Raw genomic sequence first — 55,532 nt, forward strand, 5'->3', positions numbered from 1 at the left:
CATCGGCTAAGAGCGCTACGGCATCAGCGATATATGTGCGCTTGGTACCATCCATCACAAACTCGAACCTGAATGGTTGGGCTCGGTAATCGACAATGTTTGTGTCGACCTCGCAGTGCATGAAGAACGCGCGTTCATTCATGCTTTCATAGGGATGGGCGCGACCAGATTTCCTGCTGGCGTAAACCCCTGTCGTGATGATGCGTCTGCCTGTGATTATGCTTCGGATGGAGCAGCCATTTGTGGGCAGAACCAATGTGGCCTGTGCAGTTAGGTGCTCCCAAGAGTGACGTTCAGCAGGACACGCTGGTGCCAAAAGGGCTTCATTCAGGTCCGTTGATAGCTGGAAGTTGGGCGCGCGGAAGTCGTCATGAACTTGGTTCATGTGAAAATCCTTTTATTTGATATATTTGAATAGAGGACGAGCTTGTTAGACATGCGTTTCATAAAAACGCATTTGACATCCGGCTCGTGGAGGGGGAGTATCCGTCTATCGTCACCCAATGACTAGGGACAGGTTCCCGCTTCACGAGTCTCAGATGTATGTCTGGGGCTCTTGTTGTATGTGCGGCAAGCCGCAGTTTTCATTCAAGTTTTAGGGCGGTTTCATTTTTCAGAACTCCTTCTTCGCATTTCTGATGCAAGCTATGCGCGGTCTTGTGCTCAGAACGAGACTCGCCAAGCGCGAAGGCATTGTTTCAAATTAGATTAAATGAGTCACAGTAATTATTTTAAACAGTAAAGTGTAGTTAAATATTGGTTATAACCAATACTTCAGTGATAAGTTATTGCGCATTCAATGCGTTAGTGTTGTTAGGGGTATTGGTGCGCGTTAGGATGCGTTGTGACAAAATCCTAATGGCTCATTTGCGCCAGAAGCGGCCATTGGCTCAGCGTCATGAAGTAGACCTTAGACCCTCGCGGGGCCTACGCATGCTTTCGCCGATTGTTGAGCGCACCCTTCCCGGCGGCAGTCTATTTCTATGACTGGGGCAGGAACCCCTTCGGCGGCGGCTGTCATGGCTGGTCGGCGCACTACAACATCTGCCAAGTGATGGGCACGATCCGCGTCCTCGGTCGCCAACATCATGTTAGACGGTCCGCCGGCATTCATCGTCGGCTCATGCTATCCGTTTACCAGGGCTGGGTCGAAGGTGCCTTCTGCGTCGCCGAGTCCGTCCGCAGGAGCTCCTCCGGTCTTCCAGCCTTTTCCGCGTGTCTGGCTTTCACCTAATCTGCAAGACGAGCGACACCGCAGCGGCGTGACGCTACTGGCTAAGCAGCCAACGCCGGGTTCGAGTATCCTCTCATTAGCTTTGGCTTCGGACAAAGTCCCGAATCGAGATCAGGGGCTGGAATAGCGTGACCGGCTTCCATAAGGAGGAGCGTCGACCAGCCGGCGTGGAGGCTAAAATGACTCTCAGATTTTCAGATGCGGGACCGGAGTTTCCGCGTCCCCTCATCGACGCCATGATCGATGGTAATGTGGTGTTCCTGTGCGGCGCGGGGATCAGCGCGCCGCAACTACCAAGCTTCCAGAAGCTCGTTGAGGACACCTACCGGGCCTTGGACATGGATCGCGATCGGTCTGAAGATCTCTCCTTCAACGAGGGCCGTTATGAGGAAGTCCTCGGTGCCCTCGGCCGGCGTCTAGCCGACTCACCAGCTATGGAGCGGGAGGTCGTGCGCCTGCTGCAAATTCCCGACAATCCCTTTCTCGGAAATCACGAGACGATCCTCCGATTGTCTCGTGATCTCAACAACCGGCCGATGGTCGTCACTACCAACTTTGACAATCTCTTCGAACTGGCCTTACACAGCGCCGATCCAAGCCAAACGGTTCGACATGAGAGCGTCGCTGGCCAGGCCCTTCCGGCTCCAGGCAGTGTGGATTTCGGCGGCGTCATCCATCTGCACGGACGTCTCGAAGACACGACTTTGGAGCTTGAGAAGACCCCTCTTGTCCTTACATCGGCCGACTATGGCGACGCCTATATGCGTTCGGGATGGGCATCTCGCTTTCTCTTCGACCTCGTCCGCTGCAAAACTGTGGTCCTTCTGGGATACCGTGCTGGGGACGCGCCGGTTCGGTACTTCCTCAACGTATTGGCTGCTGACCGAACGCGCTTTGCAGATCTAAAGCAGGTATACGCTTTCGATGCGGTCGTTAGCGACGTCGCCGAATCCGACGCCCGCTGGACCGCACTGGCTGTGGAGCCCTTGGCCTACAAAGCCACGACCGATATAGCGACTGGCGCTCCAGATCACAGCGCGCTTTGGAACGATCTGGCCCAGCTCGCCAATGTCATCGAGCGTCCGAAACGTAGCCGACGAACCATGGCTGAAGAGATCCTCACCAAGGCCTATTCTGACAGCAGCGAGACGGAACAGAAGGCCCTTATTTGGCTGTTTCGAGACCGGCCCGATCTTCGCGACATTCTCATCGCCGCCCTGACCGATCCTCTTTGGTTCAAGTTTATGCGCGAACATGACCTGATCCCCGACATCGACTTAAGCTGGATAATCCCCGCCTGGATCGCCCGCGATTTCGAAAGCTATGAACGATTGGAGGTCGCGCTTCGTTGGCAGGCGGTCCTGTCGCCCAAGTTCAACGAGAATATTTCGGATCGGCTACGCGAAGTGAAGTCGGTCTCACCATTGTGGCTTAGGGCTTGGCGTCTATTTGCCGATGTTGACGTCCGCCCCGATGGATTCGACCTGACCGAACACCACTTGATACGGACCTTAAGGAGCGATGTCGTTTTGGACGCTGATCTCCGGGGAGCCGTCTCCCACCTCGCGCCTCGGCTTGAGCTTCAGTCTAGCAGAAAACTGATAGCGTCAGTCCCGCGGGATGAACCAGCAGTCAGAGTGGCTGATATCGTCTGGCCCGACATGGTGTTGCGCGACAGTGGCGAACTTCTCGAGTTGATTGAAGTCTTGACTAACCGGACTGATGACGCGGAACGGCTGATGGATTTGGCGACGGAAGCGCTCAAATCTACAATCGCGACTTCGGTGGACGCGGGGATGATTGTCGAGACGTGGGATTCCAATGATCAGGACGTTCCTTCGGTTGAGGATCATCCCCAAAACGATCATCACGGCGGCGTGATCGGGTTGGTCCGCCTCCTAATCAATTTGCTTCCGAATGTCGCCCGCCAGTCGCGCGAACACGCTCGCGATCTGGCGCGAGATTGGGCTAGGCTTCCGGGTTCGGTCGGCGTGAGGATGTGGCTCCACGCGTTACGTAATCCCGATGCATTCTCCAGCGCCGAGGCCGCGACCGGCGCGCTCGACCTCTCCATCGGCGATTTCTGGGCCTCCCGACGCGAGCTGCCGCTATTGCTGCGCGATCGCATGGGTGATGCCGCACCAGAGCTCGTGTTCCAGCTTGAACGGCGAATCATCACAGAGGGCGACGAGTACTTCGGCCAGTATGATCTAGAGGAGGGCCAAGTCGATTGGCGCGACCACGCGAGAGACTCCTCCGTCTGGCTCAGGCTGAAAATGATGGGTGCCGCTGGTGCCCTTAGCCCAGATGGTAAGGCCGAACTCGATGCCATCGTTGGTCGGCGAGAAACCTTAAACCGCGAAGCCGAAGATACAGACTTCTTCGGATCCTACTCGTTTGGGGTGCGCGCAGTCGTGGGCGATCCTGGCCCCATCGAAGCTGCGGCAGACGAGGAACGCCTTGAGGTCGCACAACAGTTCATTCAGAGTCGGGACTTCCAGCTTAGAGACGGATGGAGCGCCTATTGCCGCTCCGACCCACAAGGCGCGCTCTCGACATTGAGCGGTGCCGGTTGGGAAATGGCTAATGCTGAGCTCTGGAACACCTTCTTAAGCGCCCTTTCATTTGCAGTAGCGCAAGAAGTTCCCGCGCAACAGACACTCCGCACCAAGACCTTTGGCCACCTCTGGGCGGCCGATGACGACTTTTTGGCCCTGCTAGCGGATCGACTTGTCGACTTGCTTTCAGCTGGCTCGCGAGATGGTATCGCCGATCAATGGTGGGATCGCCTTTGGTCCTTCATCGTCAAAGCCCCCGCCGATGCGGAGCTCGAGAAGGATTTGCTGTCGACAGCCGTCAATAGATCTGCGGGTCGACTGACCCAAATGCTCCTTGCCGACATCCAATCGCGCCGGAAGGCGAACCAGGCGACCGACGACTTGGTGGCGAGACTGACACAGGCCGCCACTGACAATGGATGGGCCGGCCTGCTGGCATCGGCGGTTATGGTGCGTGACATTTCATTCGTTCTAGCGGTCGCGCCGGACGTGGCTGACCCAATTCTCGTCGACCGCACGAATGGAGACTCAGGCCACGCCAAGGCGCTGCGCCGCGTTCTCATCACTTATCCACGCGTAACAAAGAGCTTCTCAAAGACATTCGCCGGCCAAATCCTTCAAGGTTCAGTGGACTGGACAAGCGACAGTCGCTCTGACCACGTGGCGGCGAAGCTCCTTCTTCCAGCGCTTCGTATCATCCGAGGCCAAGATAGCGAGGATGACTGGGGGACGACTGTTGCTGATGCGGCGGCGACCCTGCGCAATGGACACCCGGCGATCCGTCTCGGTGCCGCGATGTTGTTACGGCAGTGGTCGAAGACTGAAGAGGAGGATTCTGCCGCACTTTGGCGCGACGGCCTCGGGCCGCTGATGTCTCGGATTTGGCCAAAGGCGTCACAGTTCGTGAGCGAGGCCGTCGCGAGTCATCTGGTCGCGATCGCCATCCATGCTAATGAGGCGTTCCCGGAAGCCTTCCGCGCTTTGAAACCCTATCTCGCGGCAGCCGGACATCGTGCGGGAGGCGTCTACGCCCTGAAACAGTCGAAGATCCCAGAGACTTTCCCGGGGGAAACTCTGGAACTGCTCTGGCTCACCTGCGGTCCGAGAAGCAATGGTCAAGCCTATGAAATGGGCTCATTGCTCGATCGTATAGTCAAGGTGAAGCCTCAACTGGAGACTGATCGACGCCTGCAATGGCTGGAGCTTCGCGCAGTGCTTGTCCGCTGACACTAGCCTGCGGACAACCTCATGCGCCAGGGGCGCCGTCCGTCGGCTTAAGGGCATCCACTCGCACGACCGGATCAGTCCTATGGTCTACATCGATGTCGGCGAAGAGATTCTCGCGAACCTTCCTGAACCTTCCTTCAGTCAGCGCATGTTCAAAATGAGCCGCCACCACCAGATGATGTGCGTGAAAGGCGACGTTGCCGCATTGGCATTGCTGGGGATGTTCGACGGGTTTCCAGAGGTTATCCTCGACACGGTAGTACACACCGCGGGTGATGCCGAACTCGCTCGGCACCAGCCCCCTTTGCTTGAGGGTCAGGCCTGACAGCAAGATCGTATTATCGGGCTGGCGCTCGAGATAAATCCCTTTTCCGTAATTGGGACTACCCATCGCGGTAGGGAATGCGACTAATCCATCGATCTCGACGGCGACGGAAAGATGTTCTCGCAACAGGGACGACAGGTGTGGCAATCGCGGGTCGTCGGGTCTGCCGCCATGGAAGAGGGCTTCTTCCGTCAGATAGAATACCGTGTCTTGGAATATGGTTTCCGCCACCGCGTTGGCGATCCAAGTGCGAGCGTAGTAGGCCGTCCCTGAGCCTGTCCGACGCACAGATCCAATGTGGTATTCCGGCAGGGGCAATCCGCGGGTAAAGACGCCTAGGTCGCCGATAATCGCATGTGACTGCCTTACCCAAGGCATGGCGAGAAGAGCAGCCAGGACAGGGTCGGACGCAGGCGGTGGGAAAAGGCTATCGGCGTCCATGCTTGGCGTTTGCGCCGCATATTCTCGGAAGGCGGCAGCTGGCCCTTTGATACGCGCAACTACAATTTCGGGTGGAAGCGCGGTTTGAAGGGGCCCGATCATGAACGCATTTTGAGCCAGGTAGCGCGGCCGGCCGGATGCTGTCATGATCTCCAACAGGTCTACGGCCTGGATCTGCTGGGCTCTGAGTTCCTTCCGCGACAGCGCGTAGAGAACGGCTTCTCCGTCGCCCGCGACATATCTGGCCTGTTCGCGCCGGATCATCAGCGGTAACTCGAACGCATCTTCGATCAGTTCACCGCATGGCTCGCTACTATAGCGGTGGCCGGCGAACCAGGCGGCGACGGCCGCATTCGATGACGCGTCCAGGAAGAATGATCGCCAGCCGTAGTGCTGAAGGATCGCCTGATCCACCGCCAAGTCGCTTGCGCCGTCGTAGCCCTTCACGAACGTGGTCAAGATCGCTTTGGCGGCGTGGCTCCATTTCAACATTAGCGGCGGGATGCAGCCCTGCCGCTCGAAGCTAGTCTTCAGGTTGGGCCGCCCTTCGCCATCAAGATATTCGCTTGACTGGCCACGATAGAGCGCGCCAGGTCCAATTTCGGTGATGGCGCTGGCGATCTCGTCGACTGACCGGCACTCAAACGTTCTCATGCCCTTACCTCTGTCGGACGGCTGTCAGTCGTTTACCGTTAGGTTCAGAGAGTCTGACATCACATGAAACGGTCACCTTGTCTTGGGTAATGTCGCTGCCGCCATCGTAAGAACTCGGTGCAGCCAAAAGACGACTCACCTAGGTTCGGCGGTCGTCTGAATCTTTCAGACTCGCTTTCCAGTCAAAAACGCCGGTGACCCCATCGGGGTCGAAGATGATCATGCGGACTACGAATGAACCGACTTGGCTACGTCACCTCCATTTGGTCGTCGGCTTGTAGTGCCAACTCGCGACGCCAGGGGAGTGCCCTTGCTTCGGCGTCTTAGTGCGTTTCTAAAAGCGGACATTCCAAACCGCCGCTGGGAGTCAGAAGCTGAGATGAAGCTCTGAACAATCCGGACGGAGCTTCCCTTAACTTCACGGCGTTTAATGGTTGCGATTTATTCGCAACTTGAGCAGGTCTTAAGTGGTATTGAGCAGGTTCTAACTGGTAACGACAAAAAATGGCGACCCTGGAGGGACTCCAACCCCCGACCTCGGCTTTAGGAAAGCCTTGCTCTATGCAGCTGAGCTACAGGGCCACAAAGGGGTGAGTAGTGGAGGAGGGGCAAGGAGGGAAGCCCCCAGTTTGAACAAGGTCGAGGTTTCTTGTGTGCGGTGCGTTTGGGATCGGCGTGTCAGGGTTAACCTTTGTGGTTAAGCTGCGTTAATCTACTAGATGTGGTATAGAACAAAGGTCGAATCGGGCGGTGTCGCCGATTCGGTCATGATTCGTTCGTGCCGCGTTTCGTGAGGCGGTAATGTTTCATTCACGATCTTCTCGAAATCGGTGTTTTGTGTCCGGATCAGGTGCCGTGGCGGCGCTTAGTCGGCTGTGGGGACGCTTTGGGGTTGTGGTTCGGCGGGCGGCATGTGCTAGGGCAGGGCCGTCATGAGTGATCGTTCCACTGGCCTTGCGCCCTCGCGCATTACGGCCATCCTCGGCCCGACCAATACCGGCAAGACCCATTTGACGGTCGAGCGGATGCTGGGTCATGCGTCGGGCATGATCGGTCTGCCGCTGCGCCTTTTGGCGCGCGAGATTTACGAGCGCATTGTCAAGCTTCGGGGCGCATCGTCGGTGGCGCTGATTACCGGCGAGGAAAAGATCGTCCCGCCGCGCCCCAGCTATTTTGTCTGTACGGTCGAAGCCATGCCGCTGGAGCGGCAGGTGGATTTTCTGGCGGTAGATGAAATCCAGCTGGTGGCCGATCCCGAGCGCGGGCACGTGTTCACCCAGCGTTTGCTGCATGCGCGCGGGCGCTTCGAGACCATGTTCCTTGGTGCCGGAACCATGGCACCGTTGATGCGGCGCTTGGTGCCCGATGCCGAGATCGTCAGCCGCGAGCGTCTGTCGGTCCTGACCTATGAGGGCTCCAAGAAGATTACCCGCCTGCCGCGCCGTTCGGCGGTGGTCGCGTTCTCGACCGAGCGGGTTTACGCCATTGCCGAACTGTTGCGCCGCCAGAGGGGCGGGGCGGCGGTGGTGATGGGCAGCCTTAGCCCCCGTACCCGCAATGCGCAGGTCGAGCTGTTCCAGTCGGGCGAGGTGGATTTCCTTGTCGCGACGGATGCCATCGGCATGGGTCTGAACATGGATGTGGACCATGTGGCCTTTGCGGGACTGAGGAAGTTTGACGGGCGACGTACGCGTCATCTTTACGCCCACGAGATTGCCCAGATCGCCGGTCGTGCCGGTCGCCATATGCGCAATGGCACATTTGGTGTGACCGCCGAGGCCGAGGAACTGGACGAAGATCTGGTCGAACAGATTTCCGAGCATCGCTTTGATCCGGTGGAGGCGGCCGAGTGGCGCAATGCGCGGCTGGATTTCGATACACTGCCGGACCTGTTGCGCTCGCTGGAAGCGACGCCGGATCGGGCGGGCCTGCGGCTGACGCTGCCGTCGCTGGATGAAACCCTGCTGCGACGCCTGTCTCAGGACGAGGATATCAAGAAGGTGGCCCGTTCGCGCGGGGCCTTGATGCGTCTGTGGGAAGCTTGCCAGTTACCGGACTTCCAGAAGACGACGCTGGACGAACATTCGCGCCTGTCCAAAGAGATTTTCTCTGCCCTCACCACGGGGCATGGCCGCCTTCAAGACGACTGGATTACGCCGCGTTTTAATGATCTGGATCGCGATGATGGCCAGATCGATCAGGTTTCGGCGCGTTTGTCGGGCGTGCGGACATTGGCCTATATCGCCAACCGCCCCGATTGGCTGCACAATGCCAAGGCATGGGCCGAGCGCACCAAGATATTGGAAGAGCGGCTCAGCGATGTGCTGCACGAGAGATTGACGGCCCGTTTTGTGGACCGGAGAACAGCAGCCCTGATGCGGGTGCTGAATGATAGTGCCGAAGTGGTCGCCGGTGTGGCTGACGACGGTGAAGTGACTGTAGAGGGGGAGACGGTCGGACGACTGGATGGCGTGAAATTCACGCCGGATGCCGGTGGTTCGGCTCTTGCGGACCGTGCACTGCGTCAGGCAGCGCTACGGGCCGTGGCCCCCGAGATTGGACGGAGACTAAAGGTTTTGGCCAAAGAGCAAGACGCAGGATTTGCGCTGGATGCGGACGGAACGGTTCGCTGGCAGGGCGAGGTTGCGGCCCGCATTACCAATGAGGATATCTTTCACCCGCATGTGGCGTTGGTGGGCGATCTTGGCGATGCTGCGTCCCGCGATGCGGCGCAAAAACGTGTCGAGACATGGCTGCTTGAAGAAGCCGGTCGTGCGCTGCGTGATCTGAAACGCCTGAAACGCGCGGTGGATGACGGTGTGCTGTCGGGTCTGGTGCGTGGCATTGCGTGGCGCATTGTCGAGGCAGGCGGTGTGGTGCCGCGCGCCGAAGTTCAGGCTGATCTGGCCGTATTGTCGCCGGAAGACCGCAAGTCGCTGGGCAAGTTTGCCATCCGTATCGGCACCCATGCCGTGTGGCTGCCCTCGATGCTGAAACCGCGCGCCATGGCTTTTTCGCAGGCCTTTGTCGGTCGTGGCGCAGGGCGTGCGCTGAAGGGCGACGGACTGCTGGAACTGCGCGGCGACAAGCCGACAGCCAAGGCGCTGGCAGCATTCGGTCGCCAGATTGTCGGTCGCTTTACCGTGCCGGTGGACCTGCTGGAAACCTATGCCGATCTGAGCCGCAAGGCGGGTCGTGGCGAGATGCCCAAGGTGGCACTCGAGACGCTGGGCTGGAACGAGGGTCAGGCGCGGGCTGTGCGTTCGGCCCTGCGTCCGCCGCGTCGCGAGGAAGGGGCGGCTATGAGCGCGCCTGTGGCCGTCGACGAGGATTCGCCGTTTGCTGCTCTGATGGCGCTGAAGGTCGAGATTGCGCCGCCGCCTGCCAAACCGGCCAAGCCGCGTCGCCAGAAAAAACCCAAGACCGAAGCGGTCCAGCTTGTTGAAGGCGCGGACGGCGAGGTTGCTGAAGGTGAAGCTGCGCCCAAGAAGAAGCGCCGCCGTCGCCGTGGCAAGGGTGGAGCCGAGGCCACTGTCGAGGCTGTATCTGACGCAGTATCCGAGGCCGGTGAAGGCGCAGAAGCGACCCCGGAAGTCGCTGCGGATGGTGAGGGGCTGAAGAAGAAGCGTCGCCGCCGTCGCAAGCCCAAGGGCGAACGCGTAGCGGTTGCTGAAGGCGCACAGGCCGAAGGCGAGGACGCAAACGGTGCTGAAACCGATGCGGATGCTCATGCGGACGTTGAGGGTGAGATTGCGACCGAAGGCGAGGCTGCGCCGAAGAAGAAGCGTCGTCGCCGTCGTGGACGCAAGCCCGCAGCGGATACAGCAGCCGTCGACGGGCAAACGTCAGATGCTGGCGAGGCCACCGAGGCAGGCGTGACCGAAGCGGTCGCGGAAGCCGTCGAGGGTGAAGCTCTGCAAGGCGAGGCCAAGGCCAAGCGCCGCCGTCGTGCGCGCAAGCGCAAACCTGCGGGTGGTGATGAAAGTGGTGCAAAGACGACTGCGGATGCCGGGGTTTCTTCGGCACCTGAAGTGGCACCCAGTGCGCCTGAGGCACCCGTAGCGGTGGGCGATGGCGAGGCCTGATCTAGAGGATCAGGCCGATGCGACATCCGGTCGTGTCGATATCTGGCTGTGGCACGCCCGCTTCTTCAAGACGCGGGCGCTGGCGGCTGAAATGGTGTCGAAAAAGAAGATACGCCTGACCCATCAGGGGCGGCAGGTGCGGCTGGATAAACCCAGCCGTTCTGTCCATGTCGGCGACGAGGTGATGTTCACCCTCAAGGGCCGTATCACCCGTGTACGCATAGTGCAGATGGGAGAGCGGCGCGGACCGGCTAGCGAGGCCCGCGCCCTCTATGATGATCTTTCACCACCCGACCAGAAATCATCTGATCTAGGCGGCGATCCACCTATTTGGTGAACTCGCCTTCGATGTGCAGTTCAACCTCGTCGCCAATCATCGGCAGACCATAGTTGATGCCGAAGTCAGAGCGTTTGATCTTGGCCTCGCCGTCAAAACCGGCGCGGTATTGGCCCATCATCGTGCCCGCCTTGTTGAACTCGACCTCCATCTTGATCTGGCGGGTCACGCCACGGATGGTCAGGTCGCCATAGACATCGGCTTCATTGGCATCGTCGGTGTCTACGACAATGCGGGTCGAGCGGAAGGTTGCGGTCGGGTGATTTTCCGCATCGAAGAAGTCCGCATTCAGCAGGTGGCGTTTCAGCGCAGCATCATTGGGGGCGATGTCGGCAATCGGGATGGTTGCGGTCAGGGTGGAGTTGGCCGGATTGGCCGGATCCAGCTTCAGCTCGGCCTGAACATTGACGAACTGGCCGACATATTTGGAAAAGCCCGCATGGTCGATTTCCCATGTGATGCGGCCATGGCTGGAATCCAGCTTGTAGTCACCCGCATGAACCTCGGCGGGGTTAAGGGTAAAGGCGTTCTTGGCCACAACCGTGCCGCCGACCCCGAGGGCTGTGATAGCGGCAAGGCACAGGATGCTCTTATAGGATTTATGCACGGTGAGACCTCTGGATGGGGTGGTGTGAAGGCCGTAAATCAACGAACCCGATTATATAGCGGGTGATCGTATCACCTAATGCGGGAACAGAAAATTCGATGCCTTCGACCAATGACAAGGCGTCATTGGTTGACACTGGCCTGACCAGGGGGCATTTGCCCGCGATCCAGTTGCCTGTTGGCCAAGTTTTTTTCGGATCCGTTTGCCGCAATGACCTACATCGTCACCGACGCCTGCGTGAAATGTAAGTTCATGGACTGTGTCGAAGTCTGTCCGGTGGACTGCTTCTACGAGGGCGAGAACTTCCTCGTTATCGCGCCTGACGAATGCATCGATTGCGGTGTGTGCGAGCCGGAATGTCCGGTGGACGCCATTGTGCCCGATACCGAGGATGAGCCGGACGGCAAGTGGCTTCAGGTCAATGCCGAATACGCCAAGGTCTGGCCCAACATCACGGTCAAGGGCACGCCGCCGGCGGATCGCGAGGACTTCGAGCGCGAGACTGGCAAATACGAAAAGTATTTCAGCCCGAAACCCGGCAAAGGCTCCTGATAAAATAGCCTTTATCTGGACACAATTGGTCGTCTAGGCCGCATCTTGCTGCGGATATTTTGAGATTGATCAATTTTGTGGTAGGTTCCTCCCATTCAAAACGGATGGTTACGCAGTCGTGCGTGCTATTCGAGTTTACGACAGACCCCCGCTTGATTGACGGGGGCGGCCAGAGGTTCGGTGATCCGGTATAGCGTCTAATAGCTGTCTAATCGTTCTCCCGACGGGCGCTCATAGTCCGCCGGCGGGGACGATTTTGTTATTGGATAGTCCGTTTCATCGACGTTCTGAGCTGGGAAAGGAATGTCATGACGAGCAAGTCCGGTCTGGAATTCAAGGTTGGCGATGCAGTGGTCTATCCGGCCCACGGCGTTGGCAAGGTCGCTGCGATCGAAACCCAGGAAGTCGCGGGTATGTCGCTGGAGGTCTATGTCGTGACCTTCGATCATGAAAAAATGACCCTGCGCGTTCCGACCAAGAAAGCCACAACGGCTGGCCTGCGTACGCTCGCTGCCGATGACACTGTCACCAAGGCTCTGGCGACCCTCAAGGGCCGCGCTCGCATCAAGCGCACCATGTGGTCGCGTCGCGCCCAGGAATACGAAGCCAAGATCAATTCGGGCGACCTGATCTCGATCGCCGAGGTCGTGCGCGACCTGTTCCGTGCCGACACCCAGCCGGAGCAATCCTATTCGGAGCGCCAGCTGTACGAATCGGCTCTGGATCGTATGGCCCGTGAAGTCGCAGCTGCCAACGGTATCGACAAGGATGCGGCGATTGCCCTGCTGTCCAAGTCGCTGGCTGCCAAGAAGCCGGTTGTAACGGCTGCTGCCGCTGCTGCCGAGGAAGCCGAAGCCGCATAAGCGGTTTCAATCTCGAAAGATAAAAGGCCCGGACATCGCTGTCCGGGCCTTTTTCTTTGCCGCGAGGCGTTCGATTCTAGGAAAGAACGACGATGGCGACGCGACGGTTCTGGGCGCGGCCTTCACGGGTATTGTTCGGCGCAACCGGATGGGCTTCACCATAGGAGATGGTGGACATGCGGTTCAGCGCGATGCCTTGCGTGCTCAGGAAGCGACGTACGGCTTCGGCGCGGGCCATGCCCATGCGTTCATTGGTGGCTTCCGAACCCGAAGAATCGGTGTGGCCCTGGATTTCCAGATAAACGCTGCGGTTCTCGGCTTTCAGGCGCTGGGCCAGTTCGGCCAGGCGCTGCTCGGCTTCCGGCGAGAGGTTGTTGGCATTGACCGGGAATTTCACCGAGTCATCCGACAGGACCACTTCATACAGGAACTTGCCTTCAGCCAGCTTGTGGGCGGCATTGGCGCGGTCGAGAGCCTGGTTTGCAGTGCTTTCCACGCCGGTGAGGCGGTTATCGACAGCGCCGACGCGCTCGTCGACCACAGCCACATTCTCGCGAACGAACTTGTGGCTGGCGCAGCCGCTGGCAACGACGCCGATAGCCATGACGGCGCCGATGGCAAGGGCTTTGCGGGACGTGAAGGTCATATAAGTTACTCTCTGTTCGCGACGGTAATTGTAACCGCCAGTTAGGCAAGGTGAAATAATCTTGACACTCTAGGCCGACGTATGACCTGAATTGGGCAAGATATTGTCAGCTTGTGCATAATATAATGTACAAACTTGCAATAAGTTTCCAATAAAGCCTTGAAGTTGTCTGGGTATAATGTCTGAACTGTAACTACCGAATTATATCGGATGTTGAAATTTGTTGGTTATGGCACGTACTGTGAACAGAAAAGCATCTCGAACTATATATATCGCGGTGCTTCTAAGCTTAACTGTACATGCCGGTGTCGGTGGGGTGATCTGGGCCATTAAGTATGACCAGCCACCTGAAGACCCACCCCAGAATGTCGTAATGGTGGATATTGTTCCGCCGCCCCCTCCACCTTTGCCCGAAAAATCGCCAGAGCCTGCTCCGTCCGGTCCGCCAGCAGAGGTGCCGACGCCCTCCCAGAGCGCCAAGACCGAGGAGGCGGCCAAGGCCCCGCAGGTGACCCCCAAGCCCCAGACAGCCCCGCCACCGCCTGTGCACCGGACCCCGCCACCGGTCCTGCCAACCGAGGTGGTGCATGTGCCATCCGGACCTGCGGTGCCGGACATGCGCTTGCTAGGGGAGGGCGAGCTTGCAGGGGCTATGGTCGCAGGCAGCGGTGCAGGCGGCGGATCCGGTGACGGCGGATCGGGCGGCGGCGGTGATGGAGGCTCGGGAACCGGTGGCCGTTGCGACATGGCGGGGCGTCTTCAGGCGCTGGTACGTCGTGACAGCCGTATCCAGACGGCTGTGCGTCAGGCGCAGGCCTCGCTGGGGGCAAGGCGACGCGCGATGCAGATTTGGGACGGGGACTGGGTGCAAAGCCAGGGGCAGGAAGGTCGCGGACTGGCCGGTGTCCGTCAGGCTATTGCCGTCGAGGTGGCCTTTGCACCGCGAGAGTGCCGCCAGCAGAGGGTGAGCGGTCTGGTCGTGCTGTCGCTGGGCGATGATGCGGGGGCGCCTCGCCTCGCTCTGGGAACGTCCAGTTGGCAGTGGGGCGAGTTGGCTCTGCGCTAAAAGTATTCGCCAGTACTGGTGCCAATATTTCCGATTTATTGCTTTTGGGGCAAATGTTTATTCGCTCCACACAGAAACGTAGAGTTTTCTGCTGGTAATGCGTTCCCGTAACTGTGATCTACTGAGTTTGAAATTGCTTTGCCGATCAGAAGCTTTCCACATTTTTGCCACAAATGAATCTGCTGAAATTTAGATAAGCTCTTTAAATTACAGCGTTATTCACGAAAAAGTGGATCGCATACGACCGGTTGAGCGTTAGCGTAGAGACAGAGGATGCACCGTTCGCGGTGGATGGAGAGGGTCTGCTATGGTTCAGTCGTGGGGGCTGGAGTCGGCACGGAATGTGCTGCGCTCGTGGGCGAGACAGCGCGTGGACGAGGCCACGCGCAAGGAAGGTCTGGCTGTACAGTTTGACGGGCTGGAAGCATGGCTTCTGGCGCAGGATCCTCACACTCTGGAGGAGGCCGAGCGGATATTGTCTATCCTCGATGCCTTCCAGAACGGACGCGCCGAAGGACTGGACCCGTTGACCCGCGCAGGCGGAGAGCACCGTCGTGACGGCGTTCCGGAATCACGGGTGAGCCACAGTTTTGCGCCAAGGGCCTACGGGCCGATGGGCGGACGGGCTTGATACGTTAAAAAGCGAGAGACCCGTTTAGATCAGAAGCGGGCTTCTTTGGCCTTGTGGCGGTATTGGGCCGCTGCCATCCAGCCCTTGACCGGCCGCAGCATCCACATGCAGGCGGCGACGATCAGCGGGAAGGTCAGCACCAGATGCACCCAGAAGGGCGGCTCGATGGTGAACTGGAAGACCATAAAGGCCGCCATACCCAATGTGCCGACAATCGACATGACAAAAAAAGCCGGGCCGTCTGCCGTATCGGCAAAGCTGTAATCCAGACCGCAGGCGGTGCATTTTTCGGCGATGGTCAGATAGCCCTTCAGCAGCGGCCCTTTCCCGCAACGCGGGCAACGGCAGCGAATCCCCGTCAGAACGGGATTGAGGGGCGGATAAGAGTTCTCTGACACAAGAAGCTTCCTTGGACCGGCACCCGAATGGCACCTTATAAAGACCAAGGGTCTATGTCGGATTTTCCTTAAAGGGTTTCAAGCGGTCGTTTTGTCCAACCAAGCTTAACCGGCGTTAACGACGAGGAAAGCGGTTTGGGGCGACAATGGCGTAATATGTCCGGGGCAAATGTCACCAAGCGTGTGTTGAAATCCTCTGTAGCGGTCGCCGCTGCGGGGGTTTTGGTGTTTGTGCCGCTGGATGCGTCGCTGGAAACGTCGTCGGCTTTTGCCCAGTCGGGCACCCGCACGGGCGAAACAACTGCGCGACGCAGCAGTGATCCGATCGATATTCGCATCGGCGCCAATCCGGCCTTTACGCGTATCGAGTTCGCCGGTGTCATTGGCCGTCGTGCGCGGGTGCGTCAGGATGGCCGACAGATCATAGTGCGTCTGGCCTCGACCGCTGCGCCTGACATCAGCCGCCTTCGCGTTGATCCGCCCAAGGGGGTGACCAAGGTGGAAACCCGTGCGGTTACGGGTGGCACCGAACTGGTCCTGACCTTGAGCGAAGGCGCAGAGGCCGGAACCGGAGCGGCCGATGGTGCCGTATGGCTGAATATTCGCCCCCAAGGCGCGCTGGCGACGAGTGCGGACGGCGCACAGGCCGCCGCCAATGTGCGTGTGCCGGTGGCGGTCAGCCGCGAGAATGGCCGCACAACTTTGAATTTTGCGTGGTCGTCACCTGTAGCGGCGGCGGTGTTCCGGCGCGGCAATGCGGTCTGGGCGGTGTTCGACACGAAGGGCCGCATGGAGATCAAGACCGGCGAAGGGGACGGCGTGCGCTGGGCCTCGGGACCGGACTATACGGTGGTGCGCATTGATGCCGCTGCCGGACAACAGGTTTCGGCCCGTACCGAAGGTTCCAGTTGGATCGTATCGCTGGGCTCCGGCACGGCGGGCGAAACGGTCGAGATTGTTCGCGACGACGAGATTAAGGCCAGTCTGGCAGCGCAGATGGCAGGGGCCAGACGCACGATCTGGCTGACCGACCCGATGAGCGGCGACCGCATGGCGGTGGTGCCTGCGCTGGGGCCGGTCAAAGGCGTCCAAATCGGTCGCCGGTCAGTCGATGCCCATATCCTGCCAACGGCGCAGGGCGTAGCGGTCGAAGCCTTTGCCGATGATGTCACGGTTGAAACCACGCCAGACCGTGTGGTCATCAGCCGTCGCGGCGGCTTAAAGCTGTCCTCGCCGGATGTGGCCTTGTCGGCGGCGGCGATGCCGATGATCGATGCGCCCAAGGCGGCCAGATATCCTTCGCTGATCCAGACCCAGTGGGGCCAGACCGGTACGATGGGCTTTGCCGCCCGCCATCGCGAGCTACAGACTGCCGCCACCGAAGAAATGGCGCGCGCCACCGAGGATCCGAAAACTGGCACCCATGCCCGCATGGCCTATGCGCGTTTTCTGGTCGGCTCGGGCCTGCATTACGAGGCCATCGGCCTGCTTAATGCCCTGATCGAACAGACGCCGGGTATGCTAGGCGTGGCCGAGGTGCGCGGCTTGCGCGGTGCGGCGCGGGCCTCGATAGGCCGTCTGGCCGAGGCGGAAACCGACTTTACGTCCGGCGCTTTGGCGGGCGATCCGGCAGCGCGCATCTGGCAGGGCTATATTGCCAGCCAGCAGAGCGACTGGGCCACAGCGCGGCGCATGTTCTCGGCTGGTGCCAGCGCGGTTGATACCTTCCCCGCTGAATGGCGCGCCCGTTTTGCTACCGCCCATGCGCTGGCCGCGCTGGAAACCGCTGACAAACAAGGTCCCAAAGAGCTGCTGGACTATGTGTTCGCACTTCCTGCGGTTCCTGCGCCCGACCGTCTGGCGGCACGACTGGTCCAAGCCAAGCTGCTGGAGCAGGAAGGCCAGAAGGATCGCGCACTGGCCATCTATAAGGCCGCTTCGCACGCAGGGATGCAGGACATTGCCACCACGGCCAAGCTGGGCGCGGTGCGCCTGTCGCTGGGCAAGGGGACGATGACCGCCGATCAGGCCGCGCGTGAGTTAGAGCAGCTGAAATGGCGCTGGCGCGGTGACGGTGTGGAACTGGCCGTCATCCAGTCTTTGGGCGAGCTTTACCTGTCGCAAGGGCGTTATCGCGAAGCCCTGACGACGCTGAAAACCCCCGGTGCGCGTATCGCCAACCTGCCGGGCGGAAGCAAACTTCAGGCCGATCTGGACCGTGCCTTCCGTGCCCTGTTCCTTGAAGGTGCAGCCGATGGCTTGCAGCCGGTACAGGCATTGGCGCTGTTCTTCGATTTTCGCGAACTGACGCCGGTCGGCGCCGATGGCGACGAGATGGTGCGACGTCTGGCGCGGCGTCTGATCGATGTCGATTTGCTGGATCAGGCTGCTGAACTGTTGAAATATCAGGCCGAGAACCGACTGGACGGCGTGGCTAAGGCGCAGGTCTCGGCCAATCTGGCGGCAGTCTTGCTGATGAACCGCCAGCCGGAACCGGCGCTACAGGCCTTGTGGTCCTCGCGCAGCACCCTGCTGCCGGTCGCGGTGGCCACCGAGCGTCGGGCCTTGGAGGCGCGCGCCCTGATGGAACTGGGCCGCTATGACCATGCGCTCGAGATTCTGGGCCGTGATAATGGCGCGGCGGCCCGTCAGGTGCGGGCCGAGATTCTGTGGAAGCAGCAACAGTGGGGCGGTGCGGCCACGCTGTACGAGCAGGCACTGGGCGAGCGTTGGCGCGATACGGTCATTCCGCTGACCGCCAGCGAGGAAACACAGGTGATCCGCGCGGGCGTCGGCTATTCGCTGGCCAATAATGCCGCTGCGGTGACCCGCCTGTCACAGCGCTTTAGCGGTTTTGCCCAAGGGGCGCGCTCGCCCGGGGCCATGCGGATCGCTTTGGCAGGTCTGGACGGGCAGGGCAGTGGCGGGGTCGAGAACTTCTCGAACCTGACGGCACAGGCCGATGCCTATGCGGGCTGGATTTCCCAGACCAAGGCCACGTTCCGCGAGCAGACGGCGTCACAGGCGGCTCCGGCCAGTGCGCCGGTGCCTGCGCGTGCCGAACCGGCGGCGGCACCTGCTGCGGCGCCCGCTGCAACTGCGGCAGCAGCACCCGCTGCGACCAAGCGATAAACCTAGAGATTACGGATCGGGTGGGGCCCCTTGGGGCAGCATCACAGCGGCAATGGCTCTGGCTGTGGCATCGGCCCGCTTAGCGCGTGACCGGAATGAAGAACGGCGGCTCCGCAGGGAGCCGCCGTTTCCAGATCAGGATTAGCTGTTCACAGCGTCCTTGAGCGGCTTCGACACGCGGAAGCGCACAGCCTTCGAGGCCGGGATCTTGATGGTCGCGCCGGTGGCCGGGTTGCGGCCTTCGCGCTCGGCGCGCTCGGCGGTGTCGAACACGCCCAGGTTCGAGATGCGTACGTCACCACCAGCCTTGAGCGACTTGTGGATGTTCTCGACGATCGCGGTCAGCACCTTGCCGGCGTCTGCCTGCGAAACACCTGCGTCCTTGGCGACGGCGGCGATCAGTTCGGCTTGAGTGGTCATAAGGGTTGTTTCCCAGAGTGGTCGCCCGTGAACATAGGGCGGAGATGATGGATCAACGACGGTTTGGGGCGATTTGGCAAGCCCCGACAAGCCGCAAAATCAATGACAGTGGGGATTTATCCCCCGCCAGCTGCTCTTTGGAAGCTTTCAACGAGGCTTCCGGCGACCAAACGCCAGCCATCGACCAGTACGAAAAAGATCAGCTTGAACGGTAGGGATACAACCACAGGGGGAAGCATCATCATACCCATGGACATGAGCACGCTGGCGACCACCAGATCGATCACAAGGAACGGAACGAAAAGGAGAAATCCGATTTCGAACGCCTTCTTGAGTTCACTGATCATAAAGGCCGGAGTGACCACCCTCAGAGGCAGTTCCTGTATGTCCGTAGGGGCCTCTATTTTCGACAGTCGTGTGAACAGGGCGAGGTCGCCACGATCCACCTGAGCCAGCATGAAGGTTTTTACCGGTTCAGAGGCTGCATCGAAGGCCTGAGGCAGCTCCATCTGCTGGTCCATGAGGGGGCGGACCCCCGAATCATAGGCGTCCTGCCATGTCGGAGCCATGACGATGGCCGACAAAAACAGCGCCAGAGACACCAGCACCGCATTGGGCGGAGACTGTTGCAGACCAAGGGCGGTACGCAGCAGAGACAGCACCACAACGATGCGCACAAAGCTGGTGGTCATGATGACAATGGACGGGGCCAGAGACAGCACCGTCATCAGGGCGACGAGCTGGACTACCCGTTCGGACAGTCCGGCACCGGTGCCAAGATCGATATTGATGGCCGACTGGGCCAAGGCTGCGACGGGCCATGCCACACAGGCCAGTGTGGCGAGCAACGACAACAGGGCGGCGCGTTTCAGCTCGGCCTTGTTGGGCATGCCGAAAATGGCAGAGCGATTAACGGTAGGGCGCTTAATTTCAGGGTGCCTAGAAGCGGTCATAGCCGGTCCCCCGATGTGCCGTGTCGCTTTCGGCCGGTTTGCTTTGAACCGGACCGCGCGGTTCGATCAGTTCGCGGCCCTCGCCCAACAGGATCAGGCGCTCTTCCTGATCGACGCGAACCAGAACCAGACGGCGCGACGGATCGAGAATCAGGGTTTCGATGACCTTCAGACGTCGCTCCCTGCGCTCGCCCTGGGTTTGCAGGCGGGCCATCAGATCGGGCGCATAGCGGCGGACCGCATAGGCGGCCAGACCGATCAGGCCCAGCGTGATGGCGAGGCCAAAAATGGCCCTCAGCAGGTCAATCCAGTTCATCGCCAGTTCTTCGAATGTCTGTGGGCCACGGCTTGCACCGCACGGGCGCATTGCATGTGCGCGCCCTTGTTAAGGCGAAGGTTTCAACTAACGTGGTTAACACCGCTTTAAGATATAGAAGCTATTAACCCTGTAGGCGGCAAATTCTGCCGATCTCGTTTCCGATTCCGCTTTTGGGAGGGGCCATGTCCGTAACCGACCTGTCGCTTCTGAACCAGATCAAGGGCCGTCTCGGCTGGCTGGATGACCGTCAGCGCGTGATCGCGCAGAACGTCGCCAACTCCGATACGCCGGGTTATGGCGCGCGTGACCTGAAGGTCCCGACCGATTTCGCCGCCGCGATGAACAAGGACCGCAATGTGCGGGTGATGACCACGCATGCGGCCCACATCGCACCGGCAGGACAGCCCCTGCGCTTTGACGTGAACCGTGCCCCAGACAGCGAGACAACGCTGGATGGCAACTCGGTGGTGGTCGAAGAACAGATGCTGAAAATGGCCGAAAGCCGCGCCGCCTATGACGCGGCCATCGGCTTTTATCAAAAATCCATGCAGATGATCCGCCTTGCTGCCCGCAAGCCGGGTGCTGGCTGATTGCGAGGACTGAATCATGGCTGATCCGATCAATGGTCGCCCCGCGACCGCACGCAATCCGGCCATGGGCGTGGCGGCAAGCGCCCTTCGCGCCCAACAGTCGCGCATGCGCGTGATTGCCGAGAACATCGCCAATGCCAATTCGACTGCGCCTGTGGCCGGTGGTGATCCCTATCGTCGCCAGATGCCGGTGTTTCAGGCGCGTGATCTGAATGGCGCGACGGGTGTGGTTCTGGCCGATGTGCGTACCGATCAGAGCGCCTTCAAGCTGGACTATGATCCGTCGCATCCGGCCGCCAATGCCGAAGGCTATGTGCAGCGCCCGAACGTGGACACTCTGGTCGAGGCCATGGACATGCGCGAGGCGCAGCGCGCCTATGAGGCCAACCTCAATGTCATCGAGACGGCGCGCGCGATGGAATCGCGCACCCTCGACATCATCAAACGCTAAGGCAGGAATAGGCCATGAATCCGATGATGGCGGCACGCCTGTATTCGACGGTCCAGAGCGGAGCCATGCCGTCCTCGCCGACGCCGCAGGCTAATCCCGCCGCCGAAGGGCCGGGGTTTGCCGACATGCTGAAATCGGTGGTCAGCCAGACCGCCGAGCAGACGCGCGGTGCCGAAATGCAGATGGCCCAGAATGTTCAGGGACAGGGCAGCCTGATCGACGTGGTGACGTCTATCAGTGCCGCCGAGGCTTCGCTGGAAACCGTTCTGGCGGTGCGCGATCAGGTGATTTCCGCCTATAAGGAAATCATGGCCATGCCGATTTAGCGGCTTTTTTGTTTAGCCGCGCTCGTCGGCCCTTCGGGACCTCCCGACCCGACGCGGCGTGGAAATAAAAAAGGGCGGCTCCGGTGGGAGCCGCCCTTTTTACTATTCTGTCTGAAAGATCAGTTGCGTACGAGGCGCATGAATTCTTCGCGGGTGCGAGCATCCTCGCGCACAGTGCCGAGCAGGCACGAAGTGATGAGGGTGGAGTTGGGCAGGTTCACACCGCGCATCGTCATGCACGAATGCTCGGCCTCGATCACCACACCGACGCCGTGCGGTTGCAGCACGTCCATAATGGTGTTGGCGATTTCCGCCGTCATTTTTTCCTGAATCTGCAGGCGGCGGCCAAAGCCCTGAACCACGCGGGCCAGCTTGGAGATGCCCACGACGCGGTTGGTCGGCAGATAGGCCACATGGGCGCGGCCGATGACCGGCAGCATGTGGTGTTCGCAGTGCGAAACGAAACGGATGTCCTTCAGGACAACCAGTTCGTCATAACCGCCGACCTCTTCAAAGGTGCGCTCCAGATATTCGCGCGGGTCGGAATGATAGCCCTGAAACAGCTCGCGATAGGATTTGGTCACGCGCTTGGGCGTGTCCAGCAGGCCTTCGCGGTCGGGGTTGTCGCCCGCCCAGCGGATCAGGGTGCGAACGGCGGCTTCGGCCTCTTCCTGAGAGACGCTTTGGGAATGATCGTGGTCACACATGACTGCCTTGTAGGACAGGCAATCGCTTTTGGGGAGAGGCGATAGGCCTCCATTCGTCACAGGACCGTTTCTGTAGTGGTCTTGCGGGCCAAATCAGGTTTTGATCTGTGAGGTTATCAAGTCGTTAACCATAGTGTCGGCATTTTCTGCCCAGTGAAGCGGAGCGGTTGATGAGCGGCGCAGAAGTTCTGGATATTGGACGTGATGCCCTTTGGCTGACGATCCAGCTTTGCCTGCCTGCGCTGGTGGTGGCTCTGGTCGTGGGTGTGGCGATTGGCTTGTTTCAGGCCCTGACCCAGATTCAGGAACAGACGCTGGTTTATGCGCCTAAAATCATTGCCATTTTTATCTCGCTTCTGCTGTTCCTGCCATTGATGGGCGCGCTGCTGGGGGCGTTCATGCGCGATATCGCGGCGCGGATCTCGGGCATCTAGGTCCGGCATGGAGCCTTACGTCACCGTTGATCAGGTCTGGGCTGGCGGGCTTTTGTTTGCCCGTCTCGGGGCGATCATCATGCTGCTGCCCGGTATTGGCGAGGCCTATGTTCCGGCGCGGATCAGGCTGTCACTGGCCTTGTTGCTGGGCATGGCGCTTTATCCGGTGGTGGGCCACACGCTTCCGGCCTTGCCGCCGACGACGGGGGGCATGGTTGACTGGATCTTGCGCGAGGTTGCTACGGGCTTGGCAATCGGGGCGATTTTGCGCCTTTTCACATCGGCCCTGATGACGGCGGGCGAGATCGTCTCGATGCAGACGACGCTGGGTTTCTCCCAGACCGCCAACCCCATGCAGGCAGCCCCCGGATCGACCCTATCGGCATTCCTGGTGCTGTTGGGGGTGACGCTGATCTTTGCAACGGATACGCACCACCTGTTTATCGGGGCCATGGTTGGCTCTTACGAGATGATTGCGCCGGCCAAGCCTCTGGTGGCGGCCGATTTTTCGGAAATCGCCGTGCGCACCATGAGCCAGAGCTTCCTGCTGGGCGTACAGTTGGCGGCTCCTGTTCTGGTGTTTGCTCTGGTCTTTAATCTGGCATCGGGTCTGGTGGCGCGGGTGATGCCGTCGTTTCAGGTCTATTTTGCTGCGGCACCGCTCAGTGTGCTTCTGGGCCTGTCGGTGTTTGCTTTGAGTCTTGGCGTATTGGGGACGGTCTTTATCGACCGCTATCGTGCCCTGATCCGTGTGTTCATGGGAGGCGCGCTTGGCTGAAGACGCCGACCAGGACTCCAAGACAGAAGAGGCCAGCCCCCGAAAACTTATGGATGCGCGCAACAAGGGTGACTTTGCGCGCTCCCCCGATGTTGCCACTACGATGTCTCTGGCCGGTGCGGCAGCGGTGCTTTTGCTGGGCGGTGCCTATTTCAGCCAGCAGATGGCGGCGGACCTGTTGCCCTATATTGCCCGCCCGCATTCGATGCTGGGCGGACTGGAAGCCGGAGCCGGTGTCGAGATCGGCCTGCATGCCCTGACCACGGCGGCACCGTTCCTGTTGGCCCTGATGCTGGCCGTGATCGTGGGCAGTGTGTTTGGCAATGTGGCCCAGTCGCAGGGCTTTATCCTGACGACAGAGAAGCTGAAGCCTAAACTGTCCAGCCTCAGCCCGCTAAGTGGTTTCAAGCGCATCTTCGGGCCCGATGGTCTGGTCCAGTTCCTCAAGACCTTTATCAAGCTGGTGATCATCGGCGTGGTCTGCTGGATGGTGTTGAAGCCCCATGTCCGCGAGTTGGAAAACCTTGCGGCGATGAGCCCGATGGCCATCCTGCCGTTTGCGATGGATATCTGTATCCGCCTGTTTATCGCGTCGCTGATTTTCCTCAGCTTCACGGCAGGGGCTGACTATATCTGGCAGCGTATCCGCTTTGCCAAACGCATGCGGATGACCAAGCAGGAATCCAAGGACGACTTCAAACAGTCCGAAGGCGATCCGCACGTCAAAGCCAAGCTGCGCCAGCTTCGTATGCAGCGCAGTCGCCAGCGTATGATGCAGGCGGTACCGACAGCCACGGTCATCGTTACCAACCCGACCCACTATTCGGTGGCGTTGCGCTACAATCCCGATGACGGCGATCCGGCACCGATTTGCGTGGCCAAGGGCGTGGATGCGGTCGCCTTGCGTATCCGCGAGGTGGCCAAGGAGCACGATGTGGCTATCGTCGAGAATGTGCCGCTGGCCCGTGCGCTCTATGCGACGGTCGAGGTGGATGAAATCATTCCGCGCGAACATTTCGAGGCTGCGGCCAAGATTATCGGCTTCGTCATGCAGGGACGTAAACGTCGCTAGACGAGGCATTTCAGCTGTCGGCAGCGGGTGTCTTTATCGTGTCCCGCAACGAGACAGGATAGAGTTAAGTTTCGTTCTTTAGGCTAGGCCTCGAATGATTCGCTGAAGGCGACGCGAGATGACTGTTTCCACACCGCAGGACCGACTCCTTAACAAGGCAGGGCGCAGGCCGCGTCTGGACCTGTGGCTGTTGTTGATGGCGGTTGGCTTTGCGTTGTTGATCGCGGCGATTGCCTTTCCGGCCTTCCGCATCAATGCGTGGGGCGCGCCCAGCCTGATGCTGGTGCTGACGGCGGGGATTATTGCCACCATCGGCCTGCTGGTCTTTGGCCGTGGCGAGGCGAGGCGCCCGCTGGGCGATACCGCCGTGGATATGCTGGATGCGATGGCGGAACCGGCGGCGCTGGTTTGGGAATCCGGTCAGGTGCTGGCCTATAATGCGGCATGGGCCGAGGAGAATGGCGATCTGATCCACCTGCCGCGTGGCAAGTCGGGGCGGGCGCTGTACATGGCCTTTGCGCAGGCGCGCGAAGGCGATCAGGGCCGTGCCATTGTCCAGATCGGCGAGCGCGAAAAAGAGGTACTGATCGGTCTGGCCGGACAGGGACGTTTTCTGGTGCGGGCCGCACCCGATGCCGTCCTGCCGATTTCACCGGAGCCGCGCCAGAGTTCGCCTGTGGCGACAGCTTCGGGCGAGGCGCGGGCCATGGCCGCAGGGGCCCCGTTTGGTTCGGGCGTGATTGCGGGCGATGACCTGTTTGCCGGTCGGGTGACGGATGCCAATGCGGCGCTGTCGCTGTTGACCGGCCCTGCGGCGTCGGGCGATGCCGCCTTTGGCCACCTGTTTGATGTAGGCGGTCTGGTCGAGGCGCGCGCCAAGCTGGAAGCCGGTTCGTCCGGCCCGATCGAGCTGGTGGCGCGGGCCCATCCTGATCGCAGTCTACACCTTTATGTGGCCCCCGAAGGCGAGGCTCGCCGCGTCTGGCTGTTTGATGTGACAGGCCAGAAGTCGATGGAGCTGCAACTGTCGCAAGCCCAGAAGATGCAGGCTGTCGGCCAGCTTGCGGGCGGTGTGGCGCACGACTTCAACAACCTTCTGACCGCTATTCAGCTACAGTTGTCGGGCCTGCTGGAGCGCCATTCGGTTGGTGATCCGTCCTATGAGGGCCTGAACGAAATCCGTCAGACGGCTATCCGTGCCGCCGATCTGGTGCGCAAGCTGCTGGCCTTCTCACGCAAGTCCACTGTGCGCCGCGAGCGTCTGGACCTTGGCGAACTGGTGGGCGAGTTCGCTGTCCTGCTGCGCCGTCTGTTGCGTGAGGATGTGCGTCTGGAAACCGATTACGGACGCGACCTGCCGCTGGTGCTGGCGGACAAGAGCCAGTTGGAGACGGCGGTGATGAACCTTGCCGTCAATGCCCGCGATGCCATGCGCGGGGTTGTGGAACCGGGGGCGGGGGTGGTGACTATCCGCACCCGTCAACTGAGCCAGCATGAAGCGCGTGAACTGGGCTGGCGCGATGCCCCCGAAAGTGTGGCCCTGATCGAGGTGGCCGATACCGGCCCCGGTGTGCCGGTCGAACTTCTGGACAAGATTTTCGAGCCCTTCTTTACCACCAAGGCGGTCAATGAAGGCACTGGCATGGGTCTGGCGACCGTTTACGGCATCGTCCAGCAGGCGGGCGGGCATATCAATGTCAGCAATATAGAGGGCGCAGGGGCGGCCTTCCGCATCTTCCTGCCTGCGGCCTCGGCCGAGGAACTGGTCGAGGTTCCGGTGGTCGAGAAGGTGGTCAAGGCCCCGCGCGACCTGTCAGGGGCTGGCCGCATTCTGTTCGTCGAGGACGAGGCGGCGGTACGCGGCATTGCGGCGCGCCTGTTGCGCCAACGCGGCTATGAGGTGATCGAGGCTGCCGATGGCGAGGAAGCTCTGGTTCTGGCCGAAGAATGGGCGGGCCAGATCGATATGCTGATCTCGGATGTCATCATGCCGGGGCTGGACGGGCCGTCGCTGCTACGCAAGGCGCGCCAGTATATTGGCGATGTGCCGGTGCTGTTTATCTCGGGCTATGCCGAGAGCGATTTCTCGGACCTGCTCCAGGACGAAATCGGGGTCAGCTTCCTGCCTAAGCCGCTGGATATCAAATCCCTGGCCGAGCGCGTGAAGCAGGAACTGCACGCCGAAACCTGATCGCGCCAATTGAAATCAACGCGGATTTGCGTGTGGACGTTCCTCCGTGCGGAAAAATCGACGAAATAAGCGCTAATTCAACAAACGGGCTTGGGTTCAGGATTTGCGGCCTTAGATAGAGGTCAGGAATCAGAACTCACGCTGCAAGGAGCTTTCTCATGGCCTTCACACTTCCGCCGCTGCCGTACGCCCATGACGGTCTGGAGCCGGTCATCGACGCCAACACGATGTCCTTCCACTACGACAAGCACCACCAGACCTATGTCGACAACCTGAACAAGGCCGTTGAAACCGCAGGTGTTGCCGGTCAGTCGTACGAAGAACTGTTCGCCAAGATGTCGACCCTGCCGGTTGCCGTGCGCAACAACTCCGGTGGCGTCTGGAACCACACCTTCTTCTGGAACGGTATGGCTCCGGTAGGTCAGGGCGGCGAGCCGTCGGCCGAGCTGGTTGCAGCGATCGACGCCGATCTGGGCGGCATGGAAGCCTTCAAGGAAGCCTTCAACAATGCCGGTCTGGGCCGTTTCGGTTCGGGCTGGGCATGGCTGATCGTACAGGACGGCAAGCTCAAGATCGTCTCGACGCCGAACCAGGACAACCCGCTGATGGACATCGCAGAAGACAAGGGCGCACCGCTGCTGGTCGCCGACGTCTGGGAGCATGCCTATTACCTGCAGTACCAGAACCGTCGCGCCGAGTTCCTGAAGGCCTTCTGGACCATCGTGAACTGGAACAAGGTCAATGAACTGTATGCAGCCGCCAAGGCCTGATTATAGGCTGGCGCAAGCATTGCGTTTGCATTGATTAGACAAAGGGCCGGGATTTCCCGGCCCTTTTTTAATTATAAATGCCTCGTTAACCCTAGCTGTTCGTCGATCGGTCAGATCAGCCCCGCTAGGAGTGCGGCGTGATTGTAACCTGAGGCGTAGAATGCGCGTTGTAACGTGTTTGGTGGAAGACCACAGTCTTCTGCTCGTGGGACTGGCTGCGGTTGTGTGTGTGATCGGGTCGGTCATCACCATGAATCTGTTCAAAAAGATGCGTTCGAGCCGGGGTGTGAGCCATGTGACATGGCTGTTCATGGGCGGCGCGGCCGGTGGTGCCTCGATCTGGTGCACGCATTTTATCGCCATGCTGGCCTGGCGACCGGAAGTCATCAGCACCTATGAGCCAGTTTTAACGGCGACATCGCTGGCGGTTGCGATTGTAGGTTGTGCCATTGCCATGATGGTGGGGGCCTCCAAATACGAAACGGCCCCGCTGTTGGGCGGAACGATCTTCGGCATCAGTGTTTCGGCCATGCACTATACGGGCATGCTGGGACTGCGGACCCATGCGGTCCTGTATTTTGACTCCATCTATGTGGTCGTCTCGATCCTGTTGGCAGCCGTGCTGGGCATGGGGGCCTATATCCTCGCTGCCAATACGGGCCTGCGCCGCCGGATGATGTGGTCCAGTATTGTGATGGTGCTGGCCATAGTCAGTCTGCACTTTACCGGCATGGCGGCCGTCGTGGTCGTGCCGATTGGTGGCGTTCCAAGCTATGAAGGTGTCAATGATACCCTGATGGCGTTTGGCGTGGCCGGTGTCGCCCTGTTGCTGCTGGGATCGGCTCTGGCCTCCTATGTCTTGCAGGAGCAGACGCAAGGTCGCGAGCGCCGCCGCCTGAAGGCCCTGCTTGAGAGCAGCGTCGATGGCATGGTCGTCGAAGGCCCCAACGGCATCATGATGTTCAATCAGGCCTTTGCCGATCTGAGCGGCCTGACAGACGATGCGCTGCGTCTCTCCAGTATCAGTCGCTGGATTGAGGACGCCCAGTCCATGTCGGACCAGACGGTGGTGCAAAGCCAGATGCGGTCCGACCATGGCGAGATGATCCCTGTTGAGGTCGCCGTGCGTGTCGATCATGGCGATGACGGAGAAGGCCTTCGCCTGTTCTCGGTGCGCGATCTGCGCCGTCGTCTGGAGCAGGAGCGCCGTATCTCGTTCCTTGCGCGTAATGACAGCCTGACCGGCCTGCCCAACCGCGCCTCCTTCCTCGAAAAGCTGGAACGGATGGCGCAGTTACATCCGCATACGCCCGGCTTTGCCTTGCTGGCGATTGATCTGGACCGCTTCAAGGAGGTCAATGACCTGTATGGCCACGGTGTCGGTGACCAGTTGCTGGTCCATATTGCAGGCCAGATGAAAGAGGTGATCCTGAACGGCGAGTTTGTGGCCCGTTTGGGAGGTGACGAGTTTGTCGCCATCATGCCTCTGGTTGATGCTTCGCGACTGCGCGAGGAAGCCCAAGCCGGTGCGGTCCGGCTGCGCGATGCCATGGTTCTGCCCATGATGGGCGAGCACACCGAAATGAGTTGCGGCGCGTCCATCGGTGTCGCCCTGTGGCCGCAGGATGCGGACGAGACATCGGTCCTGATTAATAATGCAGATCTGGCCATGTATCGGGCCAAGGGCTCGCCGGGCGAGGATATTTGCTTTTACGAAAAGGCTATGGACGAGGCAGTGCGTCAGCGCCGCCGCGTCACGCAGGGCCTGCGCGATGCGCTCGAAAACGAAGAGTTCGAGCTTTATTACCAGCCTCAGGTTTCGGTCGATAATAACGAGATCACAGGATACGAGGCGCTTCTACGCTGGCGCCAGAAGGATGGCAGCTTTATCTCGCCCGCCGACTTTATTCCGGTGGCCGAGGATACCGGTCTGATCCTGCCGATCGGGGAGTGGGTGCTGCGCCGTGCCTGTGAAGAAGCCAAGCACTGGGAAAAAACCCTGCGACTGGCCGTGAATCTTTCGCCGGTGCAGTGGGGGCATACGGACTTGCCGCGTCTGGTGCATCAGGTTCTGATCGATACGGGGTTCCCCCCGTCGCGTCTGGAGCTGGAAATCACGGAAACGGCCATGATTACCGATATGGCCCGATCGACCTTTATCCTGCGCCAGTTGAAGGCGCTGGGCGTAACCATTGCCATGGATGACTTCGGGACCGGCTATTCGTCGCTCTCGACCCTGCGGGCCTTCCCGTTCGACAAGATCAAGCTGGATCGGGCTTTTATGGGCGAACTGGAAGATAACTCCCAGTCGCGGGCCATTATTCGTGCGGTGCTTACGCTGGGGGAAAGCCTGAACATTCCGGTTCTGGCCGAGGGCGTGGAAACCGTCGACCAGTTGAACTTCCTGCGCGAGCAGGGCTGTGACGAGGTTCAGGGCTATCTGCTGGGGCGGCCGAACCGCAGGGCGCTGCCACTGGTGCCGTATGACGCAGTGCTTGCCGAGGCGAGCTAGATTTTAAAAGGGGCCAGTTATCTGGCCCCTTTTTCGTTGGCGAAGAGCGCTATGCGGGTGGTGGGCGCTTATTTTTATCCGGATGATTTACAACTTTAAATTTTACCCGTATAAAAATATACATGACCCAGACAAACACCCCATCCCCTGTTGCGGCCTTTGCCGGATCGACCCTGATTGCGGCCGGTCCTCTGGCGCAGGTCGCTGTGCAGGTTTACGCGCAGCAGGCCGCAGATCGCCCTGTTCTGGTCTTTAGCGATGAGACGGGCCGTGTGATCGACCTAGACTTGCGCGGGACGCCAGAAGACGTGGCGCGGCACTATGCCGTCGCAAACGACGTGCAGGAGGCCGCTCCCAAAGGACGCGGGCGACCCAAGCTGGGTGTCGTTCCGCGCGAAATCACCTTGTTGCCCAGACACTGGGAATGGCTGTCCAGCCAGCAGGGCGGCGCATCGCAAACGCTGCGGCGTCTGGTGGACGAGGCACGCAAGGCGGATGGCGGGCGCACCCAAACCAAGGCGGCACAGGAGCGAACCTATCGTTTCGTGACCGCTGTGGCCGGAGATCTGCCCGATTACGAGGAGGCGGTACGGGCCTTGTTCGCGTCGGATATGACCGCGCTTGAGCAGCACATGGCAGCCTGGCCCGCCGATGTCCGGCAATATGCCCTGCGCCTGCTGGGCGACAGGAGCGAGAACGACCGCAAAGATTGACTCTGCGGGGCATCGGGGCGATAAGCGCGCCCTTCACATCTCGGGTTTGCGCCCGAGGTGGGTTTATACACGGACGATGCGTGAACCGCCGTTGAGATAGTCTTTCCAATTGGGGAGGGACCGGGCCGCGTCACAGTTGAAAGATGACACTATGTCCAAGCGTCATAGCGCCAAGTACAAAATCGATCGTGCCATGGGTGAAAACCTGTGGGGCCGCGCCAAGTCGCCGGTCAACAAGCGTTCGTACGGCCCGGGCCAGCACGGCCAGCGTCGTAAGTCGAAGGTTTCGGACTTCGGTCTGCAACTGAAGGCCAAGCAAAAGCTCAAGGGCTACTACGGCAACATCACTGAGAAGCAATTCGCAGCGACCTACGCCGAAGCAGACCGCCGCAAGGGCAACACTTCGGAAAACCTTATCGGCCTGCTGGAATCGCGCCTGGACGCTATCGTCTACCGCGCTAAATTCGTGCCGACCGTTTGGGCTGCCCGTCAGTTCGTCTCGCACGGCCACGTCACCGTCAACGGCAAGAAGGTCGATATCGCTTCTTACCGCGTGAAGACCGGCGACGTTGTCGAGATCAAAGAAAAGTCGCGCAACATGGCTCTGGTGCTTGAAGCACTGCAGTCGGGCGAGCGGGATGTTCCGGATTACCTGGATCAAGGCGATCGCGGTTTCTCGGTACGCTACGTACGCGTTCCGGAACTGGCTGACGTTCCGTATCCGGTTAAGATGGAACCGAACCTGATCGTCGAATACTACTCGTCGTAAGGTTGGTATTGTCCGCTTTGCGGGCAATCATCGGATCGAAAGGGGCCTCGTCTCGACGGGGCCTCTTTTATTTTAGAGAACACTGTTTCCATTGCGCGCGAAGCGGGGCATGTTTCGTGCGGGGAACGGCCTAGAGGTCAGGAGGGTGAAATGAACATGTTTGAAGCCCGCCCGACTTTAAAAGCCGGTCAAAGAGCACTGCTGCTGTCCGGCATATTGATGCTGGCGGCGGGGTGTGTATCCAATACCTCGGCACCGCCCATGCTGACCTCTACGCAGCCGGGTGTGCTGGAGCCGGTCTATGCGGCCGCTGTTGCCGGCGATGTGGCTGTTGTGCGGGTGGCCAGCAATGGTTGCACCACCAAGGCCGACCTGCATCCCTATCTGGCGCGCGAAGGCGACGTTACGGTTATGACCGTGCGTCGTGTCGGCAATGATAATTGCCAAAGCCCGCCCGAAGACGGTCTGGAGCTTTACTGGACCTTCGAGGAACTGGGCGTACCTGCCGGAACTCTGGTGAGCGTCAGTAATCCGTTCCCGAATCGAGCCGACGATTCCGAAACCGGCCAATAGGCTCGCCGCTATGCCATGCGTGGCGCGGCATAAGTCTGACCAAAAATTCACGTGATCCGTGAAGGCGATACGACGATAAAGCTGCACCTTTATTGTTTTACCGCCTCATCGGAGAAGCTGCATGCGCCGTCTTGTTATCGGGTTTGTTACTCTGGCCATCACGGCACCCCTGCTGTCGGGCTGCATCATCATTGCCACCGACAAGCCGACCACCCGTGTCATTCATTCCAGCGCGCCTGCCTCTTCGGGCGATAATAACTGATATGCGCGCGCTGGCAGTTACCGTGCTGGGTATAGCCTCTGTGGCCCTGTCGGGCTGCGTTATCCTGGCAAACGATGAGTCCGAGAGCACGCGCATCATGACGATGGAGCAGGCCAAGGCGACGACAGATTATGCGCCGCTGCGCAGCTTCAATGCCGATGGCCGTCAGGTTCAGGCCAAGGTGTGGACGACCTGCGCGGGCAATGGTGATTTTGATGTGGCACTGGTGGACCAGACCTACAGCCACAGCCTGACCATCCGTCAGAGAGCCGAGGCGCAATGTCAGGGCGAGGCGCGTGAACTGTCGCTCAACTGGACCTATGACGTGCTGGGCCTGAAGGCAGGCGAGCGCATTGTCGTAGAGAACCAGATCGTTCTTTAGGGCTTAACGAGAAAACGGGGCGATCATATCCGCAGGTATGCGGTGGGGTCGCAAGGTGCTGGAATCGACCAGACACCATTCGGAGATGCCCTGGGCGCAGACGCGGCCCTCGGCATCCTCGATCCGCACATAGCGCGCAAAGCGGGGCCCTTGCGGATCACCGACCCATGTGCGGGCGACGATACCGGTCGCATCCGGCTGGATCGGGCGCAGATAATCGATTTCGTGACGCAGGGCGACCCATGACCATTTGGTGCGGGTGTCCTCGTCGAAGCGGGCGTTCCAGTGGGCTGTGCCAACATCCTGCAGCCAGCCCACATAGACGACATTATTGACGTGCTCGTTCTCGTCGATGTGCTCTGGACGGATGTCCAGAGGCACTACGAAGACCTCGCGATCGGTGCGCGGTTCGAGAACGGGACGGGCCAAGGGCTTAGTCCTCGGCCGGGCCGATGCCTTTTTCGGCCATCAGAGCTTGCAGTTCACCGGCATTGAACATTTCGCGCATGATGTCCGAACCGCCCACGAACTCGCCCTTGACGTAGAGCTGCGGGATGGTCGGCCAGTCGGAATAGTTCTTGATGCCTTCGCGCAGGGCTTCGGATTGCAGCACGTCGACACCGACAAAGGCCACGCCGATGTGGTCCAGAATCTGTACAGCCAGACCCGAGAAGCCGCAGCGTGGCGAATCCGGTGTGCCCTTCATGAACAGGACGACATCGTGATCCTTGACGGCGGAATCGAGGAAGGCGTTGACGGGGTCAGCAGTTTGTTCGGTCACTTCAGGCACCTAGTAAGACTTGAATGTCAGCTAGGCACCCAATGTGGCGCGGTCAAGGTGAGTGGGCTGAATAACTGCCGATCAGACCTTTTTGACCGACATCATCAGGGCGCGGGCGCGTGCGGCCAGAGAAGGCGCACCGGCAAGCATGGCAGCGTCGGCGGCTTCGTACAGGGCCATACCCAGATCCTGTGTCGGATAGGACAGGTGCCCCGCCAGAACCAGCGACAGTCTGGCCATGGATATCTGGTCGCTGGCCCAGTCAATGGCCGTGGCTTCGTCCATCGAGCGTGACAGGCGACGGCGCAGGGTCATTTCCATCTTGGTCATGGCCAGCATGTCACTGGCGGTCTGGGCCTCTTCCAGAGCATGGGCCATGGTGCGCTCGCGGATCAGGGCCCCCAGTATCAGGCCCGGCTGGTCGGTCAGCTTCTGAGCCTGATCCAGCAGACGGCTATCGGCCTGACCGCGTTCGGCCTTGAGCAGGTGGATGGTGGCCCAGTCCAGAGGGCTGTGTTCGGGGGTAAATTGGTCGGCGGCAGCCTCGAACAGGCTGCTGGCCTGCTGGTGGGCATCATTGTCACCGGCAATGGTGGCAAGGGCGGCCATGCCTGTGCCGCACAGGGCCAGTGCCCGCGCGCGGCTGACAGGGCGTTCGTCGGGTGTGGCGTTTTCCACCAAAAGCCGCAGCTCGCGACCGGCGCGGTCGAGCAGGCTGGCATTACGGGTCAGCAAGCCCGCTTCGAGAGAAAGGGCCGCACGATCCAGCTGCAGGTCTTCGCCAATTGTGGTGTCGTCAGGCTTGAGAAGCTGCATCACCTCGGTCAGGCGATTGGCGGTATCGGCCATGCGTTCGGCATCGCAGGCCAGACGGGCCTGGCGGGCATGTAGCCGCACTTTTAAGGCTTCGATCTCGGCACGGGTTTCGGTCCGGCGGGCATCGGGCAGATGGCCCAGACTGTCCAGCAGGCCCGACAGGCGGTGCGGTGCGCCATAAAGGTCAAAGGCCAGCATCGAGGTGTGGCCGACATCTATGGCTGCACGGATGGTCTGGTCATCGTTCAGCGCCGAGCGGGCGGCGTCGCGTCCGGCCTGTTCGGCCCGCTGCAAGCTTTCGGGATCACCCGAACGGCGGGCATGTTCGCGCCACAGGGCCGCGGCCCGCATCCATCCCTCATAGGGGCGAGGGCAAGATATGCGACCCGCATCTGTGGACTGGTTACGCGCTTCGGACTCGACCAAATCCAGGCCGACAAGCTCCAGCCAGCCAAGATCCTGGCTGTCGCGGGCCTTTTCGAAAAGGCGTCTCAAATCTCTTCCAAACTCGAACATAGGTCCGCTGTCCCGGATTGGGATCATGGATCGATCCCGTCACTGCCCAAGCAAACGCAGCGCCAAGATTAAGGTTCGATATGAAATAACGCCGTTATTTCCTAGTTAAGGGAAGGGGCTGATTTAATGCAGGATTCAAGGCGTTCGGTGATGCGTGAATCCCGCTGGCTTAGATCGCGTACAGAGCGAATCCGAGCATTGGTCATATCCCGCTCGGTCTGGATCGGCGGGCGGCCCGAAGCCTGACCCAACTGGATGGTGGTCAGCGACCAGTAAAGCGCGGCATCGAACAGGCGACGTCCGCGTGCCGATTCATTGCCTTCGAGTTCGGAGCCAGCCTGTGTGACACCGGCGCACAGCACCGCATCCCCGTATGACACAACAAGCGGTGTCGCAGGCGTGGAGGCGGTCTGGATGGTCGCAACCATCGTCGCCAATGCCAGGGGGAAACTCAACATATCTTCTCCGGACCGGAACAACCCGAACCTGACATCAGCAAATCACGTCTGGCAGGCGGAAGAAAGCCCCGCTTCACAGGTATTCTGGGGTATGCGGATGGCAATCGGATGGCAGGGCCTCTTGGCGCAGCCAGTGCAGAAAACTGCGCTGGGCGCGTGAAGGCTCGGTGCCTGTGAGGCTGATCCCGATGCCGCCTGCATCCGGTGCAAAGCCGTAAGGGGCGACCAATTGCCCGCGAGAAATGGCATCGGCGCATAATATCAATGGCAGGACTGCCGCGCCCCAGTCGGCCAGTACAGCATCCAGCACAAAATGCAGATGGGCCAGACTACGCGGTGCGCTGGGGGATGATGGCAACTGAACCCCGCTTAAATGTTCCCAGTCGGCCCAACTGGAGGTCTGGGTGCGCGAGATCAGGCGCGGGGACTGCACCAGTGCGGCGCGGGCGTTGGTTCCGGCGCGACCGGTCGAGATAACGGGGCCGATGGCATTGGGGGCGATACGTTCCACCCCTGCGCTCTCAAGCTCAGATGCCTTCATCAGACGGATGACGGCATCGGCCCCCCTGTGCGTTTCGGCATGGGGGGACAGTTCGATCAGATGGATGTGGATGTGCGGATACAACTGGTGAAAGCGGGCCAGTCGCGGGATCAGCCATTTAACCGACAGGCTGGCATGGACCGCCACCGACAACTCGTCGCTTTGCCCGCGCGCATGGGTGACGGCAGCCGAGATGCGGTCAAAGGCGGGATGCAGCTCGGTTGCCAGTGCTGCGCCTTTCTCGGTCAGCCGCAAGGCGTGTTTGGGGCCGTCAAACAGGCGAAGGCCCAGTTGTTGTTCCAATGACTTGACCTGTCGGCTGACGGCGCTGTGGGTCACATGCAGTTCGGCCGCCGCCGCTGTGGCGCTGCCTGTACGCGCCATGGCCTCGAAGGCCCGCAAGGCAGTCAGCGAGATTTGCGAAGTCGAGCCTGTGAGGTTTTGGAACATGTAGTGACCGATAGATCGCTAACGCAGGTGACGCAATCGCGGGCATGGCCCACCCATGACTAAATCCGCACACTCGCTTTCACTGATCCTGCCGCTGGGAACGGGCATGATCGTATCGTTCGCCTCCAGCTATTATCTGCTGGGTGTGATGGCCGAACCCGTGGCCGCCGCCACAGGGGCCACCACCCACCAGTTGTTTGCGGCCCTTTCGGGGGCTTTTTTTATAGCCGCCTGTTCCAGCATGGTGTCGGGCAAATGGATTGACCGACGCGGAGGCCGCGAGGTTCTGGTGGCCGCGGCGCTTATGCTGGCCGCCGCCCTGGCCATACTGGCCTTTGCGCAGACAGCCATAATGGCCTTTGTCGGGGTACTGGCTCTGGGCTTTGGCATGGGGGTCGGGTTTTACGCGCCTGCCAATGCCCTGCTGGTCAGTGTTTGCGGCATGGAGGCCAAAAAGCCGATCACGGCTGTTTCGCTGATGGGGGCTTGCGGCGGTGCCATCGGCTGGCCGCTGACCCTTGGCTTGATCGAATGGCTGGGCTGGCGCGGGGCGTGCGGGGTGTGGGCGCTGGCGCATTTGCTGGTGTGCATCCCGTTGTATCATTTCTGTCTGCCCAAGGGGGCGGTGGGGGTCACAATTGACCAAGCCGCTGCTGCCCCTGTGCGCTGGGACCGGCGCATGGTGCAGATGGCGCTCTTGTTTGCGGGGGCATGGTGGGTGGCCACGGCCTGCGCCGCACAATTGCCGCGCCTGATGCAGGCTCTGGGTCTTTCACCGGCGGGGGCGGCGATGGCGGCCAGTGCCATGGCCCTGTCAGCCATAGCTATGCGGGTGCTGGCTCTGTTGGCCCCGCCCAAGGCATCACCTTTGCATACGGTGCGCTTGGCAACCCTGCTTCATCCGGCGGGCGTGGTGATCGCCATGGTTGGCGGCAAGGCGGCTTCGGTGGCTGTGGCGCTAGGGCAGGGGGCGGGCAACGGTCTGTTATCGGTGGCGTCGGGGGTCTTGCCGCTGCATGTTTTTGGCAAGGAAAACTATGGCCAGAGACAGGTAGCGATCCTGCTGCTCGCCCGTTTCGTTCAGGCCATTGCGCCGCTCAGCTTTGGTCTGGCTCTGGACCGTTCGGCGGGCTTTGCCCTGGGTCTGACCTCGGCTGTGTGTCTGGCCATGTTTGCCCTGACGCTGGGGCTGGAGCGCAAAGGAGCGATTGCATCTCGTATCGTTGCGCGGGATCGGGCATGACAGAGGTATGTGGGGATTAAGATTTATCCAGCTGCTGGCTGGACTGTGTGTGTTCGGCTTGGGCGCGGCGCTGATGGTGCGGGCCAATCTGGGACTGGATCCGTGGAATGTGTTCCATCAGGGCCTGTCGGGTCTGACGGGGCTTAGCCTTGGTGTGCTCAGCATCCTGTCCGGTGTGGTGGTGATGCTGTTGTGGATACCGCTGCGCCAGAAGCCGGGCATCGGCACGATTGCCAACATCCTGATGATCGGCTTGTCGCTGGACTTCTTTATGTGGGTTTTGCCCGAGTTTCAGGGCTGGCCTTTGCGTATCGGGGCGCTGACCTGCGGGGTCGTGCTGACGGGGCTTGGCTCGGCGGCCTATATAGGAGCTGGTATGGGCACAGGGCCGCGCGATGGATTGATGGTCGGGCTAAACCGCAGGCTGGGCTGGTCCATCCGTGTTTCGCGGATGCTGGTGGAGGTTGTGGTTCTGGCGGTGGGCTGGATGCTGGGCGGCGTGGCGGGCGTGGGAACCGTGGCCTTTGCCCTGTGTATCGGGCCGCTGGTGCAGTTCTTCCTGCCGTGGTTCCAGAACCGTTTTCAGCCTAGGCCGGAATAGAGCGGCGCTCTGCGGGCGCGGCGGCTTTCAGATCGCGCTCGATCTCGATCAGCCTTTGTTTGCGCCACAGGCCACCCGCATAGCCAGTCAGTGAGCCATCGGTCCCGATCACACGATGGCAGGGAATCATCAGGGCAATCTGGTTTGAACCATTGGCGCGGGCCACGGCGCGCACAGCGGTCGGCTGTCCGATCTGGCGGGCGATGTCGCCATAGGAGCGGGTTTCACCGGCGGGAATGGTTTGCAGAGCCTGCCAGACCCGCTTGTAAAAATCGGTGCCATGCATGGCCAGCGGCGTTTCAAAACGGCCCGAGCGGGCGGCGAAATAGTCGTCCAGTTCGCTGGCGGCTTGTTCGGCGGGGGCGAACCGTCCGATCCCCAGACCGCCCGGCGTATTGGTCTGCATCTTCTTCAGTTCGGCAGGCAGGCCCTTGCGATCGACGAACTCCAGCAGATGAAGGTGGCTGGCGCTGCTGATGGCAATCATGTCGCCAAGGGCTGTGGGGATCCATGTGGCGCGCATGGCCCCATCAGTCTTGAGGTCTGACGGGGCGCAGCCGAGCAGCTTGGCAAAGGCCGTTCTAAAGGCACTGGGGGATTCAAAGCTGGCATCCAGTTGGGCGGTCATAACCGATCCTCCGAGCGCGAGGGTTTCAAAGCCTTCGCGCAGTCGGCGCTGGCGCGCCATTTCCAGAAACGTCATGCCGTAATGGCGTTTGAACAGGCGCCGCACCGTGGACAGGTCATAGCCCAGCCTGGCGATGTCAGGCTCTGACCAGCGGTAGTCGGGCCGGTCATCCAACCGCGCCAGCAGGTCGGTGATGACCGGATCGTTCTGGGCCGCAGCCTGCACCGGATGACAGCGTTTGCAGGCCCGAAAACCTGCCTCGATACATTCGCCAACAGTGGCTCTGAACGTACAGTTCTCGCGCAGTGGCTTTCGGGCCGGACAGGTCAGCCGACAGAAAATGCCGGTCGAATGCACACAGACAAACGCCTGCCCGTCATAGCGGTCATCACGCGCGACGAGGGCGTCATACAGAATATCGGGTGCGGGCAGGTCAAACAGCATGGTTCGATAATAGCCCATCGCGAACCACCATGCCGCCGGTTTTCGGGCGTCTATTGTTTCGGCCACGAAAAAGGGGAGGCCGGAGCCTCCCCTTTTGAAATCTTAACCGCGTTCCAGTGTCTTGGAGAACGTCACCTTGGGGAAGCGCTCGCTGACATAGCCGGTTTCCCACGACGACTTGGCGAGGAAAACGGGGTTCTGGTCGATGTCGAAGGCCATCTGCGGGCGGTATTTCCCGGCAAAGTCCTCGAGGTCCGCACTGGCACCACCGACCCAGCGGGCCTCGGCATAGGGGGAAGGCTCGAAGATAACGTCCAGATTGTATTCCGCGCCCAGACGGTCGGCCATAACCTCGAACTGAAGCTGACCAACGGCACCGACGATGAAGTCGGCACCGATTTCGGGGCGGAACAACTGGGTCACGCCTTCTTCGGCCAGACCTTCCAGCGCCTTTTTCAGGTGCTTGGCTTTCAGCGGGTCCTTGACGCGTACACGTTGCAGGATTTCCGGCGCAAAGTTCGGCAGGCCCGCAAAGCGGACAAGGCCGCTTTCGGACAGGCTGTCACCCACGCGCAGCACGCCGTGGTTGGGAATGCCGATGACGTCGCCTGCATAGGCTTCCTCGGCCAGTTCGCGGTCCGAGGCAAAGAACATGATGGGCGCGTTGACCGACAACTGCTTGCCGGTGTTCTGCACCTTCAGCTTCATGCCGCGCTTGAACGAGCCGGACGCCATGCGGAACATGGCGATACGGTCGCGGTGGTTCGGGTCCATGTTGGCCTGAACCTTGAAGACGAAGCCGGTGACTTCGTTTTGGCCCGGTTCGACCTCGATCGCTTCGGGAGCAGGGGCGTTGCGGGTTTCCGGCGGCGCTTCCTTGCGGGCGGCCATGACCTTGGGTGCAGGGGCCCATTCGCCAATCGCGCGTAGCAGATATTCGATGCCGAAATGGCGCAGAGCCGAGCCCCACAGGATCGGCGTCATATGACCTTCGAGGAAGGACTGGCGGTCAAAGGTCGGATAACCGGCTTCGACCAGTTCCAAGGCTTCGGCCGTTTCTTCATACTCGCCCTGTTCGAAATACTGGGCGGCGTCGGTCAGAGGCAGGGCGTCCGGATGCTCGGCGTCTTCTTTGGAGCCGGCGATCTTCTTGGCATAGGGCTGGAAGCGGCCGGTGCCGACCTCGACCAGACCGCGCAGGCGGTTGCCGCTACCGGCAGGCCACCAGATCGGGGCAGGATCCAGTTGCAGACGGCTGGCGACTTCATCCAGCAGAGCCATCGGGTCCTGCGCTTCGCGGTCCAGCTTGTTGATGAAGGTGATGATCGGGATGTTGCGCAGACGGCAAACCTCGAACAGCTTCAGCGTCTGCGGCTCGATACCCTTGGCGGCGTCCAGCACCATGATGGCGCAGTCGGCAGCGGTCAGGGTGCGATAGGTGTCTTCAGAGAAGTCTTCGTGCCCGGGGGTGTCGAGCAGATTGAACATCTTGCCGTCATGCTCGAACGTCATCACCGAGGCGGTGACAGAGATGCCGCGTTCTTTTTCGATCTTCATCCAGTCGGAACGGGCGCGGCGGTTATCACCACGCGCCTTCACGGCACCTGCGGCTCGCACAGCACCACCGGCCAGCAGAATATGCTCGGTCAGCGTGGTTTTACCGGCATCGGGGTGCGCGATGATGGCGAAGGTCCGGCGACGTGCGGCCTCGTCTGCAATGGTCAGTTTCGACATAAAAAATCCTCTGACCGCGGGGGTTAGAGCAATCGGCCCCAAAAGTCACCGTTCACGATGCTGTGAATGCCCCTATGCAATGAAAGGTCTTTGAGAGACGGTTTCGTAACGAGACGGTGCCCCACGATGGTCACTGCCGTAAAAGGGAAGGAAACGTCATGGCTCTGGTACACCCGGGTAGGTCGCGCGAAGTATCTTTTTCGCGCAATGAAACTGTCCGCAAAGAAATGCATCCGGCCGTCGGGCTGTTCTGCGGATTTGCACTTTTGCTCGGCGTTGCGCTGACCGTGCACGTGATTTTCCACTTCGTTGTCTAAGACGACACAGCCGTAAGGCCCAAGGTTCGGAAAGTATTTGGCGCGAAAGGCATAAAGCCGTTCGCGCCTAAACCTTGTGCAGAAATGAAATCAGGAAGCGCGGGTCGGGTCCGTCATCGGCTCGCCATAGTTGCGCTCGGTATGCAGATGCGGTGACACGCTGCCGGTAATGCGCAGGATCATGCGGTTGACCACGGGCCGCTCCTCGCCACGGTGAAGTTCACGGATGGCGCTGGTGATGCGGGCGTCGTCATGGGTCATGCGCTGGTTGTGGCGTATATAGTCCAGCCAGGTCGCGGTCTGGTATTTCTCCACCCAGATATTCGGATTGCCCAGATCGCGCATCATGCGCCACTGGTGCGCACCGTCTCGGCGGCGGATACGGCGGCGTTCTTCCATCAGTTTCAGGAATTCGGGCACATCGTCATCGTCGATCGTATAGGCGATGGAGACGATGATCGGGCCACTGCGCGGTTCGATATGCAGTTCGGTGTCCGGTTCTCTCCAGCGGTCCAGCGGCGCAAGGTTCAGGGCCTCGCTATTGGCCAGCGGCATTTTGAAGCCCAGCACCAGACAGACAGCCAGCACGGCGGCGGAAATCTCCAAAGCCAGTGACGTGCTGTAATCCTGTGCCAGCGAGCCCCACAGCCATGCCCCTGCGGCCATGCCGCCAAAGGCGCACATTTGGTAAAGCGCCAGCGCGCGGGCCACGACCCAGCGCGGGGCCGACATCTGTACGGTGACATTGAATGTGGACAGCACGATCACCCATGACGCCCCGCCCAGCAGCAGCGACAGAATGGTCAGCGGCAGCACGGGGCTGAGCGCTACGCCCAAGGCTGCGAGCGCAAACGCGCCGATCCAGAACCGCACCAGGGTTTCGGATTTGAAACGGACACGCAGCGGCGTCACGCACAATGCACCGCCAACTGCCCCGACGCCAAAGGCCCCCAGCAGCACGCCATAAATCAGCGGGCCGCCGCCAACCTCGTGACGGGCAATGATGGGCATCAGCGCTTGCAGGCCGCTGGCCCCGATGCCGAACAACAGGGCACGCAGCAGCACAGCCACAATACGCGGCGACAGCATGGCATAGCGCACGCCGCCCTCCATCGCCGCCAGCAGACCTTCGCGCGGCAGGGTGGCTTGCGGCACCTGCGGCTTCCAGCGGAACAGCACCACCAGAATACCGACATAGGAAACAGCGTTGATCAGGAAGGCCGCAGCAGCACCGGCAAAGGCAACGATGGCACCCCCGATGGCGGGGCCGACACTGCGGGCCAGATTAAAGCCCATCGAGTTGAGGGTAATGGCCGAGGGCAGATCCTCGCGCGGCACCATATCGCCGACACTGGCCTGCCAGGCGGGACCGTTAAAGGCGACCCCGCAACCGATCAGGAAGGTAAAGGACAACAGAACCCACGGCGTTAGCCAGTTCTGATAGGTCATAAAGGCCAGTCCCACCGAGACCAGCAGCATGAACGACTGGGCCGCCAGCATGATCTTGCGCCGGTCCATGGTATCGGCCAGCGCGCCTGCGGTCAGCGACAGCAACATGATCGGCAGGGTAATCGAGGCCTGAACCAGAGCCGTCGTCTGGGTGGTGCCAATCGAGGTCATGATCCACGAGGCACCGACCGACTGGATCAGCCCCCCGAAATTGGTCATCAGGCTAGTGATCCAGATGGCCCGGAACAGCGGATGGCGCAGTGGCGCAAGGGGCGAGTTCGAAGAAGCCATCAGCATTGCCAAACGGAAAAAACTTCGGGACGGACTTCGGGATGGACACGGGCCAACAGCATCATACCCCTACTGCACACTGCACCAACGTCTAAGGCAAGCTTTGGTGTTGTTCCGGATGGGTTTTCTGGCACAAAAGCCTTATAGAGGCCGCGTGACTGACACGACCTTCTCCGAATATCCCGTTCTGGTTGCTGCCCTGTACCGCTTTGCGCCGGTGGCAGACACGTCGGCGCTGCGCGAGCGCCTGATTGCCCTGTGCGGCGAAGAGGTGCGCGGCACCCTTCTGGTCGCCCATGAAGGCATCAACGGCACGATTGCCGGACCGCATGATGCGATCCGTCGCGTGGTGGACGGTATCTATGCCGAGCCGGGTTTCGAGCGTCTGGAACTGAAATATTCCGGTGCGAACGCAATGCCTTTCTACCGCATGAAGGTGCGGATCAAGAAAGAGATCGTGACCATGGGCCTGCCCAATCTCGATCCGGTCAATGGCGTAGGCACCTATGTAAAGCCACAGGACTGGAACGCGCTGATTGCCGATCCCGATACGGTGATTATCGACACCCGTAACGATTACGAGTTCGAGATCGGCACCTTCAAAAACGCCATCCAGCCCAATACCAAGACCTTCCGCGAGTTCGCCGAATGGTTCGAGAAGGAAGGCCGTGCGCTGGTTACCCGCGATACGCCGACCAAGGTAGCCATGTTCTGCACCGGTGGTATCCGCTGCGAAAAATCGACCGCCTATCTGAAGTCCGAAGGTATTTCCGAGGTGCATCACCTCGAGGGCGGTATCCTCAAATATCTCGAGGAAATCCCCGAGCCTGCCAGCCTGTGGGACGGCGAGTGTTTTGTGTTCGACGAGAGGGTTTCGGTGGGCCATGGCCTGAAGCTTGGTGAACACAGCCTGTGCCGCGCCTGCCGGATGCCGGTCAGCGCGCAGGGCATGACGTCGCCGAAATTCGTAGAAGGCGTGTCGTGTGACCGCTGTTGGGACGAACGGGGCGAAGAGCGCCGCGCCGCCTATGCCGAGCGCCAGCGCCAGATCGAACTGGCCAAGGAACGCGGCATGGCTCACATCGGCACAGACGCCAAGATCGCGGCCGAGCAGACCCGTATCCGTGCCGCCGAGGACCGCGAAAAGGCCAGAGAGGCCGCCGCTAAAGCCGCCAGACAAGAGAAAACCCGATGAGCAAGACTGTTCTGATTACCGGAGCCACCGCAGGCTTCGGTCTGGCCGCTGCCCGCCGTTTTGCCGCCGAGGGCTGGAAGGTGATCGCCACGGGGCGTCGCGCCGGGCGTCTCGAGGCGCTGGTGACGGAACTGGGGGCGGATGTGGTGCATCCGCTGGTGTTCGATATTCGCGATGCGGCGGCGATTGATGCGGCGCTGAACGGATTGCCCGATGCGTTCGCCAAGATTGATCTGCTGATCAACAATGCCGGTCTGGCGCTGGGCACCGGTCCGGCACAGGAAGCCGACCTTGGTCAGTGGCAGCAGATGGTGGACACCAACATCACCGGCCTGATGACCATCACGCACCGCATGTTGCCGCGCCTGATCGAACGGGCGGGTGCGATCATCAATATCTCTTCGGTGGCGGCGAACTATCCGTATCGTGGTGGCAATGCCTATGGCGGCACGAAGGCCTTTGTGCGCCAGTTCAGCCTTGGCCTGCGTTCGGACCTGCATGGCACAGGCGTGCGCGTGACCTCGATCGAGCCGGGCATGGCTGAGACCGAGTTTACTCTGGTACGCACGGGCGGTGATCAGGGCGCTTCGGACACGCTGTATCAGGGGGCCAACCCGATGTCGGCCGGCGACATTGCCGAGACGCTGTACTGGGTGGCCAGCCTGCCGGCGCATCTGAATATCAATACGCTGGAACTGATGCCGGTCAGCCAGTCCTTTGCCGGTTTTCAGGTCGCCAGAGACTAGGCCAGAGACTAAGAGCGCTTAAAGCGCGGGCAGGCGAAGGGTCGCGGTCGTGCCTTCGCCAATCTGGCTTTCCAGCGTCAGGGTGCCGCCGTGTAGCTCGGCTAGTGAACGCGCCAGAGACAGGCCAAGGCCTGTGCCTTGAGCCTTCTGGCGGGCATCGCCTGCCTGTTCGAACGGACGGCCCAGACGGGCAAGGTCTTGCGGGGCGATGCCAACGCCGTTGTCGCTGATCTTCATGACCAGAGTATCTGCATCCCGGGCGGCGGACAGGGTGACCTTGCCATTGGCAGGCGTGAATTTCACCGCATTGCCCAGCAGGTTGACCAGAATCTGCTTCACCGCGCGGCGGTCCACATTCACATCCAGCGCATGGTCGGGCAGCTCTGCCGACAGGTCGATGGACTTTTCCTCGGCCTGAACCCGAACCAGCGCCAGTGCCGCATCGGCCAGATCGCGGGCATCGGTATCCTCGCAATCCAGTTCGTAACGGTCGGCATCGATGCGCGACACATCCAGAACATTGCCGATGACATCAAGAAGATGGCTGCCCGCCGTATGGATCGACGCGGCATAGCCGAGATAGCGGTCTGACAAAGGCCCGAACAACTGGTGCTTCATCATGTCCGAGAAACCCAGCACAGCATTCAGCGGCGTGCGCAGTTCGTGGCTGAGATGGGCGATGAAACGGGCGCGGGCCTGTGCCTGTGCCTCGGCCTCGCTGCGGGCGGCATCCAGTTCGCTTTCGCGGGCGTGCTGCAAGGTGGCGTCCAGCATCAGGGCGGCGATGCGGCGGCTGTCGCCCTGCATACGGCGCACGACCAGCAGCACGCGGCGATCCAGTGCGGCGCGCGGGGTAAAGCGCACCTGAACCGGTTGTCCGGCTTGCGCGCGGGACAGGGCGGCGCGGACGGTCGGGCGATCCGGCGGGTGGACGGCTTCGATCAGGCCGCCTTCGCTGTCGGTTTCACTAAACAGGCCATCCACATCAATGGCGGGCGGGGCGGCACCATAGGCGGCCAGTGCCTTGCCATTGGGTGACAGGACCAGTGTCAGGCCCGGCTGGTCGCTGAGGGCCGATTCCATGCGCGCCATGGCCAAAGGCACGACGGGACCGGTGCTGCGTGTATTGAGCGCCGCCACCACGGCAAAGACCAGAACCAGTATGCCCAGAAGATTGCTCAGGAACGGCGAGGTCGAGGCTTGCGGCAAAAGAGGATGGGCCAAGGCACCAATGAACAGGCCGAGCAGGGCCGCACCCAGACCATAGACCAGCGACCGCTCGCTGCCTGCGGTTCTGAGGGCCAGTCCACCGGCGACCGGTGCAAAGGCCAGAGCGGCCAGCGGCCCGTTAAGCCCGCCTGTCAGTCCCAGCGCGATGACAGGGCATAAGCCCCACAAGATCACTGTCCACAACGGAGCGGGCGGGACCGGTTGCGGCCATGGCGTGCGTGGCGGAGCCAGTGTGGGCAGGCCAAATACCGCCAAAGCTGGAAGGGCGGCGACAAACAGGCCGATCAGGCTGAACAGGCTGGCTCGCGTAAACAGGGCCGTCGCGCACAGGGCCAAAAGGGCAAAGCCCCACAGAAGATGCCACAAGGCGCGCCGATGGGTCTGTGCCGGATCGGTCCGGTTCAGGGGCTGGGCGTTGACTGGTGGTTTAAGCGAGGCGTTCAAAAGAGGCTACTGGTCCGGTGGCGCACAGAAGAGCTGTGTCGTCCAAAGCAAGAATCAAGCCGACAGGATACGCCTGAGTTGAGCCGACCCCAACCATACTCTTGTCGGTGGTGAGGGCATCTTGGGCAAGGAAAGCGTTGTGAAGCTGTCGGCGGTAAGGGTATGGAACCTGCCATGACCGATACAGCTTCTGCGCCCATCCAATCCGTCCTTGATGAACTGATCGAGGAGTTCGACCTGCTGGGCGATTGGGAAGGCCGGATCGAATATGTGATCGATCTGGGCAAGGATTTGAAACCCCTGCCGGAAGAGGCGCGTATCGAGGCCAACAAGGTGCCGGGCTGTGCCGCGCAGGTGTGGCTGAACAGCCGCCGCGAGGGCGATGTCCTGTTCTTTGATGCGGATTCCGACAGCGCCCTGTCCAAGGGCAATATCGCCCTGTTGCTGCGTCTCTATTCGGGACGCAACGCGGACGAGATTTTGGGCTTTGATGCCAAGGCGGCACTGGAGCGTCTGGGCCTGCCTTCGGCGCTGACGCGCCAGCGGGCCAATGGTTTGAATTCGATGGTAGGCCGTATCCGCGAGGCGGCGCTACTGGCGAAAGCTTAAGCGGCCAAGACCTCTTTGGCCCTGCGGGTGTCTTCCTCGATCTGGACCTTCAGCGCGTCCAGACCGTCGAACTTCATCTCTGGGCGCAGGAAGGCGACCAGTTCGGTTTCCACCGTCAGGTCGTAGAGGCTCTCGTTGAAGTCGAACAGCCAGACCTCGAGCAGCGGATCTTCGATCACATACATCGGGCGGATGCCCAGATTGGCGACGCCGCCAAACACGCGCCCGTCCGGCAGGCGCGTACGGGTGGCATAGACGCCATAGGCCGGACGCATATAGTCGGGCATGGCGATATTGGCGGTCGGGATGCCGATGGTGCGGCCGCGCTTGTCCCCGTGGATCACCTTGCCTTCGATGGCAAAGGGGCGACCCAGAATGGCCGTGGCGCGGTCCATGTCTCCGGCTTTAAGGGCTTCGCGGACAGCCGAGGACGACAGTTTCAGGCCGTCGGCATCATCCTTGCGCGGGGTCAGCGAGACACTGAAGCCCAGTTTTTCACCATACTGGGTCAGAAGGTCGGGTGAACCCGAGCGGCCCTTGCCGAAGGTAAAGTCGAAACCGACCGCCGCATGCACAATGCCGAGCCCTTCATGCAGGACTTCGCGGGCAAAGGCTTCGTCGGTCAGACTGGCCATCTCGCGCTCGAACGGCAGCAGATAAAGGCGCTCTACACCGAGGTCTTCCAATGCGCGGGCCATCTGGTCCGGCGTCATCAGGGCGAAGGGGGCGGCGTCGGGCTGGAACAGGCGGCGCGGGTGCGGATAGAAGCTGACCACGCCCAGCGGGACGCCCAGACGTTCTGCGGCCTCGCGGGCCGAGGCGATCACGGCCTGATGGCCGCGATGCACACCGTCAAAGGCACCTACGGCCACAGCAGCCCCCTTTTGGGAGGCTGACAGGCCGCGCCAGTCGCGGATGACTTCGATCGCCACGCCCGTCTTTCCTTAGCGGGCGGAAGGTTTGCGGCGACGCGGGACGCGCACGGTGGCGATGCCGTCCATGATCAGTTTGTCACCGACAAAGCCTTCGCAGTTCAGTTCGGCGCGGGCGGATTCTGCATCCAGCGAAAGGACCGTGATCTGGATACGCACGGTGTCACCGATGCGGACCGGATAGTGGAAGGCCAGCGATTGCGAGATGTAGATCGAGCCTGCACCCGGCAGGACCGTGCCTACCACAGCCGAACCGAACGAGGCGCTCAGCAGGCCATGGGCGATACGGCCGCGATAGGCGGTCTTGGAGGCAAAGGCCTCGTCCAGATGGACCGGATTATAGTCGTCGGAAGCATCGGCAAACAGCTGGATGCGTTCTTCGGTGACCAGAATCATCTTCTCGGCGGCCATGCCGACGTAAAGTTCTTCGAGGATATAGCCACCCGACGGGTGGCCTTGGACGAGATTGCTCATAGGGCTGCTTTACGTCAGGTGAACTTGTTTGGCGATAGGGGGCGCGGCCTTACCACGTAAGGGCAAGGGCGGCATAGCGCGAGGTGGTGTTTTCGTCGTCCAGCAGCTTGGCTGCACGGACAGGATCAAGCGTGCCGTCATCATTCTTTGCGGCATCCCCGTGGATACCCTGTGCAATGAACAGGCAGTCCAGTTGCTGGTTCTGTGCGCCCAGAACATCGGTGATGGTGCCATCGCCGATGCACAGGACGCGCTTGCGGTCGACAGCGTCGCCCAGCAGTTTTTCAGCCTCGGCCAGAGCCAGATCATAGATGGGGGCAAATGGCTTGCCCGCCATGATGACCTTGCCACCCATCTCTTCGTAAAGGTCGGCAATGGCACCGGCGCAATAGATGATCTGGTCGCCCTTCTGGACGATGCGGTCGGGGTTGGCGCAGATCAGGTCCAGATCGCGCTCGGCGGCAGGCATCAGGCGCTCGCGATAATCTTCGGGTGTTTCGGTGGCATCATCGATCAGACCGGTCACCGAGACGAAGGCGGCATCGGCGGCGTTGTCCACCATGGTCAGGCCGGTACCTTCATAGGTGGTGGCATCGCGTGCAGGGCCAATGGCCAGAGCCGGACCGGGGGCGCGCTTGGCCAGTTCGGCGCGGGTGGCATCGCCGGATGTCACAAAGGCTTTCCAGCTGGAGCGCGGGACGTTCAGGGCGTCCAGTTGGGCGATCACATCGCTGGCCGGACGCGGAGAGTTGGAAATCAGCACCACATGACCGCCCCGTTCATTGAAGCGGGTCAGGGCGTCGCATGCCTCGGGCCAGCTTTCGCGGCCGTTATGGATGACGCCCCACACATCGCAGAGCAGAACATCGTAATCATCAGCAACAGCCGACAGTTGGGGCAGGGCGACAGGGAGAGACATGCGGGGCCATGTAGCAATCCTTGCACCGGATGGCGAGAGGTCATCGCCTGATGACCTTGGTGCAAATCAGTGACGGACGCGCCGCTCTACCGATTGCAGGGTCGAGCGAACAAACTCCGAGGGCGGATCGGTTTCGGCCAGAACCGCTTCTTTGATGGCGCGCGGCTCGCCAAACAGGTGGCCCTGGCCCATCGGCACATCCAGATCGAGAATATCGACGACTTGTTTCTCGTTTTCGACCTTTTCAGCAATCAGCTCAAGGCCGTAGCGGCGCACCAGAGGGGCGAAATCGGCCGCCTGAATGTCCGGCTGCGAGGCTAGAGGCACTGTGCCGTCCATATCCAGAAGTTGCTCGATCATCAGATCGGCGGCGATCTTGATGAAGCGTACATCCGAGCGTTGCAGGTCGGCAAAATCCAGATCCAGCGTCTGCACCTTGTCGATGGAGAAACGAAAGCCCAGATCGGCCAGCTTGGCCATGTTGCGCGCCTCGGTGGCACCGCGTGCCTCGAAGACAGCCTGACCCAGTTCGAATATCAGGGATTCTTTCAGGTCACGGTTCTGGCTCAGGAAGTCGAGAAACTGCGGGAAGAAGGTTTCATCCCCCAGCGACGACAGCGAGATATTGCAGAACACGCCGACCTTGCGGTCCTGACGGGCCAGACGGCGCACGATTTGGGCACAGCGGAACAGCAGAAGGTTGTCGATGGCCGGAACCAGACCCTCGCTCTCGGCCATGGACAGATATTCGCTGGGCAGCATCAGGCGGCCGGACGCATCGCGCAGGCGCGTAAAGCTTTCATAATAGACGGTGCGGCGCTGGGGCAGGGTGACGACGGGTTGCAGATAAAGGTCCACCCGACCCTCGGCCAGAGCATCATGGACGGTGCGCAGCAGGCCGTTACCATTGACGTGCTGACGCGTATCGACGACGGGCGGCTGGGCGAGACGTTCCTCGATCGAGGCGCTCATCTGCTGGAGCATGTCTTCCAGAACGCGCACCTCGCCGGTCAGCGCGTCGGTGCGCGATACGGGGCCGTTCTCGATGGCATAGGCCAGTTGCGTCATCGCGCCCTGGGTTGATTCCATGGCATCGGCCAAAAGCCTGTGCGCTTCCTTCAGCTTGGTCAGGTCACGTTGCAGGGCGCGGCGTTCATTGCTGACTGCCGCCAGTGCGCAGGCCGATCCCAGCAAGCCCAGCGACCCGATCGCGCCGGCTACGCCTGCCCCGACGCCCCATCCGGCACGCCAAAGGGTGGCCCCGACGGCGAGGGACAGAAAGAGGCAGCCGAAAAAAAGCAATCCGCCGGTGATTTTCTGCATGAAGGGTGCGGTCACTTTCCTAGTGGATTTGGCACTCTAACAAGGTAACCAAGAACTGGGCTTAACATTTACCATCATAGTGAACAATTAAGCCAAGCCTTAGGGGAGAGGGATCAAATGGAATTGTTCGATTTAAGTGGCAAGGTCGCGATCGTTACAGGTTCGTCCAAGGGGATAGGCAAGGCGATTGCGGAACGTCTGGCCGAACACGGGGCCAAGGTGGTGATATCGTCGCGCAAGATCGAGCCGTGCGAGGCGGTTGCGCAGGCGATCAACGAAAAACACGGTGAGGGCCGTGCCATTGCCATTGCCGCCAATATTGCCTCGAAAGACGACTTGCAGCGACTGGTGGACGATACCCGCGCGGTTTTCGGTAAGATCGATATTCTGGTCTGTAATGCGGCCACCAATCCCTATGCCGGACCGATGGCGGGGATTACGGACGACCAGTTTGGCAAAATCCTTCAGAACAATGTCGTGTCCAACCACTGGCTGATCCAGATGGTTGCGCCTGAAATGCTGGAGCGCAATGACGGCTCGATCCTGATTATTTCCTCGATTGGCGGACTGCGCGGCAATGCTCTGATCGGGGCCTACAACATCTCCAAGGCCGCAGACATGCAGCTGGCGCGCAATCTGGCGGTCGAGTACGGACCGCAAAATGTGCGTGTGAACTGTATCGCACCGGGGCTGATCAAGACCGACTTTGCCCGCTATCTGTGGGAAGATCCGCAGACGCTGAAATCGGTCACCGAACCGGCGCCGTTAAAAAGGATCGGATTGCCGGATGAAATTGCCGGCACAGCAGTCTATTTGTGCAGTCCTGCGTCGGCCTATGTAACGGGCCAGACGCTCGTTGTGGATGGCGGATTGACGATTGCCTGGTGAGAATAAGCATAAGGTATCCTTCGGGCAGGACCTGACGTGGCGGCTGCAATCCGTTGCGTTTTCGGGCCTTTTCGGGGCTCTGCGCCTGATTGGTGTAGATGCGGCGTCAAGTTTCGGGGGCGGGCTGTTGCGCGCCCTCGGGCCTTTGACGGGCACGCACAAGACGGTGCTGCGTAATCTGCAGATTGCCTTCCCCGACAAGCCTGAAAGCTGGCGACAGCAACTGGCCGTCGACCAGTGGGAAATGACGGGCCGCACCTTTGCCGAACTGGCGGTGATGGATCGTCTGACGCCCGAAAGCGGCCGGATCGAGATTGTCGGTCTGGAGCGGCTGCATGCCGTGCGCGACAGCGGCAAGCCGGTGGTGCTGATTTCCGGCCACATCGCCAATTTCGAGGTGATGGCTGCGGTCATCATGCATGCGGGTGTGCCGTGTCAGGTCACCTATCGTGCGGCGAATAATCCCTATGTGGACAAGCAAATCCGCGAGGCCCGCGCTCGCTATGGTATCCGTCTGTTTGCACCCAAAGGTGATGGAACGCGCGAACTGGTGGCCGGTCTGAAGCGCGGCGATTCCATCGCCCTGCTGGTGGACCAAAAGTATAACGAGGGGCCCGAGGTCCAGTTCTTTGGCCAGCCGGTCAATGCCTCTCCCGGCGCAGCGCGTCTGGCCAAGAAATTCGATACGGTGATGCTGCCCTTGTCGGTGGTGCGCCTGAAGGGCGCGCGGTTCCGCGTGACCGCCCACGAGCCGATTGCCATTCCCGATACCGGTGACAAGGCCGCCGATGTGCTGGCCGGTATTCAGGCCGCCAACAGCTTTGTCGAGGATCGGGTGCGCGAAAATCCGGTGGACTGGTTCTGGGTCCACAAGCGTTGGCCGCAAAAAGTCTATGACAGGTTGAAGGTCGCCAACGAAGGCTGAAGGTCGCTTTCGCGACGGAACGGGCCTTCATAGTCCAGCATGATTGTGCGTCTGCGGTCCGGCCCGAAAAAGGTTTCGGTTCGCACAAAGGCGCGCGGTCGCAAAATCACGGCCTCTATCTTTTTCATCAGATCACTGATGACGACGGGCTTGGTGACAAACTCGGTCACACCGGCATCTCTGGCTTCGGTGACGCGCGAACGCTCTGAATGGCCGGTCATCATGATGATGGGCAGATAGGGATGGGGGCTGATCGTCTCGTCGCGAAGCAGGCGGGTCAGGGCGACGCCGTCCACCGGCTCCATCCGGAAATCCACGATGGCAATGTCGATGGCATGGCTGTGGGCTAGCTCGAACGCCTGATTGCGGTTTTCGGCTTCGCTGATACGACCGACGCCGACCGATTTGAGCATGGCAGCCATGATGGAGCGCATATTAGCGTTGTCATCGACCAGCAGGATATGCAGCGTACCCAGACCGGTCATCAGGTTTCACACGCCTGTATATATTCCAGAGGACCTGCATAGGCTTCTTGCCGCTCGACAGACCAGTAACGCAGGGCGGGCAGGGCAATGAGCTGGCTGGTTACCGCGCAACGCACGTGGCTGCCGCTTTTGAGAACGGCAAACTCGCCATCACCATAGTGCAGGGTGGCAATCGCGGGGGATGAAGCCGTTTGGGTCATGGAGGTGGGGACGTAACCATTCTGGCAGTCGCACGAATCAGTCGCACATTGCTCTCACTGTGTCGTGTGAATCGGGGGCTGTGAAGGTGGCGCGAATAGTGTCAATTGTTTTGGCAAGTTTGCTGGTCGTGTATGGCGGCAGTGTCGCTGCGCATGACAGCCATGGCCCTGATCTTCATACCAGTCTTCGCGCCAAGGGACGTGCGCCGGGCGTGCTGTCCACCGGCCCCCTGAATGCCATTACCGATGTAGCCGGTGTGCGGGTCGGACAGGTGACGCTGAACCACGGTGACAGTGTGCGCACGGGGGTGACGGCCATCATGCCGCATGGTGGCGATCTGTTCCGGGACAAGGTTCCGGCGGGTCTCAAGGTCGCCAATGGCTATGGCAAGCTGGCGGGTGCGACGCAGATTGTCGAACTGGGCGAGATCGAAAGTCCCATTGTGCTGACCAATACCCTGTCGGTCGGGGCGGCGATGGAAGGGGTGGTGCGCTGGACGCTGGCACAACCGGACCACGAGGATATCCGCTCGGTCAATGCGGTGGTCGGGGAGACCAATGACGGAGGCCTGAATGACATTCGTGGCCTGCATGTGCGGCCCGAACATGTGATCGCGGCGATTGAGGGCGCAACATCGGGGCCAGTGGCCGAGGGATCTGTGGGCGCAGGGACCGGCACCATCGCCTTTGGCTTCAAGGGCGGGATCGGGACTTCGTCACGGCAACTGCCCCAGAGCCTTGGCGGCTTTACGGTCGGGGTGCTGGTGCAGTCCAACTATGGCGGGTTGTTGACTATTGACGGTGTGCCGGTGGGGAGCGAGCTGGGGCGCTATTATCTGAAAAATGCCGTTGAGGCCGAAAAGCCGGACGGCTCGATCATGATTGTGGTGGCGACCGATGCGCCGCTGTCGGACCGTAATCTGGAACGGTTGGCTGAGCGGGCTTTTGCCGGTCTAGCCCGCACAGGTGCGGCCTATTCCAACGGTTCGGGCGACTATGCCATTGCGTTTTCGACCCATGAGGGTGTGCGCCGTACGACGCTACGTCGCGAAGCGCAGGCCGTGATCGAGGAATGGCCCAACGATCGCATGTCGCCGCTGTTTGTCGCGGTGGCCGAGGCGACCGAAGAGGCCATCATCAACTCGATGTTCAAGGCCACGACGACGCGCTCCATCGTCAATGGCCGCGAGGTGGTAATCGAGGCACTGGATGTGGAACAGGTCGGGGCCATTCTGGACCGCGCCCACCCTTTGGGGACCCGTCCTTAAAACAGGCTGCCCTGATCGGTGGCCGCAGACTTGGGTTTGGGGGCCGTTTTGGGTGTGGCCACAGGCGGAACTGGCGGCGGGGTGGTGGTGCCGCCTTCGCCGATAACCGCAGGGCGCTGACCGTCGCCAAACACCAGCGAAACCTGCTGGCCCTCATGCAGTTTATGGGCCGAGGTGATCCACTGGCCGTCTGTATCCTCGACGCGGGCAAAGCCGGGCTTGGGCCGCGACGGGTCAAGCGAGGCAAGGGCGCGTGACAGAGCGGCCAGACGGTCGCTATCGCGGGTCAGGCGGCGATCGACGGCGGGCTTGAAGCGGGCTTCCAGCGCCGAAAGGCGGTCCGAGCGACGCTCGATCGGGCGGTTCAGCAGGGTCGGGTTCAGGCGCGCTGAAATGCGGGTCAAGCGTTGCTCGTGCACGCTGGCATTGCGGTGCAGGGCTGCGCCAAGGCGGCTCGAGGCCAGATCAAGCCGTTGTTGTGGCAAGGCCAGCAGGTCGTCGGGGCGCGAGGGCAGGCCACGCGCCACAGCCATCAGGCGGGTACGGCGATCTTCCAGCAGACGCGCGCCCGAACGGCGCAGGCGCGTTTCAAGGTCTGACAGACCCCATTGAAGTTCGGCCAGAACCGGCGTGGCCATTTCGGCAGC

56 protein-coding genes and 1 tRNA gene are annotated in these 55,532 nt (G+C 60.8%); 31 read left to right on the forward strand and 26 right to left on the reverse strand.

All coding sequences use genetic code 11. The features are described 5' to 3' along the window. A partial coding sequence (locus RSB01_RS01910) for a hypothetical protein (RefSeq protein ID WP_332625013.1) occupies positions 1 to 385 on the reverse strand: 385 nt, incomplete at its 3' end. A gap of 1,028 nt (positions 386 to 1,413) precedes the next feature. Here RSB01_RS01910 and RSB01_RS01915 point away from each other — a divergent pair. Then, a complete protein-coding gene (locus tag RSB01_RS01915; RefSeq protein ID WP_332590426.1) occupies positions 1,414 to 5,019 on the forward strand; it encodes an SIR2 family protein in 3,606 nt (1,201 codons plus the stop codon). A 19-nt stretch (positions 5,020 to 5,038) separates the two neighbouring features. On the opposite strand, the gene RSB01_RS01920 is transcribed toward RSB01_RS01915, so the two are convergent. Together RSB01_RS01920 and RSB01_RS01925 are read right to left on the reverse strand one after the other, a co-directional pair. Continuing rightward, positions 5,039 to 6,439: an FRG domain-containing protein gene (locus tag RSB01_RS01920; RefSeq protein WP_332590427.1), complete on the reverse strand. Its 1,401-nt coding sequence runs from the start codon at positions 6,437 to 6,439 to the stop codon at positions 5,039 to 5,041. 505 nt (positions 6,440 to 6,944) lie between these two features. Then, positions 6,945 to 7,021, reverse strand: a tRNA-Arg gene (locus RSB01_RS01925). A 350-nt stretch (positions 7,022 to 7,371) separates the two neighbouring features. On the opposite strand from RSB01_RS01925, the gene RSB01_RS01930 reads away from it, so the two are divergent. Together RSB01_RS01930 and RSB01_RS01935 are read left to right on the forward strand one after the other, a co-directional pair. Then, on the forward strand, positions 7,372 to 10,524 hold the full coding sequence (locus RSB01_RS01930; RefSeq protein WP_332619648.1) for a helicase-related protein: 3,153 nt from the start codon (positions 7,372 to 7,374) through the stop codon (positions 10,522 to 10,524). Further along, entirely contained in the window at positions 10,511 to 10,861 is a 351-nt protein-coding gene (locus tag RSB01_RS01935; protein WP_332590429.1) for an RNA-binding S4 domain-containing protein, read from the forward strand. Before RSB01_RS01930 ends, RSB01_RS01935 begins: the two co-directional genes overlap by 14 nt. On the opposite strand, the gene RSB01_RS01940 is transcribed toward RSB01_RS01935, so the two are convergent. After that, positions 10,851 to 11,468 (reverse strand): YceI family protein, encoded by a 618-nt coding sequence (locus RSB01_RS01940; protein WP_332590430.1) that lies wholly within the window; start codon positions 11,466 to 11,468, stop codon positions 10,851 to 10,853. The two genes, RSB01_RS01935 and RSB01_RS01940, sit on opposite strands and share 11 nt — an antisense overlap. A 210-nt stretch (positions 11,469 to 11,678) precedes the next feature. Between RSB01_RS01940 and fdxA the strand changes: the two genes are divergently transcribed. Next, complete coding sequence (gene fdxA, locus RSB01_RS01945) at positions 11,679 to 12,020, forward strand: ferredoxin FdxA (protein WP_167179006.1); 342 nt, start codon at positions 11,679 to 11,681, stop codon at positions 12,018 to 12,020. 308 nt (positions 12,021 to 12,328) lie between these two features. Further along, complete coding sequence (locus RSB01_RS01950; protein WP_332619647.1) at positions 12,329 to 12,883, forward strand: CarD family transcriptional regulator; 555 nt, start codon at positions 12,329 to 12,331, stop codon at positions 12,881 to 12,883. A gap of 76 nt (positions 12,884 to 12,959) precedes the next feature. Here the strand turns inward: RSB01_RS01950 and RSB01_RS01955 are convergent, their stop codons facing one another. Further along, positions 12,960 to 13,529, reverse strand: coding sequence for an OmpA family protein (locus tag RSB01_RS01955; RefSeq protein ID WP_332619646.1), 570 nt, complete (start codon positions 13,527 to 13,529; stop codon positions 12,960 to 12,962). A gap of 373 nt (positions 13,530 to 13,902) precedes the next feature. Here RSB01_RS01955 and RSB01_RS01960 point away from each other — a divergent pair, with 373 nt between their 5' ends. Further along, positions 13,903 to 14,595, forward strand: a complete 693-nt coding sequence (locus tag RSB01_RS01960) for a hypothetical protein (protein WP_332591789.1) — start codon at positions 13,903 to 13,905, stop codon at positions 14,593 to 14,595. A 307-nt stretch (positions 14,596 to 14,902) separates the two neighbouring features. Next, complete coding sequence (locus RSB01_RS01965; RefSeq protein WP_332619645.1) at positions 14,903 to 15,226, forward strand: hypothetical protein; 324 nt, start codon at positions 14,903 to 14,905, stop codon at positions 15,224 to 15,226. A 29-nt stretch (positions 15,227 to 15,255) separates the two neighbouring features. On the opposite strand, the gene RSB01_RS01970 is transcribed toward RSB01_RS01965, so the two are convergent. Continuing rightward, on the reverse strand, positions 15,256 to 15,624 hold the full coding sequence (locus RSB01_RS01970) for a DUF983 domain-containing protein (protein ID WP_332591787.1): 369 nt from the start codon (positions 15,622 to 15,624) through the stop codon (positions 15,256 to 15,258). A 156-nt stretch (positions 15,625 to 15,780) separates the two neighbouring features. Here RSB01_RS01970 and RSB01_RS01975 point away from each other — a divergent pair, with 156 nt between their 5' ends. Then, positions 15,781 to 18,756 carry a hypothetical protein gene (locus RSB01_RS01975; protein WP_332625014.1) on the forward strand — a complete coding sequence of 992 codons (2,976 nt, stop codon included), beginning with the start codon at positions 15,781 to 15,783 and terminating at the stop codon, positions 18,754 to 18,756. 141 nt (positions 18,757 to 18,897) lie between these two features. Here the strand turns inward: RSB01_RS01975 and RSB01_RS01980 are convergent, their stop codons facing one another. The 3 genes from RSB01_RS01980 to RSB01_RS01990 form a co-directional block, all read right to left on the reverse strand. Then, positions 18,898 to 19,176 carry an HU family DNA-binding protein gene (locus tag RSB01_RS01980; protein ID WP_167179016.1) on the reverse strand — a complete coding sequence of 93 codons (279 nt, stop codon included), beginning with the start codon at positions 19,174 to 19,176 and terminating at the stop codon, positions 18,898 to 18,900. A 116-nt stretch (positions 19,177 to 19,292) separates the two neighbouring features. Then, positions 19,293 to 20,066: a flagellar type III secretion system pore protein FliP gene (fliP, locus tag RSB01_RS01985; protein WP_332625027.1), complete on the reverse strand. Its 774-nt coding sequence runs from the start codon at positions 20,064 to 20,066 to the stop codon at positions 19,293 to 19,295. A 49-nt stretch (positions 20,067 to 20,115) separates the two neighbouring features. Next, complete coding sequence (locus tag RSB01_RS01990) at positions 20,116 to 20,445, reverse strand: flagellar biosynthetic protein FliO (RefSeq protein WP_332591728.1); 330 nt, start codon at positions 20,443 to 20,445, stop codon at positions 20,116 to 20,118. 185 nt (positions 20,446 to 20,630) lie between these two features. Between RSB01_RS01990 and RSB01_RS01995 the strand changes: the two genes are divergently transcribed. Genes RSB01_RS01995 through RSB01_RS02005 form a run of 3 tightly spaced genes read left to right on the forward strand, consistent with a single transcriptional unit; the run spans position 20,631 to position 21,815 of the window. Continuing rightward, positions 20,631 to 21,038, forward strand: a complete 408-nt coding sequence (locus RSB01_RS01995) for a flagellar basal body protein (protein ID WP_332591727.1) — start codon at positions 20,631 to 20,633, stop codon at positions 21,036 to 21,038. Positions 21,039 to 21,054: 16 nt separating this feature from the next. Beyond that, positions 21,055 to 21,489, forward strand: a complete 435-nt coding sequence (gene flgC / locus RSB01_RS02000) for a flagellar basal body rod protein FlgC (RefSeq protein WP_243862983.1) — start codon at positions 21,055 to 21,057, stop codon at positions 21,487 to 21,489. Positions 21,490 to 21,503: 14 nt separating this feature from the next. Then, positions 21,504 to 21,815 carry a flagellar hook-basal body complex protein FliE gene (locus RSB01_RS02005; protein WP_332591726.1) on the forward strand — a complete coding sequence of 104 codons (312 nt, stop codon included), beginning with the start codon at positions 21,504 to 21,506 and terminating at the stop codon, positions 21,813 to 21,815. Positions 21,816 to 21,934: 119 nt separating this feature from the next. Here RSB01_RS02005 and folE read toward each other — a convergent pair whose 3' ends face one another. Continuing rightward, positions 21,935 to 22,522 carry a GTP cyclohydrolase I FolE gene (gene folE / locus RSB01_RS02010; protein ID WP_332591725.1) on the reverse strand — a complete coding sequence of 196 codons (588 nt, stop codon included), beginning with the start codon at positions 22,520 to 22,522 and terminating at the stop codon, positions 21,935 to 21,937. A gap of 167 nt (positions 22,523 to 22,689) precedes the next feature. Here folE and fliQ point away from each other — a divergent pair, with 167 nt between their 5' ends. From fliQ to RSB01_RS02065, 11 genes are all read left to right on the forward strand, one after another. Beyond that, entirely contained in the window at positions 22,690 to 22,956 is a 267-nt protein-coding gene (gene fliQ, locus RSB01_RS02015) for a flagellar biosynthesis protein FliQ (protein ID WP_332591724.1), read from the forward strand. A gap of 7 nt (positions 22,957 to 22,963) precedes the next feature. After that, positions 22,964 to 23,734, forward strand: a complete 771-nt coding sequence (fliR, locus tag RSB01_RS02020; RefSeq protein WP_332591723.1) for a flagellar biosynthetic protein FliR — start codon at positions 22,964 to 22,966, stop codon at positions 23,732 to 23,734. After that, entirely contained in the window at positions 23,727 to 24,806 is a 1,080-nt protein-coding gene (gene flhB / locus RSB01_RS02025; protein ID WP_332625016.1) for a flagellar biosynthesis protein FlhB, read from the forward strand. The genes fliR and flhB overlap by 8 nt, the downstream gene beginning before the upstream one ends. Positions 24,807 to 24,924: 118 nt before the next feature. Continuing rightward, on the forward strand, positions 24,925 to 26,997 hold the full coding sequence (locus RSB01_RS02030) for an ATP-binding protein (protein WP_332625017.1): 2,073 nt from the start codon (positions 24,925 to 24,927) through the stop codon (positions 26,995 to 26,997). A gap of 158 nt (positions 26,998 to 27,155) precedes the next feature. After that, positions 27,156 to 27,767 (forward strand): superoxide dismutase, encoded by a 612-nt coding sequence (locus RSB01_RS02035; RefSeq protein ID WP_332591873.1) that lies wholly within the window; start codon positions 27,156 to 27,158, stop codon positions 27,765 to 27,767. A 160-nt stretch (positions 27,768 to 27,927) separates the two neighbouring features. Further along, positions 27,928 to 30,279, forward strand: coding sequence for an EAL domain-containing protein (locus tag RSB01_RS02040; protein WP_332625018.1), 2,352 nt, complete (start codon positions 27,928 to 27,930; stop codon positions 30,277 to 30,279). Between the two features lie 122 nt (positions 30,280 to 30,401). After that, positions 30,402 to 30,992, forward strand: coding sequence for a DUF2239 family protein (locus RSB01_RS02045; protein WP_332590793.1), 591 nt, complete (start codon positions 30,402 to 30,404; stop codon positions 30,990 to 30,992). A 151-nt stretch (positions 30,993 to 31,143) separates the two neighbouring features. Beyond that, positions 31,144 to 31,761, forward strand: coding sequence for a 30S ribosomal protein S4 (rpsD, locus tag RSB01_RS02050; RefSeq protein WP_332590792.1), 618 nt, complete (start codon positions 31,144 to 31,146; stop codon positions 31,759 to 31,761). 150 nt (positions 31,762 to 31,911) lie between these two features. Then, positions 31,912 to 32,334 carry a hypothetical protein gene (locus RSB01_RS02055; protein WP_332590791.1) on the forward strand — a complete coding sequence of 141 codons (423 nt, stop codon included), beginning with the start codon at positions 31,912 to 31,914 and terminating at the stop codon, positions 32,332 to 32,334. A gap of 121 nt (positions 32,335 to 32,455) precedes the next feature. Further along, on the forward strand, positions 32,456 to 32,596 hold the full coding sequence (locus tag RSB01_RS02060) for a hypothetical protein (protein WP_332590790.1): 141 nt from the start codon (positions 32,456 to 32,458) through the stop codon (positions 32,594 to 32,596). A 1-nt stretch (position 32,597) separates the two neighbouring features. Beyond that, positions 32,598 to 32,978, forward strand: coding sequence for a hypothetical protein (locus RSB01_RS02065; RefSeq protein WP_332590789.1), 381 nt, complete (start codon positions 32,598 to 32,600; stop codon positions 32,976 to 32,978). Between the two features lie 3 nt (positions 32,979 to 32,981). Here the strand turns inward: RSB01_RS02065 and RSB01_RS02070 are convergent, their stop codons facing one another. The 5 genes from RSB01_RS02070 to RSB01_RS02090 all read right to left on the reverse strand — a co-directional run bounded on the left by RSB01_RS02070 (position 32,982) and on the right by RSB01_RS02090 (position 36,540). Further along, a complete protein-coding gene (locus RSB01_RS02070; protein ID WP_332590788.1) occupies positions 32,982 to 33,407 on the reverse strand; it encodes an acyl-CoA thioesterase in 426 nt (141 codons plus the stop codon). A gap of 4 nt (positions 33,408 to 33,411) precedes the next feature. Next, the gene (gene grxD / locus RSB01_RS02075; RefSeq protein WP_167179052.1) at positions 33,412 to 33,759 is read right to left on the reverse strand and encodes a Grx4 family monothiol glutaredoxin; all 348 of its coding nucleotides are present in this window, start codon (positions 33,757 to 33,759) and stop codon (positions 33,412 to 33,414) included. A gap of 81 nt (positions 33,760 to 33,840) precedes the next feature. Continuing rightward, positions 33,841 to 35,070: a hypothetical protein gene (locus RSB01_RS02080; protein WP_332590787.1), complete on the reverse strand. Its 1,230-nt coding sequence runs from the start codon at positions 35,068 to 35,070 to the stop codon at positions 33,841 to 33,843. A 122-nt stretch (positions 35,071 to 35,192) separates the two neighbouring features. After that, the gene (locus tag RSB01_RS02085) at positions 35,193 to 35,549 is read right to left on the reverse strand and encodes a hypothetical protein (protein ID WP_332590786.1); all 357 of its coding nucleotides are present in this window, start codon (positions 35,547 to 35,549) and stop codon (positions 35,193 to 35,195) included. 73 nt (positions 35,550 to 35,622) lie between these two features. Continuing rightward, a complete protein-coding gene (locus RSB01_RS02090; RefSeq protein ID WP_332590785.1) occupies positions 35,623 to 36,540 on the reverse strand; it encodes a LysR family transcriptional regulator in 918 nt (305 codons plus the stop codon). A gap of 55 nt (positions 36,541 to 36,595) precedes the next feature. On the opposite strand from RSB01_RS02090, the gene RSB01_RS02095 reads away from it, so the two are divergent. Both RSB01_RS02095 and RSB01_RS02100 read left to right on the forward strand, forming a co-directional pair. Then, complete coding sequence (locus RSB01_RS02095; protein ID WP_332590784.1) at positions 36,596 to 37,783, forward strand: MFS transporter; 1,188 nt, start codon at positions 36,596 to 36,598, stop codon at positions 37,781 to 37,783. A 7-nt stretch (positions 37,784 to 37,790) separates the two neighbouring features. Beyond that, complete coding sequence (locus RSB01_RS02100) at positions 37,791 to 38,384, forward strand: hypothetical protein (protein ID WP_332590783.1); 594 nt, start codon at positions 37,791 to 37,793, stop codon at positions 38,382 to 38,384. Here RSB01_RS02100 and RSB01_RS02105 read toward each other — a convergent pair. Both RSB01_RS02105 and RSB01_RS02110 read right to left on the reverse strand, forming a co-directional pair. Further along, positions 38,371 to 39,522: a trifunctional transcriptional activator/DNA repair protein Ada/methylated-DNA--[protein]-cysteine S-methyltransferase gene (locus tag RSB01_RS02105; RefSeq protein WP_332590782.1), complete on the reverse strand. Its 1,152-nt coding sequence runs from the start codon at positions 39,520 to 39,522 to the stop codon at positions 38,371 to 38,373. The two genes, RSB01_RS02100 and RSB01_RS02105, sit on opposite strands and share 14 nt — an antisense overlap. Before the next feature lie 36 nt (positions 39,523 to 39,558). Then, a complete protein-coding gene (locus RSB01_RS02110) occupies positions 39,559 to 41,190 on the reverse strand; it encodes a peptide chain release factor 3 (protein WP_332590781.1) in 1,632 nt (543 codons plus the stop codon). 158 nt (positions 41,191 to 41,348) lie between these two features. On the opposite strand from RSB01_RS02110, the gene RSB01_RS02115 reads away from it, so the two are divergent. Beyond that, complete coding sequence (locus RSB01_RS02115) at positions 41,349 to 41,507, forward strand: hypothetical protein (RefSeq protein WP_332619715.1); 159 nt, start codon at positions 41,349 to 41,351, stop codon at positions 41,505 to 41,507. 90 nt (positions 41,508 to 41,597) lie between these two features. Here RSB01_RS02115 and RSB01_RS02120 read toward each other — a convergent pair whose 3' ends face one another. Beyond that, positions 41,598 to 43,247 (reverse strand): MFS transporter, encoded by a 1,650-nt coding sequence (locus tag RSB01_RS02120; protein WP_332625020.1) that lies wholly within the window; start codon positions 43,245 to 43,247, stop codon positions 41,598 to 41,600. A gap of 154 nt (positions 43,248 to 43,401) precedes the next feature. Here RSB01_RS02120 and RSB01_RS02125 point away from each other — a divergent pair, with 154 nt between their 5' ends. Then, positions 43,402 to 44,442 (forward strand): rhodanese-related sulfurtransferase, encoded by a 1,041-nt coding sequence (locus RSB01_RS02125; RefSeq protein ID WP_332591152.1) that lies wholly within the window; start codon positions 43,402 to 43,404, stop codon positions 44,440 to 44,442. Continuing rightward, positions 44,439 to 45,188: an SDR family NAD(P)-dependent oxidoreductase gene (locus RSB01_RS02130; RefSeq protein ID WP_332591151.1), complete on the forward strand. Its 750-nt coding sequence runs from the start codon at positions 44,439 to 44,441 to the stop codon at positions 45,186 to 45,188. Before RSB01_RS02125 ends, RSB01_RS02130 begins: the two co-directional genes overlap by 4 nt. A gap of 18 nt (positions 45,189 to 45,206) precedes the next feature. Here the strand turns inward: RSB01_RS02130 and RSB01_RS02135 are convergent, their stop codons facing one another. Continuing rightward, positions 45,207 to 46,862 (reverse strand): HAMP domain-containing sensor histidine kinase, encoded by a 1,656-nt coding sequence (locus tag RSB01_RS02135; RefSeq protein ID WP_332591150.1) that lies wholly within the window; start codon positions 46,860 to 46,862, stop codon positions 45,207 to 45,209. A gap of 174 nt (positions 46,863 to 47,036) precedes the next feature. Here RSB01_RS02135 and RSB01_RS02140 point away from each other — a divergent pair, with 174 nt between their 5' ends. Beyond that, on the forward strand, positions 47,037 to 47,471 hold the full coding sequence (locus RSB01_RS02140; RefSeq protein WP_332591149.1) for a SufE family protein: 435 nt from the start codon (positions 47,037 to 47,039) through the stop codon (positions 47,469 to 47,471). On the opposite strand, the gene RSB01_RS02145 is transcribed toward RSB01_RS02140, so the two are convergent. The 4 genes from RSB01_RS02145 to RSB01_RS02160 form a co-directional block, all read right to left on the reverse strand. After that, entirely contained in the window at positions 47,468 to 48,403 is a 936-nt protein-coding gene (locus RSB01_RS02145) for a bifunctional riboflavin kinase/FAD synthetase (protein WP_332591148.1), read from the reverse strand. The two genes, RSB01_RS02140 and RSB01_RS02145, sit on opposite strands and share 4 nt — an antisense overlap. Positions 48,404 to 48,415: 12 nt before the next feature. After that, complete coding sequence (locus tag RSB01_RS02150; protein WP_332591147.1) at positions 48,416 to 48,877, reverse strand: MaoC family dehydratase; 462 nt, start codon at positions 48,875 to 48,877, stop codon at positions 48,416 to 48,418. Positions 48,878 to 48,926: 49 nt separating this feature from the next. Further along, on the reverse strand, positions 48,927 to 49,796 hold the full coding sequence (locus tag RSB01_RS02155) for a TIGR01459 family HAD-type hydrolase (RefSeq protein WP_332591146.1): 870 nt from the start codon (positions 49,794 to 49,796) through the stop codon (positions 48,927 to 48,929). Positions 49,797 to 49,862: 66 nt separating this feature from the next. Then, positions 49,863 to 51,119 (reverse strand): EAL domain-containing protein, encoded by a 1,257-nt coding sequence (locus RSB01_RS02160; RefSeq protein ID WP_332591154.1) that lies wholly within the window; start codon positions 51,117 to 51,119, stop codon positions 49,863 to 49,865. A 117-nt stretch (positions 51,120 to 51,236) separates the two neighbouring features. Between RSB01_RS02160 and RSB01_RS02165 the strand changes: the two genes are divergently transcribed. Together RSB01_RS02165 and RSB01_RS02170 are read left to right on the forward strand one after the other, a co-directional pair. Next, positions 51,237 to 52,007, forward strand: a complete 771-nt coding sequence (locus RSB01_RS02165; protein ID WP_332620005.1) for an SDR family oxidoreductase — start codon at positions 51,237 to 51,239, stop codon at positions 52,005 to 52,007. Then, positions 51,997 to 52,932: a lipid A biosynthesis acyltransferase gene (locus RSB01_RS02170; RefSeq protein ID WP_332590593.1), complete on the forward strand. Its 936-nt coding sequence runs from the start codon at positions 51,997 to 51,999 to the stop codon at positions 52,930 to 52,932. The genes RSB01_RS02165 and RSB01_RS02170 overlap by 11 nt, the downstream gene beginning before the upstream one ends. Here RSB01_RS02170 and RSB01_RS02175 read toward each other — a convergent pair. Both RSB01_RS02175 and RSB01_RS02180 read right to left on the reverse strand, forming a co-directional pair. Further along, complete coding sequence (locus tag RSB01_RS02175; RefSeq protein ID WP_332590592.1) at positions 52,899 to 53,417, reverse strand: response regulator; 519 nt, start codon at positions 53,415 to 53,417, stop codon at positions 52,899 to 52,901. The genes RSB01_RS02170 and RSB01_RS02175 overlap by 34 nt on opposite strands. Continuing rightward, positions 53,417 to 53,617, reverse strand: coding sequence for a DUF2093 domain-containing protein (locus RSB01_RS02180; protein ID WP_332590591.1), 201 nt, complete (start codon positions 53,615 to 53,617; stop codon positions 53,417 to 53,419). The genes RSB01_RS02175 and RSB01_RS02180 overlap by 1 nt, the downstream gene beginning before the upstream one ends. Positions 53,618 to 53,715: 98 nt before the next feature. Between RSB01_RS02180 and RSB01_RS02185 the strand changes: the two genes are divergently transcribed. Next, positions 53,716 to 54,885 carry a P1 family peptidase gene (locus tag RSB01_RS02185; RefSeq protein ID WP_332590590.1) on the forward strand — a complete coding sequence of 390 codons (1,170 nt, stop codon included), beginning with the start codon at positions 53,716 to 53,718 and terminating at the stop codon, positions 54,883 to 54,885. Here the strand turns inward: RSB01_RS02185 and RSB01_RS02190 are convergent. Continuing rightward, the coding region (locus RSB01_RS02190; protein ID WP_332625022.1) for an exodeoxyribonuclease VII large subunit at positions 54,882 to 55,532 on the reverse strand (651 nt) is incomplete at its 5' end. The two genes, RSB01_RS02185 and RSB01_RS02190, sit on opposite strands and share 4 nt — an antisense overlap.

It is taken from the genome of Brevundimonas sp. (assembly GCF_036659295.1).
In the GTDB taxonomy this organism is placed as follows: Bacteria; Pseudomonadota; Alphaproteobacteria; order Caulobacterales; family Caulobacteraceae; genus Brevundimonas.

What these genes read in the sequence shown, in the direction of transcription:
- RSB01_RS01915 (WP_332590426.1), top strand. Translation starts at nt 1,414, where the DNA reads ATGACTCTCAGATTTTCAGATGCGGGACCGGAGTTTCCGCGTCCCCTC.
- RSB01_RS01920 (WP_332590427.1), bottom strand. Translation starts at nt 6,439, where the DNA reads ATGAGAACGTTTGAGTGCCGGTCAGTCGACGAGATCGCCAGCGCCATC.
- RSB01_RS01930 (WP_332619648.1), top strand. Translation starts at nt 7,372, where the DNA reads ATGAGTGATCGTTCCACTGGCCTTGCGCCCTCGCGCATTACGGCCATC.
- RSB01_RS01935 (WP_332590429.1), top strand. Translation starts at nt 10,511, where the DNA reads ATGGCGAGGCCTGATCTAGAGGATCAGGCCGATGCGACATCCGGTCGT.
- fdxA (WP_167179006.1), top strand. Translation starts at nt 11,679, where the DNA reads ATGACCTACATCGTCACCGACGCCTGCGTGAAATGTAAGTTCATGGAC.
- RSB01_RS01950 (WP_332619647.1), top strand. Translation starts at nt 12,329, where the DNA reads ATGACGAGCAAGTCCGGTCTGGAATTCAAGGTTGGCGATGCAGTGGTC.
- RSB01_RS01955 (WP_332619646.1), bottom strand. Translation starts at nt 13,529, where the DNA reads ATGACCTTCACGTCCCGCAAAGCCCTTGCCATCGGCGCCGTCATGGCT.
- RSB01_RS01960 (WP_332591789.1), top strand. Translation starts at nt 13,903, where the DNA reads ATGGTGGATATTGTTCCGCCGCCCCCTCCACCTTTGCCCGAAAAATCG.
- RSB01_RS01965 (WP_332619645.1), top strand. Translation starts at nt 14,903, where the DNA reads ATGGTTCAGTCGTGGGGGCTGGAGTCGGCACGGAATGTGCTGCGCTCG.
- RSB01_RS01975 (WP_332625014.1), top strand. Translation starts at nt 15,781, where the DNA reads ATGTCCGGGGCAAATGTCACCAAGCGTGTGTTGAAATCCTCTGTAGCG.
- RSB01_RS01980 (WP_167179016.1), bottom strand. Translation starts at nt 19,176, where the DNA reads ATGACCACTCAAGCCGAACTGATCGCCGCCGTCGCCAAGGACGCAGGT.
- fliP (WP_332625027.1), bottom strand. Translation starts at nt 20,066, where the DNA reads ATGCCCAACAAGGCCGAGCTGAAACGCGCCGCCCTGTTGTCGTTGCTC.
- RSB01_RS01990 (WP_332591728.1), bottom strand. Translation starts at nt 20,445, where the DNA reads ATGAACTGGATTGACCTGCTGAGGGCCATTTTTGGCCTCGCCATCACG.
- RSB01_RS01995 (WP_332591727.1), top strand. Translation starts at nt 20,631, where the DNA reads ATGTCCGTAACCGACCTGTCGCTTCTGAACCAGATCAAGGGCCGTCTC.
- flgC (WP_243862983.1), top strand. Translation starts at nt 21,055, where the DNA reads ATGGCTGATCCGATCAATGGTCGCCCCGCGACCGCACGCAATCCGGCC.
- RSB01_RS02005 (WP_332591726.1), top strand. Translation starts at nt 21,504, where the DNA reads ATGAATCCGATGATGGCGGCACGCCTGTATTCGACGGTCCAGAGCGGA.
- folE (WP_332591725.1), bottom strand. Translation starts at nt 22,522, where the DNA reads ATGTGTGACCACGATCATTCCCAAAGCGTCTCTCAGGAAGAGGCCGAA.
- fliR (WP_332591723.1), top strand. Translation starts at nt 22,964, where the DNA reads ATGGAGCCTTACGTCACCGTTGATCAGGTCTGGGCTGGCGGGCTTTTG.
- RSB01_RS02030 (WP_332625017.1), top strand. Translation starts at nt 24,925, where the DNA reads ATGACTGTTTCCACACCGCAGGACCGACTCCTTAACAAGGCAGGGCGC.
- RSB01_RS02035 (WP_332591873.1), top strand. Translation starts at nt 27,156, where the DNA reads ATGGCCTTCACACTTCCGCCGCTGCCGTACGCCCATGACGGTCTGGAG.
- RSB01_RS02040 (WP_332625018.1), top strand. Translation starts at nt 27,928, where the DNA reads ATGCGCGTTGTAACGTGTTTGGTGGAAGACCACAGTCTTCTGCTCGTG.
- RSB01_RS02045 (WP_332590793.1), top strand. Translation starts at nt 30,402, where the DNA reads ATGACCCAGACAAACACCCCATCCCCTGTTGCGGCCTTTGCCGGATCG.
- rpsD (WP_332590792.1), top strand. Translation starts at nt 31,144, where the DNA reads ATGTCCAAGCGTCATAGCGCCAAGTACAAAATCGATCGTGCCATGGGT.
- RSB01_RS02055 (WP_332590791.1), top strand. Translation starts at nt 31,912, where the DNA reads ATGAACATGTTTGAAGCCCGCCCGACTTTAAAAGCCGGTCAAAGAGCA.
- RSB01_RS02060 (WP_332590790.1), top strand. Translation starts at nt 32,456, where the DNA reads ATGCGCCGTCTTGTTATCGGGTTTGTTACTCTGGCCATCACGGCACCC.
- RSB01_RS02065 (WP_332590789.1), top strand. Translation starts at nt 32,598, where the DNA reads ATGCGCGCGCTGGCAGTTACCGTGCTGGGTATAGCCTCTGTGGCCCTG.
- RSB01_RS02085 (WP_332590786.1), bottom strand. Translation starts at nt 35,549, where the DNA reads ATGTTGAGTTTCCCCCTGGCATTGGCGACGATGGTTGCGACCATCCAG.
- RSB01_RS02090 (WP_332590785.1), bottom strand. Translation starts at nt 36,540, where the DNA reads ATGTTCCAAAACCTCACAGGCTCGACTTCGCAAATCTCGCTGACTGCC.
- RSB01_RS02095 (WP_332590784.1), top strand. Translation starts at nt 36,596, where the DNA reads ATGACTAAATCCGCACACTCGCTTTCACTGATCCTGCCGCTGGGAACG.
- RSB01_RS02100 (WP_332590783.1), top strand. Translation starts at nt 37,791, where the DNA reads ATGTGGGGATTAAGATTTATCCAGCTGCTGGCTGGACTGTGTGTGTTC.
- RSB01_RS02110 (WP_332590781.1), bottom strand. Translation starts at nt 41,190, where the DNA reads ATGTCGAAACTGACCATTGCAGACGAGGCCGCACGTCGCCGGACCTTC.
- RSB01_RS02115 (WP_332619715.1), top strand. Translation starts at nt 41,349, where the DNA reads ATGGCTCTGGTACACCCGGGTAGGTCGCGCGAAGTATCTTTTTCGCGC.
- RSB01_RS02120 (WP_332625020.1), bottom strand. Translation starts at nt 43,247, where the DNA reads ATGGCTTCTTCGAACTCGCCCCTTGCGCCACTGCGCCATCCGCTGTTC.
- RSB01_RS02130 (WP_332591151.1), top strand. Translation starts at nt 44,439, where the DNA reads ATGAGCAAGACTGTTCTGATTACCGGAGCCACCGCAGGCTTCGGTCTG.
- RSB01_RS02140 (WP_332591149.1), top strand. Translation starts at nt 47,037, where the DNA reads ATGACCGATACAGCTTCTGCGCCCATCCAATCCGTCCTTGATGAACTG.
- RSB01_RS02150 (WP_332591147.1), bottom strand. Translation starts at nt 48,877, where the DNA reads ATGAGCAATCTCGTCCAAGGCCACCCGTCGGGTGGCTATATCCTCGAA.
- RSB01_RS02155 (WP_332591146.1), bottom strand. Translation starts at nt 49,796, where the DNA reads ATGTCTCTCCCTGTCGCCCTGCCCCAACTGTCGGCTGTTGCTGATGAT.
- RSB01_RS02160 (WP_332591154.1), bottom strand. Translation starts at nt 51,119, where the DNA reads ATGCAGAAAATCACCGGCGGATTGCTTTTTTTCGGCTGCCTCTTTCTG.
- RSB01_RS02165 (WP_332620005.1), top strand. Translation starts at nt 51,237, where the DNA reads ATGGAATTGTTCGATTTAAGTGGCAAGGTCGCGATCGTTACAGGTTCG.
- RSB01_RS02175 (WP_332590592.1), bottom strand. Translation starts at nt 53,417, where the DNA reads ATGACCGGTCTGGGTACGCTGCATATCCTGCTGGTCGATGACAACGCT.
- RSB01_RS02180 (WP_332590591.1), bottom strand. Translation starts at nt 53,617, where the DNA reads ATGACCCAAACGGCTTCATCCCCCGCGATTGCCACCCTGCACTATGGT.